The organism is Streptomyces javensis (assembly GCF_039525925.1).
In the GTDB taxonomy this organism is placed as follows: Bacteria; Actinomycetota; Actinomycetes; order Streptomycetales; family Streptomycetaceae; genus Streptomyces; species Streptomyces asiaticus.
The window spans coordinates 295,955-336,796 of sequence record NZ_BAAAIF010000002.1; the positions used below are offsets into that span (position 1 = coordinate 295,955).

8 protein-coding genes and 2 pseudogenes are annotated in these 40,842 nt (G+C 72.9%); all 10 read left to right on the plus strand.

What is annotated here, in order from left to right:
- Positions 1–913 precede the first annotated feature (913 nt).
- Positions 914–2,560 carry a GMC family oxidoreductase gene (locus ABD329_RS04020; RefSeq protein WP_198275271.1) on the plus strand — a complete coding sequence of 549 codons (1,647 nt, stop codon included), beginning with the start codon at positions 914–916 and terminating at the stop codon, positions 2,558–2,560.
- A gap of 29 nt (positions 2,561–2,589) precedes the next feature.
- Complete coding sequence (locus ABD329_RS04025) at positions 2,590–4,545, plus strand: oxidoreductase (RefSeq protein WP_344315951.1); 1,956 nt, start codon at positions 2,590–2,592, stop codon at positions 4,543–4,545.
- A gap of 107 nt (positions 4,546–4,652) precedes the next feature.
- Positions 4,653–5,681 (plus strand): NADP-dependent oxidoreductase, encoded by a 1,029-nt coding sequence (locus tag ABD329_RS04030; RefSeq protein ID WP_246618160.1) that lies wholly within the window; start codon positions 4,653–4,655, stop codon positions 5,679–5,681.
- A gap of 237 nt (positions 5,682–5,918) precedes the next feature.
- Positions 5,919–8,024, plus strand: a complete 2,106-nt coding sequence (locus ABD329_RS04035) for a LysR substrate-binding domain-containing protein (protein WP_198275270.1) — start codon at positions 5,919–5,921, stop codon at positions 8,022–8,024.
- Between the two features lie 303 nt (positions 8,025–8,327).
- Positions 8,328–16,517 carry a type I polyketide synthase gene (locus ABD329_RS04040; RefSeq protein ID WP_198275269.1) on the plus strand — a complete coding sequence of 2,730 codons (8,190 nt, stop codon included), beginning with the start codon at positions 8,328–8,330 and terminating at the stop codon, positions 16,515–16,517.
- A 113-nt stretch (positions 16,518–16,630) separates the two neighbouring features.
- Positions 16,631–24,637: pseudogene (locus ABD329_RS04045) on the plus strand (SDR family NAD(P)-dependent oxidoreductase); the annotation flags it as partial.
- Positions 24,638–25,037: 400 nt separating this feature from the next.
- Positions 25,038–31,310 carry a type I polyketide synthase gene (locus ABD329_RS04050; RefSeq protein WP_198275268.1) on the plus strand — a complete coding sequence of 2,091 codons (6,273 nt, stop codon included), beginning with the start codon at positions 25,038–25,040 and terminating at the stop codon, positions 31,308–31,310.
- An 86-nt stretch (positions 31,311–31,396) separates the two neighbouring features.
- Positions 31,397–38,392 (plus strand): annotated as a pseudogene (locus ABD329_RS04055) (type I polyketide synthase); the annotation flags it as partial.
- Between the two features lie 369 nt (positions 38,393–38,761).
- Positions 38,762–39,964 (plus strand): cytochrome P450, encoded by a 1,203-nt coding sequence (locus tag ABD329_RS04060; protein WP_198281419.1) that lies wholly within the window; start codon positions 38,762–38,764, stop codon positions 39,962–39,964.
- A gap of 52 nt (positions 39,965–40,016) precedes the next feature.
- Positions 40,017–40,842, plus strand: an 826-nt coding sequence (locus tag ABD329_RS04065) for a beta-ketoacyl synthase N-terminal-like domain-containing protein (protein WP_344315954.1), incomplete at its 3' end; no start/stop codon positions are given.

The following is a 40,842-nucleotide window of genomic DNA, read 5'->3' on the forward strand; positions in this document are numbered from 1 at the left end:
CGAGTAGGTGGGCTGCTCGGTTCGCAGGCGGTGCAGGCCGCGCTGTTGGGCACCCACCGGGCTTCGACGAATGGATCATACGCGCGCAGTCGTCGTGATCCGGATTGCCCATCTTGCCGAACATCATGGTGCCCAGGCAGTAGGCGCTGCCTTCGATGCCGGTCCGTCCCAGCTTTCGCATCCGCACGGTGCCCCGTACGGGGGGCGGGTCGGTGAGCCGGAGCGCGCTGCCGCGCCGTGAAGCCGCACAAGCCACCACTCTTGGCTGCGACAGGACCAATGCCACCGGCATGATCGACCGGCTGGAGAGGCGGGGCTGTTGGCGAGAGAGCGCGACAGCGAGGACCGCGGGGTGAATCGCGTAACGGCCACCCAGGAGGGCGAAGAGCTGATGGTGCGCCTACGGGAGCGCTTCGCCGAATCGGTCGCCGATCGGGCAGCCGCCTCACACCCGAGGAACATGACCGCCCGCCGCCCTGGCAACCGCACTCACCCCCGGAACAGCGCCGAACTCGAAACGCTGAGCTCCCTCAGCGTGGCCGCTGAGGGAGGGGATGCCGACGGCGAGGCCCACCGTGGTCACTGTCGGTGGTCAGTCGGCCTGCGCGGGCCGACACGATTTCCGCGCGGGGCGCGTGGTGGTCACACGCGTCATGTCAATGTCCGTCACGAGCCTTGCCGCTCTTCCGTTCGGGGCAGTACGCTCTCCGCAGAATTGAAGTTAGTTCAATCCTCGTCTCGGGTGCGCGATCCGGCGCCCGGGTCGCCGTGGGACGACGACCCTTACGGCTGTCCGACCCGACCGGCCACGCGCAGCGTCGCACCAAGGGGAGCCGCGCATGTCCACCCAGTTGACGGATCCTTCGCTCGACGAGGTGACGATGTCCAGCGTGTGGATGGAGGTGGGGGCACCATGACACCGACAGTGGAGGCCGACTGGGTGGTCGTCGGTGGTGGCAGCGCCGGGAGCGTGCTGGCGGCGCGTCTGAGCGAGGATCCGGCCAGCGAGGTCGTGCTGCTGGAGGCAGGGCGTGACTGGCGGTCCGCCGACGCTCCACCGCAGCTGCGCAGTATGAACGGCTGGCGGGCGTTGGACGAGACGGCCTGCGCGGAGTTCCAGTGGCCGGGTCTTACGTCACGGCGCAGCCGCGCCCAGGTGCCACGGCCGCATGTGCGCGGCCGGGGCCTCGGCGGGTCGTCGTCGGTCAACGGCATGATCGCCATTCGGGCCATGCCGGACGACTACGACCGGTGGGCGGCGTACGGCTGTCCCGGCTGGTCGTACGCGGACATGCTGCCGTACCTGCGACGCATGGAGAACGACGCCGACTTCGGCGACCGCCCTCACCACGGCGATCACGGACCCGTACCGGTGCAGCGGCTCGGCCGTGAGGACTGGGGCCCTGCCGACCACGCGCTCGCCGAGGCCGCGCTGGGACATGGCCATGCCTGGTGCGACGACCACAACGGGCCGACGGGGACCGGCGTCTCGCCGTACGCCATCAGCTCCCGCGGCGGTGCGCGGGTCACGACCAACGACGGTTACCTCGAGCCGGCCCGACAGCGCCCCAACCTGCGGGTGTTCGGCGGCGCGACGGTGGACACGGTGCTCGTCGAGGGCGGCAGGGCCGTTGGGGTGCGGCTGCGCCGGGCGAACGAATGGACGGAAGTCCGTGCCCAGCACGTTGTCCTCTGCGCCGGAGCGGTGCACTCTCCGGCGATCCTGCTGCGGTCCGGTATCGGGCCGGACGGCCCGGTGGCGGCGCTCCCGGTCGGCGAGGGGATGCAGGAACATCCTCTGGCGCTGTTCTGGCTGTACGCCCGGCCCGGGCAGCATCCCGATGTCGATGCCCGGCAGACCAACTGCTGTCTGCGCTACTCCTCCGGACTGGAGGGAGCGGGTGAGAATGACATGATGATCGCCTCGATCAACCAGACGCTCGCCCTCCCGGACCCCGGCGACTCGCATCTCGTCGCGGAAGGCACCGGCGGAACCTGGGGCGGCGCAGGCGGCGGCCACACCGCGGGCGGTCCCGGCCTGCTCTGTCTCTGGGCGAACCAGCAGTTCTCGCGCGGCGTGCTGCGCCTGGCCTCCGCGGACCCCGACGCGCATCCGGTGATGGACCAGGATCTGCTGAGCCACCCCGCGGACCTCGTCCGGATGCGTGACGGCGTCAAACACTGCGTGGAGTTGCTGCGCAGCGGACCGTTCGACACGGCCTTCGAACACATTGCCATCGACATCGCCGGCCGGGGCCTCGACGCGCTGTCCGACGATGCGGCGGTCGACCGCTGGCTGATGGAGACCATCGGCGACACCGGCCACATCTGCGGAACCTGCCGCATGGGCGCGCCCGACGACCCCCGTGCGGTGGTCGATCCGTCCGGCCGCGTCATCGGCGTCGACGGACTCTGGGTCGCCGACGCCTCCGTGTTCCCGGAAGTGCCGCGGGCCAACACGAACCTGCCGACCATCGCCGCCGCGGAACGGCTGTCGGACCTCATCCGCGGACGCCTCGCCGGTCCCGTCGCGGGCGAGAGCGCCGTCACCCCAGCGTAGTCACGATCATGACCGATGCCGGAGGGCCCATGGCCGCCTCACCTCTTCCCTTGGCCGCCGCGCCGCTGGTCATCGGTTCGTCGACGCTGCGGAACCGGCTGGTCGCCACGGCTCACGCCAGCGGTTTCATCCGGGACGGACTGCCGGTTGGCGGTGACGCCCAGTACTGGGGCCGTCTGGCGGCCGGTGGCGCGGCGCTGCTGGTCTGCGGCGGTACGACGGTCGCGCCGGAGTCCGCGCCGCGGCAGGGGAACATCCTCCAGCTCCACCGTCCGGAGGCGGTGGGTCCGCTGCGGGAGCGGGTGGAGGCCATGCACGCCGAGGGCGCTGTCGCCGTCTGCCAGCTTGTTCATCTCGGCCGGGAGACGCTCGGCGCGCAGTCGTACTACGCCCCGGTCGCTCCCTCGGCCGTGCGCTCTCCCCGTGAGCCGACGGCGCCGCGCGCTCTGCTGGGCAGCGAGATCGACGAGGTGGTGGAGGCGTTCCGGGTATCGTCCGCCCACGCGTTGGAGGCGGGGTTCGACGGCATCGAATTGCACGCCGCGCACGGCTATCTGCTGGAGCAGTTCCTCTCGCCGCGCACGAACCCGCGCGGTGACGGGCTCGAGGTACTGGAGCGGGTGATCGCCGCGATGCGCGGGCTGTCCGCGGACGCGTTGCTGGGCATCCGTTTCAGCGTCGACGCCTCGGAGGACGTGGCGCTGACGCCGGACGAGCTGGCTGCGCTTCTGCCGACCGTGGATCCGCTGGTCGACTACGTCAACGTCACCGTCGGGGTGCGGACCACGTACGTCCGTGACATGGCCACCGAACGCCCTCCCGTCCTGGACGATCTGGCGCGTCTGCGGCCACTTGTCAACCGGCCGCTCGTGGCGTCCCATGCCTTCCGCACCGCGGCCTCGATCGGCGACGCCCTGGCGGCCGGAGCCGACCTGGTGGGGATGGCGCGCGCACTGATCGCCGACCCGGACCTGCCGCACAAGGTGCTGAACGGACGTGCGACGGAGGTCCGGCCCTGCGTGGCCTGCAACGAGGACTGCCGGACGTTCGACCCGGTGCTGCTGTGCGTGGTCAACCCGGACCTCGCGCCGCCCGGCGAACCGCGTCGGCCCGCCGCCCCGCTGGTGGGCGCGTGGGATCCGGCACGCGCCGCCGGAGAGCGCGTCGCCGTCGTGGGGGCGGGACCCGCGGGCCTGGAGTGCGCGCTGAGTCTCGCCCACGCCGGGGTGGCGGACGTCGTCCTCTACGAGGCCGCCGACCGGCTGGGCGGGCAGCTCGCCACGGCGGCTCTGGCGCCCCACCGCGCCGGTTGGGCCGCGCTGCTCGGCTTCTACGAACGGGGGCTGTCCGCCGCGCGTGTCGACGTACGTCTGGGGCAGAGCGTGGAGCCGGGCGCCGAACTCGAAGGATTCGACGCCGTGGTGCTGGCCACGGGCGCGGTGGAGACATCGCCGCTGCTGGAAGCCGGTGCCATGGCCTCGTCGGTCGCGTTGGCGCGGGGAGTTCGGTCGCTGGCCGGTGCCGCGCATGTGGTCGTGGCCGACGACGGGTTCGGCTGGTGGCCGGGGTGCGATGTCGTCGAACTGGCCGTGGCCGCGGGAGTTCCCCGCATCACCTTCGTCACGCCGGGAACGGCCTTCGCCGGAGCGATCCCGCCCGAGAGCCGAGTCCAGTTGCTGGAACGGCTGTCGGGCACCTGCGAACTTGAGATCCTGCCGCTGTGCACGGCGACCGGCATCAGCACTGACGGCGTCACCGTCGCTCACCGCACCTCCGGAGGGACCACCACCGTGCCCGCGGACCGGGTCGTCGTGGTGGGGGAGCGCCGCCCGCGCGGCGCCCTGGACTGCGCCGTCCCCCTGGTGCTGACGGTTGGCGACGCCGTGGTTCCGCGACGTGTGGCGCACGCGATCGCCGAGGGGCGGGAGGCCGCCGTCAGGATCGCCACCGCTGTAGGACACCGTATGCCGCACAGCCGCGCTTAACCATTGCGCTCGATCCAACCAAACTGATATTGGTTCAATATGGCTCAACCTACGCGCATGAACGGAACTGGACTACGCCTCATGACGCCCGACGCGGTGGTACCGGCATGATGCGGACCGGACGGGAGATCCGGGTCAGGACATACCCGGCCGGCAGCGTCAGCCCGGACGACTTCGAGGTGGTCGAGGTCGCTGTGGACCGGCCCGGGCCGGGGCAGGTGCTCGTACGCAACACCTGGACATCGGTGGACCCCGGCCTTCGGCTGCGGCTACGCCCCGACGCGCCCTCCGGCTATTTCGCCGCCTTCGCTCTCGGCCGCGCCATGGACGGCATCATGACAGTGGGGGAGGTGGTGGAGTCGCGGGCCGAGGGCTTCGCCCCGGGTGACGCGGTGTGGCACGCCCAGGGCTGGCGCGACTACGCCGTCGTGGACGCGGGCGCCGAGCAGCTCGGCGGACTCGGCACCCTGACGCGCCTGGACGTCGATGAATGCGAGCCGCGGTGGTATCTCGGCCCGCTGGGCGGTATGGGTTTGACGGCCTACGCCGGTCTGTACGTCGTTGACGCGCTACGAGGTGGGGAAACCGTCTGGGTCTCGGCGGCCGCGGGGGCGGTGGGCAGCTTGGCCGTGCAGATCGCACGGCTCGTGGGCAACCGGGTGGTCGCCAGCGCGGGCACCGACGACAAGGTCGACTGGCTGCGCGACCGCTTGGGCGCCGACGCCTTCAACTACCGGGTGGGGAACATCGAGGCGAGGCTGGGCGATATCGCGCCCGATGGAATCGACGTCTATTTCGACTCCGTCGGGGGGACCCACCTCGAGGCCGCCCTGTCGCAGCTGAGGAGGGGTGGGCGCGTAGCGATGTGTGGCTCGATCTCGGAGTACGAGTCCGGCTCGGCCGGGCCGCGGAACCTGTTCCTCGCGGTGTCCAAGGACCTGACCCTTCGTGGGTTTCGCGGGAGCAGCAACCTGCATCTCATGGGGCAGATGCGGCGCCGGATGACCGAGTGGCTTCGCAGTGGCGAGCTGGATTATCGCGAGACGGTTTTCGCGGGTCTGGAGTCGGCTCCGCATGCGCTGACGGAAATGATCGCCGGCCGAACGGCTGGAAAGACACTCGTCAGCCTCGGCTGACTCGATGAATGAGTGTAGGCGGCCCGGCCACACGGACGGCATGCGGCAGATGTTCGAGGGCGGAGCGGTCGCGTGAGGCCGGCCGGAGCAGTGGACGGAGCTGGAACCGCTGGTGGTGGTTCCCGGCGCCGCTCCGGAAAGACTGTCCTTTTCACCAGCGCCAACGCCAGGTGATGCGGCGAGGCTTCCGCATATCCTGCCGCACACCCCCAGCTGTCTGAGAAGGACTCCTCGGTCATGAACTCCACCCCCCGTATCGCGATCGTCGGCGGTGGCCCGGGCGGCCTCACCCTCGCGCGCATTCTTCAGGTCAACGGCATCGACGCGGTCGTATACGAACGCGAGCCCGCCGACGCCGCCCACGGCCAGGGCGGCGCCCTGGACCTGCACCCCGAACTCGGCCTGCACGCGCTGCGCGAGGCGGGACTGGAGGACGACTTCTGGGCCCAGGCCCGCCCCAGGGGTCTGGACATGAAGATCCTCGGCAAGGACGCCACGGTCCATCCCCAGGACGTCACCCCCGAAGGGGACACGGGCCGGCCGGAGATCGACCGCCGCGCCCTGCGCGCGATGCTCCTCGACGGCCTGGCCCCCGGCAGCGTTCGCTGGGGCCACGGCCTCGGCGCCGTCACCGCCCTTGAGGGCGGCCGCCATGAACTCCACTTCGAGGGCGGTGCGGTGGAGAGCTGCGACCTGCTCGTCGGAGCGGACGGCATCTGGTCCCGTGTCCGTCCGACGCTCACCGAGGCCGAGCCCGTGTATGCCGGGATCAGCTGCATCGAGATCGGTGTCCCCGAGGCCCACCGCACCCAGCCGGCGCTGGCCGCGGTCGTGGGCAGCGGCAACATGTTCGCGCTCCAGGAGGACAAGGGCCTGATGGCGCAGCGTGCCGCCGATGGCCGCCTGCGCATCCACATCGCCTTCCGCGTTCCCGAGGACTGGCTGACCACGAACGGCATCCCCTACGACCGGCCCGAGCGGGCACGCGCCGCGATCCTGGAGCACTTCACCGACTGGGCCCCGCAACTGACGGACCTCGTACGCCACTGCGATGACACGATGGTGCCCCGCCGCCTCTACGGCCTTCCCACCGGCACCAGTTGGCCGACCACACCGGGCCGCACCCTGCTCGGTGACGCCGCCCACGGCATGGTGTCGTTCTGCTGGGGCGTCAACCTCGCCATGCGGGACGCCGCCGACCTGGCCCGAGCCGTCATCGGAGCCGGTGACGACCTTACGGCTGCGATCGCCGGGTACGAGAAGACGATGCGTGAGCGTGCGGCGGCCATGGCCAGGGAGCTGGAGGAAATCCCCGATGAGGGGGCCGACCCACACGGAGTGCGGAATCTCGGCGACTTCTTCCGGCGGATGGCCGCCCATGGGCGGCGGGGGAGCCGGCCGGCGTCCTCGGCCGATCGGAGCCTGCCGCCCGTCGTGGCGGATCGGCCCACCAAGATCGACCTGAACCTTCTGGTCCCGCTGGGCGCCCTCCTTTCGGAGCGGAGTGTCACCCGGGCCGCCGAGCGGGTCTCCGTCAGCCAGCCCGCGATGAGCACGGCCCTCGCGAAGCTGCGTCGGCACTTCAACGATCCGCTGCTGGTCAGGTCCGGGCGGGCGATGGTCCTCACGCCGCTCGCGGAGTCACTGGTCGACCCGGTCAAGGAGCTTCTGGGCGGAATGTACGGGGTGCTGGACCGCACGGAGGAGTTCGATCCGGCCACCAGCACCCGGACCTTCAACCTGGTCGCCGATGACTACGTGACCATAGTGATGCTGCGTCCACTGCTCAGCGAACTCAGCGAGGTGGCCCCGGATGTGCGGGTCAGCGTCACCGGGGTGCACACCGGCATGTTCGACCGGTTACGCCGCGGACAGTCCGACCTGCTGATCTGGCCGCCGAACGTGCTGGCCGACGAGCTGACGTCGTTCTCCCGCGGCGATCTGCCCCCTGACGAACTGGTCGCCGTCGTCGACGGTGACCACCCCGATGTGGGCCCGAGCCTGAGCCGGGAGGAACTGGCCGAGCTGCCCGGTATCGGCATCGGCTCGCAGGCCGCGCCGAGGTCGGACTTCACCTTCGGCGAAGGCGGCCTGTCCGGCCGGACAGTGGCGATGAGCGACACCTTCGTCGGCGCGGCCTGCCTTGTGTCCGGCACCCGGATGGTCGCGGTGATTCCCCGGCGGCTCTTCGAGCGGCTGGGGCCTGCGATGGGCCTGCGGGCGGTGCCCCTGGAGCCGGTGGGCGAGCTGACGGAAGCGATGTACTGGAATCCCAGGCACACCGCGGATCCGGCGCACCGCTGGCTGCGCGAGCGTATCCAGGAGATGGCGGCACGGTTGTGAGCCTTACGCGCCATGCACCCGGATGTGGGCTGTTTATGTGATAGGTCCGGTATCCCTGGGGCGGATGGCCTTGATCGATGCCAGTTGCCTTCCGGGCGATCAGTGAGCTGATTAGCGTCTCGGGTCAAGGCAGCGAAAGCCTGTCGCTGCCACTGACTCGGCGATGGATCTGGTTTCGCCCGGCGGCTTTCCGCTCGCATGGGACGTATTTCCCGGACGAAATCCTCTCGCCGCTTGTCCTGATCTCGCGGGGAGGAAAGGTTGGCCGGGTCCGTCGTGCCTTCCACGGGTGCTCATGCGTCGGTGCCGATCGCGATCACCGGTATCGCCTGCCGTCTCCCCGGTGGCCGGAACCCGGAGGAATTCTGGCGGCTGCTCAGTGCCGGGCAGGACGCGGTCGACGGGACCGCGCACGGGCGCTGGAGCGCCGAAGAGGCCGTCGAATCAGGCGGCTTCCTCTCCGATGTGGGCCATTTCGACGCCGCGTTCGCCGGGGTCAGCGCGGCCGAGGCGGCCGCGATGGATCCACAGCAGCGGCTCGCGCTCGAACTGGCCTGGGAGGCGATGGAGTCCGCGCGGTTCGTGGCGGACCCCGTTCGCGACAGTCGCTCGGGTGTGTACCTGGGGGTGTCGTCCGACGACTGGTCCGCCCTCACCCGCGCCCGCCGTGCGGCGGAGGACCGCTACACCCTGACCGGCACCCACCGCTCCATGATCGCCAACCGGGTGTCGCATCTGCTGCGGCTGGGCGGCCCGAGCATCACCGTCGACTCCGGGCAGTCCTCCTCCCTCGTGGCGGTGCACCTGGCCTGTGACAGCATCCGCCGCGGTGAGGTCGACCACGCCTTCGTCGGCGGGGTCAACCTCAACCTCGCCCCGGGCTCCGCGCGGGCGGTCGACGCGCTCGGCGTCCTCTCCCCGGACGGCCGCTGCCACACCTTCGACGAACGCGCCAACGGCTATGTGCGCGGCGAGGGCGGCGTCATGATCGTGCTCAGGCCGCTCGCCGACGCGCTGCTGGACGGGAACCGCGTGCACGGCGTGATCCTCGGCAGCGCCGTCAACAACGACGGCGCCGGTCAGGCGAATCTGACCACACCGGACCGCGCGATACAGAGCGATGTGCTGCGCGCCGCCTACCGGGCCGCGGGCGTCGAACCCGGTGCCGTGCAGTACGTCGAGCTGCACGGCACCGGGACCAGGGCCGGTGACCCGGTCGAGGCAGCCGCGCTGGGAGCGGCACTCGGCTCCGGACGGCCGGAGAGCACGCCCTTACGGGTCGGCTCGGTGAAGACCAACATCGGCCACCTCGAAGGCGCGGCCGGAATCGCCGGGCTGCTGAAGGTCGTACTGGCCCTCACCCACCGCCGGCTGCCCGCGAGCCTGAACTTCGCCCGGCCCAACCCGGCGATCCCGCTGGCCGAGCTGAACCTGCGGGTGCAGACCGAGACCACCGCATGGCCGGAGGAGGACCGGACGCTGGTGGCGGGGGTCAGCTCCTTCGGCATCGGGGGCACCAACTGCCACGTGGTGCTCGCCGAGCCGCCCCCCGCCGAACCGCCGCCGCCCGCTGAATCCCCGGTGGTGACGCCGTGGGTGCTGTCCGCCCACAGCCGACAGGCGCTGCGCGGCCAGGCGGACCGCCTCCTCGACCACCTGGACCGCCACCATCCGTCGCCCGCCGACGTCGGACACTCACTGGCCACCACGCGCACGCTCCTCGAACACCGCGCCGTGGTCTTCGACCGGGAGGAGCTGGTGGCACTCCGGGAGCAGCGGCCGGGCCCGGTGCTCGGAACGGCGCGGGAACCGGGGCGGACCGTCTTCGTGTTCCCCGGCCAGGGCTCCCAGTGGTCCGGTATGGGAGTGGCGCTGCTGGAGGAGTCGGCGGTGTTCGCCGCGCGGATGCGCGAGTGCGCACGGGCGCTGTCCCGGTTCGTCGACTGGGATCTGTTCGAGGTCCTGCGCGAACCGATGACCGGTGACGATGTCGTACAGCCGGCCACCTTCGCGGTCATGGTGTCGCTGGCCGAACTCTGGCGCTCCCACGGAGTGCGGCCGGACGCGGTGATCGGGCATTCGCAGGGCGAGATCGCCGCCGCCTGCGTCGCCGGAGCGCTCAGCCTGGAGGACGCCGTACGTGTCGTGGTGTCGCGCAGCAGGGTTGTCGAGGCGATCAAGGACCGGGGTCGTATGGGCCTGGTCGCCCTGCCCGCGGCCGAGGTCGAGCCGTTGCTGCCGCCGGGTGTCACGATCGGTGCGGTCAACGGCCCGCGTTCGGTCGTGGTGTCCGGCGACACCGAGCCGGTGCGGGAACTCCTGGAGTCCCTGACCGCCCGGGGGGTGTGGGTGCGCACGGTACCCATCGAGTACGCCTCGCACTCCCCGCATGTGGAGGACATCCGGCCGGCACTGCTCGATGAGCTGGCCGCCGTCCGCCCCACCCGCGCGGTGGTCCCGATGCTCTCCACCGTCACCGGGGACTGGGCCGACGGCACCGGACTCGACGCCGGCTACTGGTACCGCAACCTGCGGGAGACCGTGCGGTTCGAAGCCGGTGTGCGGGCGCTGGAAGCCGAGGGCTTCACCGGGTTCATCGAGTGCGGTCCGCATCCGGCCCTGGTCATGCCGGTCCAGGAGACCGCCGGGGCCGAGGCCGTCGTCGTGGGTTCGCTGCGCCGCGACGACGGCGGCATCGGGCGCTTCCTGCGGTCGGTCGCCGAGGCTCACGTGCAGGGGATGGAGGTGGACTGGCGGCCCGCCTTCCCGGACGGCCGTCCGGTGGACCTGCCCACCTACGCGTTCCAGCGCAGCAGGTACTGGCTCGGCGAGCCGACTGGCGGGCCGATCGATGAGCCAACTGACGAGTCGACCGATGAGCCGACCGGCGAGGCCGCTCACGAGGCCGCTCACGAGGCCGCTCACGAGGCCGCTCACGAGCCCGCCGCGGGCGCACCGCGGGCGTCGCGGCAGACCGCGGAGCAGCGACGTGACGCCGCGTTGCACCTGGTGCGCGAGCACGGCGCGGCTCTGCTCGACCGGGACGATCCGCGGTCGCTTGCCGTGACGGAGACATTCCGCGACCTGGGCTTCGACTCGCTGACCTCCGTCGAACTGCGCAACCGGCTCGTCGCGGCGACCGGCGTACCGCTCTCGTCCGCCGTGCTGTACGACCATCCGACCCCCGCGGCGCTGGCCGAACACCTCGCCGACCGGCTGGGCGGTGAGCGTCCCCGGGCCGCCCGGACGGCGGTCGCCGCCGCCCCGACGGCGACGGACGACCCCATCGCCGTCGTCGCCATGAGCTGCCGGCTGCCCGGCTCGGTGACCTCGCCCGAGGACCTGTGGGACCTGGTGGTGCGGGAACGCGACGCCATCAGCGGGTTCCCCGCCGACAGGGGCTGGGAGGTCGCCCCCGGCCACACCGCCACCCGGCAGGGCGGGTTCATCGACGGCATCGACCAGTTCGACGCGGCCTTCTTCGGCATCTCCCCGCGCGAGGCCACGGCGATGGACCCGCAGCAGCGCCTCCTGCTGGAGGGCACATGGGAGGCGCTGGAACGGGCCGGAATCGTTCCCGAGAGCCTGCGCGCCACCCCAACCGGGGTGTTCATCGGCGCGACGGCCCAGGACTACGGGCCGCGCCTGCACGAAACCGCGCACGGTGCCGAGGGGTTCCTGCTCACCGGCACCAGCCCGAGCGTGCTGTCCGGTCGGGTGGCCTACACACTCGGCCTGCGGGGGCCCGCCGTCACCGTGGACACCGCGTGCTCGTCCTCGCTGGTGGCCGTGCACCTCGCCGTACGGTCGCTGGAACAGGGGGAGTGCTCGCTCGCGCTGGCCGGCGGGGTCACCGTGATGTCGTCCCCGGGCATGTTCGTGGAGTTCAGCCGCCAGGGCGGTCTCTCACCGGACGGGCGCTGCAAGGCGTTCTCCGCCGGGGCCGACGGCACCGGCTGGGCCGAAGGGCTCGGTGTGCTCGTGCTGGAGCGCCTGTCCGACGCCCGGCGCAACGGACATGACGTGCTCGCGCTGATCCGCGGCACCGCCGTCAACCAGGACGGGGCCTCCAACGGGCTCACGGCGCCCAGCGGACCGGCGCAGGAGGAGGTCATCCGCCAGGCCATGGCCCGGGCCCGGCTGGCGCCGGACGATGTCGACGTGGTCGAGGCGCACGGCACGGGCACCGTACTGGGCGATCCGATCGAGGCGCACGCCATCCTCGCCACCTACGGCCAGGACCGGGAACACCCCCTGCTGCTCGGCTCGCTCAAGTCGAACATCGGCCATACGCAGGCCGCCGCCGGGATCGCCGGGGTCATCAAGATGGTGCAGGCCATGCGGCACGGCATCGCGCCGAAGACCCTGCACATCACCGACCCGACCACGCATGTGGACTGGTCGGCGGGGACGGTGCGCCCGCTGACGGAGGCCGCACCGTGGCCGTCGCGCGGCCGCCCGCGCCGCGCCGCCGTCTCCTCGTTCGGCATCTCCGGGACCAACGCCCACCTCGTCATCGAGGGCGTCCCCGCGCCCGATCCGGACCGGACGCCCGACAGCGGCAGCACCATGCCACTGCTGCTGTCCGGGGACACCGGGCAGGCGGTGGTGGACCAGGCACGGCGACTGGCCGTGGCGCTGACCGGGGCCGCCCCGGACGACGTCGCACTCTCGCTGGCCACCACCCGGCAGCACTGGCGGCACCGCGCGGTCGTCGTCGGCGGGGACCGCGACACGCTCCTCGCGGAGCTGGGCTCCCTCGAGGCCCACGACGTGGGCACGGCGTCGGCCGGTGCGCTCGCCTTCCTCTTCACCGGCCAGGGAAGCCAGCGCGGCCGGATGGCGGCCGAACTCCACGCGCGGTACCCGGTGTTCGCGGAGACGTTCGAGCGCGTGTGCGCCGGATTCGACGAGCACCTGGACGCCGGGCTGAAGTCCGTGGTGTTCGGCGGATCGGATCTGCTCGACCGGACCGATTACACCCAGGCGGCGCTGTTCGCCGTCGAGGTCTCGCTGTTCCGGCTGGTCGAGAGCTGGGGGCTGCGGCCCGACTACCTCGTGGGGCACTCCATTGGCGAGCTCGCCGCCGCGCATGTGGCCGGTGTGCTCGGCCTGGCCGACGCCGTGACGCTGGTGGCCGCGCGCGGCAGGCTGATGCACGCGCTTCCCGGCGGTGGCCGTATGGCCGCGATCGCGGCGACCGAGCAGGAGGTACTGGCCCAACTGCCGGGGGCGGAGGCAAACCCGGACGACGGGCACGTGGAGATCGCCGCCGTCAACGGTCCGCGGGCCGTGGTGATCGCCGGGGACGAGCGGGCCGTCGCCGGGCAGCTGCGCCACTGGGAGCAGCGCGGTCGCCGCACCCGCGGGCTGCGGGTCGGCCACGCCTTCCACTCCGCGCACATGGAGCCCATGCTCGCCGACTTCCGCGCGGTCGCGGAGAAGCTGACCTTCCACGCACCGGCGATCCCCATCGTGTCCAATGTGACCGGGCGGGTGGCCGACGACGGCGAGCTGTGCTCCCCCGAGTACTGGGTGCGGCATGTGCGCGCGGCCGTGCGGTTCGGCGACGGCGTGCGGTGGCTGTACGACCACGGCGTCACCGAATTCCTGGAGCTCGGGCCGGACGCCGTGCTGACGACGCTCGGGCCGGAGTGTGTCGACGGGGATGCGCGGTTCGTGCCCGCGCTGCGCCGCGACCGCCCGGAGGTGGCCACGCTCACCGAGGCGGTGGCGAGGCTGTACGCCCACGGTGTCGCCCTGGACTGGGCGGCCGTGTTCGACGGCACCCCGGCACGCCGTACGCGGTTGCCCACCTATCCGTTCCAGCGCAGGCGCTACTGGCTGGACCGGACTCCCGGCGCCGGTTCATCGCCGGGTGCGGTCGGGCTGCGCCCGGCCGGGCATCCCCTGCTCGGCGCGCGGATCGCGCAACCCGGCGGCGACGCCGTGGAGTTCACCGGTGTGCTGTCCACGCACACGCATCCATGGCTGGCCGACCACGTCGTGGGCGGCACCGTGCTCGTCCCGGCCACCGCCTTCCTCGAGCTGGCCGTGCACGCGGGTGGTGTGACGGGCTGTCGCACCGTCGAGGAGCTGCTGCTGACGGCGCCACTCGCCCTGCCGCCCCACGAGAGCGTCGAACTCCGGGTGGGCGTACGGGAGAAGGACGCCGACGGGCGCCGTGCGCTGAGCGTGCACTCCAGGCCGTCGGACGGCGATGCCGAGTGGACACTGCACGCGACCGCCACCCTCGTCCCCGCGTCGGCCGCCCCCCAGCCGGTCCCCGGCCCCTGGCCGCCGGTGTCCGCCGTCGAGTTGTCCACGCAGGACCTCTACAGCGGCCTGGCCCGGTGCGGGCTGGAGTACGGTCCGCGGTTCCGGCACGTGCGCCGGGTCTGGCGCGCCGACGACGAGGTGATCACCGAGGTCGAACTGGATGTGGCCCTCGCCGGGCGGGCGGGCGAGTTCGCACTGCATCCGGCGCTGTTCGACGCGTGTCTGCACGGTGCCGGTGCGCTCGGCCTCTTCGACGGCGGGAAGCTGCCGTTCTCCTGGCAGCGGACGGTCATCCACGCCACCGGCGCCGCCGCCGTCCGGGTCCACACCCGGCGTACCGGCGAGGACACGGTGTCGCTGAGGATCACCGACACCGCCGGGGGAGCGGTCGCCGACGTCGAGGCGCTGAGTGTCCGCACCGCCGCCCCCGTGGCGCACGGTGAGCCGTTCCTGACGGTTGACTGGGCGCCGGTCGCTCCGGCGTCCATGACGTACCGCGTCGCCGTGCCGGACCACGGCGATCCCTCCCGGTGCGCGGAGGAGCGTCCGGACCTCGTGGTGGTGCCGGTGGCCTCGGAGGCGGACCCGGCACTGCCCGGCGCCGCCCACGCGACGGCCGCCGGTGTGCTGGAGCTGGTGCGCTCGTGGATCACTGACGAGCGGTTCGCCTCGGCTCGGCTGGTGCTGGTGACGCGGTCGGCGGTGGCCACCCGGGACGGCGAGGAGGTTCCGGGCCTGGCGCAGTCCCCGGTGTGGGGTCTGGTGCGTACCGCCCAGCGGGAGCATCCCGGCCGGTTCGTCCTGCTGGACCTGGACGTGGACGTCGAAGCCGTACGGGCCGTTCTGGACGTGCTGCCGCCGGACGAGCCGCAGTTGGCGGTGCGCGCGGGAACGCTCCTCGCCCCTCGGCTGGTGCGCGGACCCGGGTCCGCCGCCTCCCGCGCATGGAACCCCGACGGCACCGTGCTGATCACCGGCGCGTCCGGAGGGCTCGGCCGGCTGATCGCCCAGCGGCTGCTCACCGAGCACGGCATGCGCCACCTGGTGCTGGCCGGCCGGCGGCCGGTGGACCTGGAGGGGTTCGGCCCCGGGGTCGGCTGGCGGTCCTGCGACGTCACCGACCGCGATGCGGTGGCCGGACTGCTGGCCTCGATCCCGGCCGAGCACCCGCTCACCGCGGTCGTACACGCGGCGGGCGTCCTGGACGACACCGTGCTCTCCGGGCTGACCACCGAGCGGCTGTCATCCGTGCTGCGGCCGAAGGTGGACGGGGCCTGGCACCTCCATGAGCTGACCCGCCACCTCGCCCTCGACGGGTTCGTGCTGTTCTCCTCGGCGTCCGGCGTCCTCGGTGCCGCCGGACAGGCGAACTACGCCGCCGGCAATACGTTCCTGGACGCCCTGGCCCAGCACCGCGCGGCCCACGGGCTGCCCGCCACCTCGCTCGCATGGGCCCCTTGGGAGCAGACGGGCATGGCCGCCGAGCTGTCCCCTGCCGACCTCGGCCGGCTGGCGGACATCGGCATGCCGACGCTGTCCACCGAGGAGGGCCTGGCGCTGTTCGACACCGCGCTGCACCGGGACACCCCGCTGCTGGTGGCGGTGGGCCGGAAGGCCGGACAGCCGCGGTCCGTGTCCGACGACCCGAGACCGCTGTCACATGCCCCGGTTGCGGTGGCGTCGAGGACACGGCCCGAGCCGGACACCTCACCGCTCGACCTGGTGCGGCGGGAACTGGCCGGCTGCCTCGGTCAGGACCCCGACGAGGCGATCGACCTCGACCGCGGCTTCCGGGAACTGGGCGTGGACTCACTGATCGCGGTCGACCTGCGCAACCGGCTCAACCGGGTCACCGGGCTCACCCTGGCCCCCACGGTCGTCTTCGACCACCCCACTCCGCAGCGGCTGGCCGCCCTGATCGCCCAGAAGCTGGCGCCCGCCGCACCGGAGCCGGTGGACGAGGAGGCGTTGCGCAGGGCCCTGGCCGCGCTGCCGGTGGCCCGTCTGCGCACCGCGGGACTGCTGGACCCCCTTCTCACGCTGGTGGCCGAGACGTCCGCCCAGGCCACGCCGACGGCCGACATCGACGCACCGGGCGGTCCCCACGGGCCGGACGCCGCCGACGAGTCGGGCGGCCTCGACGAACTGGACGGCCTCGACGAGCTGGACGCGGACGACCTGGTCAGGCTCGCCCGTCGCAGCCTGGAATCCTGAGCGAGCGGGAGACGACACCGATGAGCCAATCATCCGCCGCCGCGGTCACCGACGCGCTGCGCGACAGCCTCCGCGAGGTCCAGCGGTTGCGCAGGAAGAACCACGAACTCACCGCCGCCGCGAGCGAGCCCCTGGCGATCGTGGGAATGAGCTGCCGCTACCCCGGTGGCGTCCGCTCGCCGGAGGACCTGTGGGATCTGGTCGAGCGGGGCGGCGACGCCGTCACCGAGTTCCCGGTCGACCGGGGCTGGCGGCTGACCGAACTCTTCGACCCGGACCCGGCGCACCCCGGCACGTCCTACTGCGACCGGGGCGGGTTCCTGCACGACGCGGCCGGGTTCGACGCCGACTTCTTCGGCATCGGTCCGCGCGAGGCACTGGCCATGGACCCGCAGCAGCGGCTGCTGCTGGAGGCGTCCTGGGAGGCGCTGGAGCGCGCCGGACTCGTCCCGGGCACACTGCGCGGCAGCCGTACCGGAGTCTTCGCCGGAGTGATGTACCACGACTACGGGCCGCCGCTGGAACACACCGCGGGCGCGGTCGACGGCCACCGGCTGACCGGCACCACCGCCAGCGTGCTGTCCGGCCGCGTCGCCTACACCCTCGGGCTCGAGGGTCCGGCGGTCACCGTGGACACGGCATGTTCCTCGTCGATGGTGGCGATGCACCTGGCCGCGCAGTCACTGCGCGCCGGTGAGTGTTCGCTGGCGCTGGCCGCCGGTGTCACCGTCATGGCCACGCCCGGCACCTTCGTGGAGTTCTCCCGGCAGCGGGCGCTGTCCCCGGACGGCCGGTGCAAGTCCTTCGCCGAGGCGGCGGACGGCACGGGCTGGTCCGAGGGGGTCGGGGTGCTGGTGCTGGAGCGGCTGTCGGACGCGCGGCGCCACGGCCACCGGGTACTGGCCCTGATCCGGTCGACGGCGGTCAACCAGGACGGCGCGAGCAGCGGCCTCACCGCCCCCAACGGCCCGTCGCAGGAGCGGGTGATCCGCGCCGCGCTGGCGAGCGCCGGTCTGTCCCCGGCCGATGTGCACGCCCTCGAAGCACACGGCACCGGCACCAGGCTGGGCGACCCCATCGAGGCCCAGGCGGTGCTGGCCACCTACGGACAGCACCGTGAACACCCCCTGCTGCTCGGCTCGCTGAAGTCCAACATCGGCCACTCCCAGGCCGCGGCCGGGGTCGGCGGCGTCATCAAGATGGTGCTGGCCCTCCAGCACGACCAACTGCCGAGAACGCTGCACATCGACCGGCCCACACCGCTGGTGGACTGGGACAGCGGCGCGGTGCGGCTGCTCACCGAGCCCGCGCCCTGGCCGGACACCCAGGGCCCGCGGCGCGCGGCGGTGTCCTCGTTCGGCATCAGCGGCACCAACGCCCACGCCATCATCGAGCAGGCACCCGCGGCCGAACCGGCGGAGCCCGCGCCGGCCACGGCACCGCTGATCCTGACCAGCGTGCCGCTGGTGGTGTCCGGACGCACCCCGGAGGCGCTGAGGGCGCAGTCCGGCCGGCTGGCGACGGCGCTGACCGACGACGCGGACCTCACCGCGTACGGCGCCTCGCTCGCCCTCGCGAGGACCGCGTTCGAACACCGCGCCGTACTGCTCGGCCGGTCGGCGCCGGAGCTCCGCGCGGAGCTGACCGCACTGGCCCGCGACGAGCCCGGCGCCACCGCCACGCGCACCACGGCGGGCCCACGCAAGGTCGTGTTCGTCTTCCCGGGGCAGGGCCCGCAGTGGGCGGGGATGGCGGTGGACCTGCTGAGCACCTCGCCGGTCTTCGCCCGGGCGATGGCCGACTGCGAGCGCGCCCTGGCCCCCCACGTGGACTTCTCCCTCATCGACGTGGTGCGTTCCGGGGAGTTCGACCGCACGGAAGTCCTCCAGCCGGTCCTGTTCGCGGTGCTGGTCTCGCTGGCGGCGCTGTGGAAGTCCGTCGGAGTGGTGCCGGACGCGGTGATCGGCCACTCACAGGGCGAGATGGCCGCCGCGGTCGTCGCGGGCGCGCTGTCCCTCGAGGACGCCGCCCGCGCGGTCGCGCTGCGCAGCAAGGCCATCGCCGAGGGCCTGTCCGGCCGCGGCGGCATGCTCTCGGTCAACCTGCCCCTGGACGAGGTCCGGTCCCGTCTGGAGGGCTTGGAGGGGGTGACCGTGGCCGCGCTCAACGGCCCCACGTCCACCGTGGTCGCGGGCGATCTCCCCGCGCTCGCCCGGCTGGAGTCCGCCCTGTCGGAGGAGGGCGTCTGGTCGCGGCGGGTGCCCATCGACTACCCGTCACACTCCGCCCACGTCGAGACGATCCGGAAGCGGGTGGCGGAGCTGCTCGCCCCGGTCCGGCCCACCGCCACGTCCACCGCGTTCATGTCCACCGTGACCGGGGACTGGATCGACCCGGCCGAGCTGACCGGGGAGTACTGGTACCGCAACCTTCGCACCCCCATCCAGTTCGAGCCGGCCGTCCGGGCGCTGCTGGCCGCCGGTTTCGACACCTTCGTGGAGTGCAGCCCGCACCCGGTGCTGCTGGTCGGCATCCAGGAGACCGTGGACGACACCGGCGCCGGTGCGGCGGTCCAGGGCACCCTCCGGCGCGAGCGGAACGAGTCCGACTCCTTCCTCGGCTCGCTGTCCGCCCTGCACGCGCACGGCGTCTCGGTCGACTGGGCCACGGTGTTTGCCGGGGCCGGACACGGACCCGTCGAGCTGCCGACGTACGCCTTCCAGCACCGCCCCTACTGGCTGCCGAGCGGCGGCCCGGCGGATGTGCGGACCGCGGGCATGACGGCCGTGGAACACCCGCTGCTGGGCGCCGCGGTGCGCCTGGCGGACCAGGGCGACACCGTGTTCACCGGTGTGCTGTCCGCCGGTGCGCATCCATGGCTGGCCGATCCCGCCGGTGTGGACGCCGCACTGCTGGAACTGGTGGTGCACACCGCCGCCGAAGCCGGTTTCGACCGGGTCGACGTCCTGCGCCAGGTGTCCCCGCCACGGCTGCCCGACTCCGGAGTCCTCCGAGTACAGGTGCGCGTGGGCGCCGACGGCACCATCGACGTGTTCTCGCAGCCGGACGAGGAGACCCCGTGGACCCGCGACGCGACGGCGAGCGCCGTCGTCGCGCCCCCGGACACCGGGGCCGGTCCCACACCGTGGCCACCGGCCGACGCCGAGGCGGTGAGCCCGCCGGACGGCTCGTCCCCCCTGCTGGAGCGGGTCTGGCGGGCCGGTGGGGAGCTGTTCGCGGAGGCCGGTCTTGGGCAGGGGAGCGAGGCGGAACCGTACGGTCTGCACCCCGAGCTCGTCGGTGCGGCGCTGAGTCTGGTGACCGCCGAGGACGAGACCCCCGTCCAGTGGCACGGCGTACGTCTGCACGCCGCGGGGGCCGCATCGGTCCGCGTCCATCTGCTGCCGCTCGGCGAGCGCACCTACGCGCTGCGGATCACGGACGGTGCCGGTCAGCCCGTGTACACCGCCGAGTCCGTGACGCTCGGGGCGGTGGACACCGCGCGGACCCGGCACCACGCGCCGCTCCACCGACTGGAGTGGACGGCCATGCGGCTGCCGGACGGGGAAGTGGGCCGCTGGGCCCTGGACGGCGCGGATGAGCACGGGCTCCGCGCCGTCCACGCCGGAATCGGGCGACTGCCCACGGCGGGCGGGCAGCCGGACGTGGTGCTCGCCGCCTTCGGACCCGGCCACGGAGAGCCCGGCCACGCAGGTGAGGACATCGCCGCCCGGGCACAGGAGGCCACCTCACGGGCGCTGAACCTCCTCCGGTCGTGGCTCGCCGAGGAACACCCCGCCGGCGCGCGGCTGGTCTTCCTCACCCGCCGGGCCGTGTACGGCGGCACCGAGCTCCGGGACACCGCCGACGCCGTGGTGTGGGGGCTGGTACGCACCGCCCAGACCGAACACCCGGACCAGTTCGTCCTCGTCGACCTGGACGGGACCGAAGCGTCCCTGCGCGCACTGCCGGGCGCGCTCGCATCGGGCGAGCCGCAGATCGTCCTCACCGAGGGGAACGCCCGCGCACCACGGCTCGTCGCCACGCCCGCCGTGGACGGCACCCCGCCCGCCCTCACCGGCACCGCGCTGATCACGGGCGGAACCGGTGCGCTGGGATCACTCGTCGCCCGCCACCTCGTCGCCGAACACGGGGTACGCCACCTGCTGCTGACCGGCCGTCGTGGGGAGGCCGCCGAGGGCGCCGCCGGGCTGCGCGCCGAGCTGGAGTCCATGGGCGCCGAGGTCACCGTCGCGGCCTGCGACGCCGCCGACCGCGACGCACTCGCCGCACTGCTCGCCTCCCTGCCCGCCGACCGGCCGCTGACGGCCGTCGTGCACGCGGCCGGAATCGTCGACGACGCCGTCATCACCTCGATGACAGACGATCAGGTGGCACGGGTGTACCGCCCGAAGGTGCGGGCCGCGGTCAACCTCCACGAGCTCACCAGGGGCGCGGACCTGAAGGTCTTCGCGCTGTTCTCCTCGTACTCCGGCCTCGTGGGCAACGCCGGACAGGGCGCCTACGCGGCGGCCAACGCCTTCCTCGACGCACTCGCGCAGACCCGGCGCGCACAGGGCCTTCCGGCCGTGTCGATGGCGTGGGGCCTGTGGGCCGAGCGCGGCGGTGTGACCGCCCACCTCGCCGAGGGGGACCTCGCACGACTCGCCCGCGCGGGAATCGACCCGCTGACCGCGGACCACGGACTGGCCCTCTTCGACACCGCGCTCCGCGCCGGCCACCCGGTGACGGCTCCGGTACGCCTCAACCTCTCCGCACTGCGCGCACAGGCGGGCGCCGGCACGCTGCCCGCCCTGCTGCGCGGACTGGTCAGGACCCCGGCCCGGCGAGCCTCGGACACCTCGGCCCAGCGGCCCTCCGCGCTGGCCGAACGGCTGCGCGAACGTCCCCGGTCCGAGCGGCCGCGGCTGCTGCTCGACGTGGTCCGTGACGAGGTGCTCACCGTGCTCGGGCACACCGAGTCCGGCTCCCCGGACCTGACCCGCCCCTTCCGCGACCTGGGGTTCGACTCGCTGGGCGCCGTCGAGCTGCGCAATCGCCTCGGTGCGCGCACGGGGCTGCGGCTGCCCACCACCGTGGTCTTCGACCACCCCAGCCCGGCGGCGCTCGCCGACCATCTGCTGGCCGAACTGCTGGGCGTGGCGACCGGGTCGGAGGAGCGGCCGAGGGCCGTCGACACGACCGGCGACCCGATCGCGATCGTGTCGATGGCGTGCCGATTCCCCGGCGGCGTGTCCTCCCCCGAGGACCTGTGGCGGCTCCTCGACGAGGCCCGTGACGCGCTGTCGCCCTTCCCCGGGAACCGGGGCTGGGACCTGGACCGGCTGTACGACGACGACCCGGACCGGGCGGGCACCAGCTACGCCCGCACCGGCGGCTTCCTGCCCGACGCCGACCGCTTCGACGCGGCGTTCTTCGGCATCTCCCCGCGCGAGGCGCTGGGCATGGACCCGCAGCAGCGGCTCGTCCTGGAGTCCGCGTGGGAGCTGTTCGAACGGGCGGGCATCGACCCCGAGACCCAGCGCGGCAGCCGCTGCGGGGTGTTCATGGGCACCAACGGCCAGGACTACGGCGCGGGGATCGCCCCCGGGACCCTGGACGCCGAGGGCTATCTGCTCACCGGAACCGCGGCGAGCGTGCTGTCCGGGCGGCTGTCCTACACCCTGGGCCTCGAGGGACCCGCGGTCACCATGGACACGGCCTGCTCCTCAGCGCTGGTCGCCCTGGACGCCGCGGCCAAGGCGCTGCGCGCCCGGGAGTGCACGCTCGCGGTGGCGGGCGGCGTCACCGTGATGTCCACCCCGAACGCCTTTGTCGAGTTCTCCCGGCAGCGCGGACTGGCCCCCGACGGGCGCTGCAAGGCGTTCGCCGCGGCGGCGGACGGCACCGGCTGGTCCGAGGGGGTCGGCCTGCTGCTGCTGGAACGCCTCTCCGACGCCAGGAGGAACGGCCACCAGGTGCTGGCCGTGGTCCGGGGGACGGCCGTCAACCAGGACGGCGCCTCCAACGGGCTGACTGCGCCGAACGGCACCGCCCAGCAGCGCGTCATCCGGCAGGCACTCGCCGACGCCCGGCTGGCCCCCTCCGAGGTCGACATGGTCGAGGCGCACGGCACCGGTACGGCGCTCGGCGACCCGATCGAGGCCGGAGCGCTGCTGGCCACCTACGGCCAGGACCGGGAGAGCCCCCTGCTGCTGGGCTCGGTGAAGTCCAACCTGGGCCACACCCAGGCCGCCGCGGGCGCCGCCGGGGTGATCAAGGCGGTACTGGCGATGCGGCACGGTGTCGTCCCCAGCACGCTGCACATCGATGAACCCACTCCGCATGTGGACTGGTCGGCGGGCGCGGTGTCCTTGGTGACCGAGCCCACGCCATGGCCGTCGGCCGACCGGCCCCGCCGGGCCGGAGTCTCCTCGTTCGGGATCAGCGGCACCAACGCCCACGTCATCCTCGAACAGGCCCCGGCCGAGAGCGCGCCCCCGCCGACCACTCCGACGGTGTCCACCCCCGTGGTGCCGTGGGTGCTCTCCGCCCGTGGCGCGGCGTCCCTGCGGGCCCAGGCCGCCCGCCTGCGCTCCTGGCTGACGGACCGCCCGGACCACCACCCGGCCGATGTCGCCTGGTCACTGGCGACCGGCCGGTCGCTGATGGCACACCGCGCGGTGCTGATCGGCGACAGCCGCGAAGACCTGATGGCCGAACTGGCCCGTCTCGCCGACGGCGAGCCCACCGGCGGCGCCGGCCGGGCCCGGCCGCGGCGGCTCGCCATGGTGTTCTCCGGGCAGGGCAGCCAACGGCCCGGTATGGGACATGAGTTGTACCGTACGTTCCCGCGGTACGCGGCCGCGTTCGACGCGGTGTGTGCCGAGTTCGACCGCCACCTCGCACTGCCGCTGCGCGATGTGGTCCTCGACGCCGACGCCGAGGTCCTCGACCGCACCGAGTACACCCAACCGGCCCTGTTCGCGATGGAAACGGCCCTGTTCCGCCTCGTGGAGCACTGGGGAGTCACTCCCGATCTGCTCCTGGGGCATTCGATCGGCGAACTCACCGCGGCACACATCGCCGGAGTCCTGTCGCTGCCCGACGCCTGCGCGCTGGTCGCCGCGCGGGGGCGGCTCATCCAGGCCCGGCCCGCGGTCGGGGCGATGGCCGCGATCGAGGCATCCGAGGAGGAGATCGTGTCCGGTCTCGGCCCCGGCGTCGAGCTCGCCGCCGTCAACGGGCCGTCCGCCGTGGTGATCTCCGGGGACGCCGCCGAGGTCGACCGGGTCCGCGAGCACTGGCGCTCGGCCGGACGCAAAACGAGCCGGCTGCGGGTCAGCCACGCGTTCCACTCCGCTCATCTGGACGGCATGCTGGACGAGTTCCGCACCGTAGCCGAGCGCATGAGCTACCGGGCGCCGGCCATTCCCGTGGTGTCCAACCTGACCGGGAAGGTCGCGAGCGACGAGGAACTGTGCTCCCCGGAGTACTGGGTGCGGCATGTGCGCGGATGCGTCCGCTTCGCCGACGGGGTGCGCTCGGCCGAGGCCGAAGGCGTCACCGCGCTCCTGGAGCTCGGGCCCGACAGCACCGCCGCCGGAATGGCCGAGGACAGCGTGTCCGATCCGGGCTCGACGGTCGTCGTGTCCGCGCTGCGCCGTCACCGCGACGAGGTGTCCGCGCTCACCGGAGCGCTCGCCGAACTCTCCGTGCGGGGTGTCCCCGTCGCGTGGTCCTCGGTCCTGGCCGACCGCGGCGGCAAGCGCGTCGATCTGCCGACCTACGCCTTCCAGCGCGAGCGCTACTGGCCCGCGGGCGACGTGGCCGGGGGCCCTGTCGGCGGCATGGCGACGGAGTACGCCACGGACCTCCCGGAGCCACCCGACCCCGAGCCGTATGAGGTTCTGGAGCCCCCGCTCGCCGAACGGCTGGCCCCCCTGACCCGGGCCGAACGGGCCGGTCTGCTGCTGTCGGTCGTCCGCCAGGACGTCGCGGCGGTGCTGGGCCACCGCACGGTCGCCGAGGTGGAGCCGACCGTGTCGTTCGCCGAGCTGGGCATGGACTCCCTGGCCGCGGTCCGGCTGCGGAACGTACTGGCCAGGCGCGCCGGTACCGAACTGCCCACCGCCATCACCTTCGACCACCCCAGCGCGGCGGCGCTCGCGGAGTACCTGGACACCGTCGTCCTGCCCGACGACCGGCAGCGGATCGACGCCGTGTTCCACCGGCTCGACGACGTGGAGTCGGCGCTGCCCGCCGTACGTGCCGACCGTGCGGCGCGCTCCCGGCTGGCCGCCCGGCTGCGGAGCCTCAGCAGCCGGCTCGACGAGGACCCCGGCGAACTGGACGAGGTGGACGGCGTCCCCGACGAGGAGCTGTTCCGGCTGATCGACGAGGAATTCGAGCTGTGAACGTGTCCCTGTGCCACGGGCCGGGTGCCCGCGGCCGCGCTACCCGGGCGCCCGCCTTCGACGCCGCGCCATTCGATGTGACTGACGAGGAGTTGGGTGTCCGATGAGTGAGCAGAAGCTCCGTGACTACTTGAACCGGGTCACCGCCGACCTCAAGCGCACCCGTCGGTCACTGCGCCGCTACGAGGCCATGGCCACCGAGCCGATCGCCATCGTCGGCATGGCCTGCCGCTACCCGGGCGGTGTGCGCACCCCCGAGCAGCTGTGGGAGCTCGCCGTGTCCGGAGTGGACGCGATCACCGAGTTCCCCACCGACCGCGGCTGGGACCTGGCCGCGCTCCGGGACCGCGTGGCCACCGAGGCCAGCGGGTTCCTGCGGGACATCGACCGGTTCGACGCCGAGTTCTTCGGGATCAGCCCCCGGGAGGCGGTCGCCATGGACCCCCAGCAGCGGCTGCTGCTGGAGACGTCATGGGAGGCGGTCGAGCGCGCGGGCATCGCCCCGGACTCTTTGCGGGGCAGTGACACCGGCGTGTTCGTGGGCACCTGCGCCCAGGACTACCCGGAGCTGCTGCGGGACACCGCCGACCAGGTCGAGGGCTATGTCGGCACCGGCAGCGCCGCCAGCGTCATGTCGGGCCGGATCTCCTACACGCTCGGGCTGGAAGGCCCCTCCCTGACGGTGGACACGGCATGCTCGGCATCCCTTGTCGCGCTCCACTCGGCGGTGCGCGCGCTCCGCGCCCGGGAGTGCTCGCTGGCGCTGGCCGGGGGCGTGGTGGTGATGACCACGCTCTCGCCCTTCCTGGAGTTCACCAAACAGGGCGGCCTCGCACCGGACGGCCGGTGCAAGTCGTTCTCCGACGACGCGGACGGCACGGCATGGTCGGAGGGGGCGGGCATGCTCGCCCTGCGACGGCTGTCCGACGCCCGGCGCGACGGCGACGAGGTGCTGGCCGTGATCCGCGGCTCCGCCATGAACTCCGACGGCGCCTCCAACGGTCTGAGCGCGCCGAACGGCACCGCACAGCAGCAGGTCATCTGGAGCGCGCTGGAGAACGCCGGGCTCGCGCCCGCCGACGTGGACGCCGTGGAGGCGCACGGCACCGGCACCCGGCTGGGCGATCCGATCGAGGCCGGGGCGCTGCTGGCCACCTACGGTCAGGACCGCGAACGCCCCCTGCTGCTGGGCTCGTTGAAGTCGAACATCGGCCACTCCCAGGCGGCGGCCGGGGTCGGCGGCGTGATCAAGATGGTGGCGGCGCTGCGCGCGGGAGTGCTGCCCGGTCTGCTCCACTTCTCGGCGCCGTCCTCGCGTATCGACTGGGCCTCGGGCGCGGTCTCCCCGCTGGCGCGGACGACCGAGTGGCCGGCGACCGGCAGGCCGCGACGTGCCGGAGTGTCGTCGTTCGGGGTGTCCGGCACCAACGCGCACATCATCCTCGAGCAGGCACCGGAGCCCGAGACGCCCGAGCGTCGACCGCTCGTAGCGGACGAGCGGGTGGTGTGGCAGCTGTCCGGCAGAAGCCTGCCCGCGCTGCGCGCCCAGGCGCGAGCGCTGGTGGACCACCTGGAGGCCCGGCCGGACCTCGCCCCGGCCGACCTGGCCTACTCCCTGGCCACCACCCGCACCCGGTTCGAGCACGGCGCGACCGTGGTCGGGGACCGGAAGGCCGCGTGCACCGCCTTCGAAGCCCTGGCCCGTGGTGAGGAACCGGGTTCCCTCACGCTGTCCGCCGCCCGGGTCACCGACTCCCGTCCGGTGCTGGTGTTTCCGGGGCAGGGGTCGCAGTGGGTGGGCATGGCGGTGGAGCTGTGGGAGTCCTCGCCGGTGTTCGCCGAGGCGATGAGTCGGTGTGCGGTGGCGTTGGCGCCGTTCGTGGACTGGTCGTTGCTGGATGTGCTGGGGGACGAGGCGGCGCTGGGGCGGGTCGATGTGGTGCAGCCGGTGTTGTGGGCGGTGATGGTGTCGTTGGCGGAGGTGTGGCGGTCGTTCGGCGTGGTGCCCGCCGCGGTGGTGGGGCATTCGCAGGGGGAGATCGCCGCGGCGGTGGTGGCGGGGGTGTTGTCGCTGGAGGACGCGGCGCGGGTGGTGTGTGTGCGGTCGAGGCTGATCGCGCGGGAGCTGGCCGGAGGTGGGGGCATGGTGTCGCTGCCGTTGCCTCTGGCCGAGGTGGAGGGCCTGATCGCGCCGTATGGCGATGGGCTGGTGGTGGCGGCGGTGAACGGTCCGGAGTCGCTGGTGGTGTCGGGGACGCCCGAGGCGGTGGCGGCCCTGGTGGAGGACGAGCCACGAGCCCGGCGGATCGCGGTGGACTACGCTTCCCACTCCCCGATGGTGGCGGGGATCCGGGACGCGGTCCTGGCAGGGCTGTCATCGGTGCGGCCGGTCGCCGCCGAGGTGCCGTTCTATTCGTCGGTGACGGGTGGCCGGGTGGACGGTGCCGAGCTGGGCGCGGAGTACTGGTACACCAACCTGCGGGAGCGGGTGGACTTCCAGGGCGCGGTGTCGAGGCTGGTGGCGGGCGGGTTCCGGGTCTTCCTGGAGATGAGTCCGCACCCGGTGCTGACCACGTCGATCGAGGAGAGCGCGGAGACCGTCGCGCTCGGCACCCTGCGACGCGGCGAGGGAACCCTCGACCGGATCCGCCTCTCGCTCGCCCTGGCGCACCAGCACGGGATCCCCGTGGACTGGAACGCCGTCTTCCCCGGCGCCACGCGCGTGGAACTGCCCACGTACGCCTTCCAGTACCAGCGGTACTGGCCTCGCGCCGGTACGGCCGGGGTGGACGTCACCGCGGCGGGCCTGAGCGTCCCGGAGCATCCGCTGCTCGGGGCGGGGATCGAGCTGCCCGGTGACGACGGCCACCTGTTCACCGCCCGCCTGTCGCTCGCGACCCACCCCTGGCTGGCCGACCACGCCGTGGCCGGGACGGTGCTGCTGCCCGGGACCGCCCTGCTGGAGATGGTCATTCACGCGGGCGACGAGGTCGGTTGCCACCGGGTCGACGAACTCGTCCTGGAGAAGCCGCTCGTCCTGCCGGAACAGGGGGGTGTCCAGATACAGATACGCGTGGACCGGCCCGCCGCCGACCACCGCAGGACCGTGCGGCTCTTCGCCCGCGGTGGCGGCAGCTGGGCGCAACATGCCTCCGGCACCCTGTCCACCGGTGAGCACGAGGGCCGCGACTCCGCGTCCGCGATCACGTCCTGGCCGCCCCCGGGCGCGGACGAGATCGAGCCGGCGGGGGTGTACGACGCCCTCGCCGAGGAGGGATACGGCTACGGCCCGGCGTTCCGGGGCCTGAGCACCGCATGGCAGACCGAGGACGGCGTCTGCGCCGAGGTGGCGCTTCCCGAGCACGTGCGGGCCGAGGCGGGCGCCTTCGGTCTGCACCCCGCGCTGCTGGACGCCGTTCTGCACGCCACCAGCCTGCTGGGCAGCACCGGTGTGCTTCCGTTCGCCTGGAGCGGGGTGCGCCTCCACGCGAGCGGGGCCACGTCCCTGCGGGCCCGGCTGCGCGGCATCGGCCCGGACACCGTGGAGCTGACCGTCGTCGACCCCGCGGGCGCACCGGTGCTGACCGCGGAGTCCCTGGTGCTGCGCCGATACACCGCCGTGGACTCCGCCGTCGACGCCCCGCTGTACCGGCTCGCCTGGCGGCCCGTGACCGCCGAACCGGACCGCGCCCGTACCGTCGTCGAGCTCGACCCGCGGACCTGGGCACTGCCCGATACGAGCGCGGGCGTCGACGCGGCCGTGGTCCGCCTCGGCCCGGTGGGCGAGGACATGGTGCCCGCCACCTACGAGCTCACGGCACGGGTGCTCGACCTGGTGCGGGCGTGGCTGGCCGAGCCACGGCTGGAGGAGGTCTCGCTGGTCTTCGTGACCGAGGGCGGCGTGGCCGTCGGCGACGAGGACGTCGTGCCCGCGGTGGCGGCCGCCCGCGGCCTGATCCGGTCCGCGCAGACCGAGAACACGGGCCGGTTCGTCCTGGTGGACACGGACGGGCCGGGCGTGCCGGACGAGTTGGTCCCGCGCGCGCTGGCGAGCGGAGAACCCCAGCTCGCGGTGCGCGACGGCGCCCTGCTCGCGGCCCGGCTGGCCGAGCCCGGCACACTGCCGCCACCGGCCGGCCCGGCATGGCGCCTGGAGACCACCCGGAAGGGCAGCCTCGACGACCTCGCCCTGATCCCGTGGCCCCGCGCCGAGGAACCACTCGGACCCCTGGAGGTCCGGGTCGACGTACGGGCTGCCGGGGTGAACTTCCGCGATGTCTTCGACGCGCTGGGCATGAACCGGCGTGCGGCGACCCCGCTGGGCGCCGAGGTGTCCGGTGTCGTGCTGGAGACCGGCCCGGACGTGACCGGTCTGCTCCCCGGCGACCGCGTGTTCGGCCTGACCGTCGGCGCCTTCGGGCCGCTGACCGTCACCGATCACCGACTGCTCGCGCCGATGCCCGACGACTGGACCTTCGCGCAGGCGGCGTCGGTGCCCGTCGTGTTCCTCACCGCCTACTACGGTCTGCTCGACCTCTCCGAGGTGCGCGCGGGACAGTCCCTGCTGGTGCACGCGGGCGCAGGCGGCGTCGGCATGGCGGCCATCCAACTCGCCCGGCACTGGGGTCTCGAGGTCTTCGCCACCGCCAGTGAACCCAAGCAGCACATGCTGCGCCGGCTGGGCGTTCCCGATGACCACATCGCCTCCTCGCGCACCCTCGACTTCGAGCGGCGCTTCCTGGAGGTCACCGGTGGCCGGGGCGTCGATGTCGTACTGAACTCGCTGGCCGGCGAGTTCGTGGACGCCTCGCTGCGGCTGCTGCCGAGGGGCGGGCGGTTCGCCGAGATGGGCAAGACCGACATCCGTACCCAGGTGCCGGACGGGATCGGCTACCGCGCCTTCGACCTGGCGGAGCTGGAGCCCGACGCCGTACAGGAGCGGCTCACGGCCCTGCTCGAACTGTTCCGTGACGGTGTGCTGAAGCCACTCCCGGTGTCCACGTGGGACGTCCGGCGCGGACGCGAGGCGTTCCGGCACATCAGCCGTGCCCAGCACATCGGCAAGGTCGTGCTGACCATGCCGCGGCGCTGGAACCCGCGGGGCACCGTCCTGATCACCGGCGGCACCGGCGGGCTGGGCGTGTCACTGGCCCGCCACCTGGTGACCACGCGGGGCGTACGGCATCTGCTCCTCGTCAGCCGGAGCGGACCGGACTCGCCCGGCGCGGCCCGGCTGGTCGAGGAGCTGGCCGAGCACGGGGCCCAGGTCCTGGTGCGCGCCTGCGACGTCGGCGACCGCACGGCGCTGGCGGACCTGCTCGCCACCATTCCCGACCAGCACCCGCTGACGTCCGTGGTGCACGCGGCCGGGGTGCTCGACGACGGCGTGATCCAGTCGATGACCCCCGAACGGCTGGCCACCAGCCTGCGCTCCAAGGCCGACGGCGCCTGGCACCTGCACGAGCTGACCCGGGACCTCGATCTCGCCGCGTTCGTGCTCTACTCCTCGGCCGCCGCAGTGATGGGCAGCGCGGGCCAGGCCAACTACGCCGCCGCCAACGCCTTCCTCGACGCACTCGCCGCCCATCGCAGGGCCGCGGGCCTGCCCGCCACGTCGATCGCGTGGAGCCTGTGGGCCGAGGCGAGCGGCATGACCGGCGCGCTGACCGCACGGGACATCGACCGGATCGCCCGTTCCGGGCTGCCCGCGCTGTCCACCGCCGAGGCGCTGGCCATGTTCGACGCGGCGGTGGCGCGGGACGAGCCCGCGGTCGCCGGAATGCGCCTGGACCTGCCGGCCCTGCGGGCCGCCGCGTCCGCACCGCACATCCTGTGGGCACTGACCGGCACCACCGGCCGCAGGCACGCCGACACCGGAGAAGGCGCCCTCGGCGACCGCCTCGCCCGGATGAGTCCGGGAGACCGTTCCGCCGAGCTGACCAGGCTGGTGCGGACACAGGCCGCCGCGGTGCTCGGCCACCCCGACGACGGGTCACTGGAGGCCGACCGCCCGTTCAAGTCGCTCGGCTTCGACTCGCTGACCGCGGTGGAACTGCGCAACCGGATCGGTACCCAACTCGGCCTGCGGCTGGCCGCCACCATCGTCTTCGAGCACTCCTCGCCCACCGCACTGGCCGAACACCTGTCCTCCCGCATCGGCGGCGACCGGCCCCAGGAGGTTCCGGTGCTCGCCGAACTGGCCCGGCTGGAGGACGCCTTCGCCCGGTTCGACGGCGACCCGGGGGTCCGGGAGCAGGTGATGCGCCGACTGTCCGCACTGCTCGTGACCGACACCGAGACCCAGGACACCGATCTCGGCGAGGCCACCGACGAGGAAATGTTCGAGCTGCTCGGTAAGGAGTTCGGTATCTCATGACCAGCACAGAGGCCAAGCTGCGGCACTTCCTCAAGGAGACCACCGAGGACCTCCGGCGCACTCGCCGCCAACTGGACAAGCTCCTGGCCACGCGCAGCGAACCGATCGCGATCGTCGGCATGGCCTGCCGGTACCCCGGCGGTGTGCGCAGCCCCGAGCAGCTGTGGGAACTCGTCGAGTCAGGCGGTGACGCGATCACCGACTTCCCCGCCGACCGGGACTGGGGCGAGGTGCCGTCGAGCACCCGCTCCGGCGGATTCCTGCCCGACGCGGCCGAGTTCGACCCGGCGTTCTTCGGAATGTCCCCGAGGGAGGCGCTGGCCACCGATCCGCAGCAGCGGGTGCTGCTCGAGCTGGCCTGGGAGGCGCTGGAACGCGCCGGGATCGTGCCCGGCACCCTGCACCGGAGCCGGACGGGGGTGTTCGTCGGCGCGCTGCACCAGGACTACCAGTCGGTACTCGACCAGGTGCCCGATCTGCCTCCCGGATTCTCCGCGACGGGCAACGCGTGCAGTGTGATGTCCGGCCGCATCGCCTACACCCTGGGCCTGGAAGGCCCGGCGGTCACCATCGACACGGCGTGCTCCTCGTCGCTGGTCGCCCTGCACCAGGCCACGCTGGCGCTGCGGTCGGGGGACTGCTCCCTGGCCCTGGCGGGCGGGGTGACCGTGATGTCCACGCCGTCGGCCTTCATCGACTTCACCCAGCAGGAAGGTCTGGCCCCCGACGGCCGGTGCAAGTCGTTCTCCGACGACGCCGATGGCACCAGCTTCTCCGAGGGCGCGGGGCTGCTCGTCCTGGAGCGGCTGTCGGACGCCGAACGCGAGGGACACCAGGTGCTGGCGCTGCTGCGGGGCTCGGCGGTCAACTCCGACGGCGCGTCCAACGGCCTCACCGCGCCCAATGGCTCCGCTCAGCGCCGCGTGCTCAGCAGCGCACTGGACAACGCCGGTCTGCGTCCGTCCGACGTGGATGTGGTCGAGGCGCACGGCACCGGGACCAGGCTGGGCGATCCGATCGAGGCCGGGGCGCTGCTGGCCACCTACGGCCAGGACCGGGAACGCCCCCTGCTGCTGGGGTCGTTGAAGTCGAACATCGGCCACACCCAGGCCGCGGCCGGGGTCGGCGGCGTGATCAAGATGGTGGGCGCGCTGCGGCACGGGATCGTCCCGGCGACGCTGCATGTGAGCCGGGCGAGCTCCCGCGTGGACTGGGCGGACGGCGCCGTCGAACTGGTCACGACCGCGCGGCCGTGGCCGGGGACCGATCGGCCACGGCGCGCCGGAGTCTCGTCGTTCGGCATCTCCGGCACCAACGCGCACGTGATCGTCGAGCAGGCCGCGCCACAGCCGCAGACCGAGTCCTCGGATGAGGGGCCGAGCCCGTGGGTGCTGTCCGGCCAGGACACGTCAGCGCTGCGTGAGCAGGCGAGGCTGCTCGACGCGTATGTGAGCGGCCGCACGCTGTCCGCCCGGGACATCGGCTCCGCGCTGGCCCTCTCGCGCACCCACTTCGCACGACGGGCCCTGGTCACCAGCCGCGAGGGCCTGCGTGCCCTGGCCGAGGGCGAACCGTCGGCGGACGTCGTACGGGGAACGGCACTGTCGGCAACCGGTCCGGTGTTGGTGTTTCCGGGGCAGGGGGCGCAGTGGGTGGGCATGGCGGTGGAGCTGTTGGGGTCGTCGCCGGTGTTCGCGGAGGCGATGGAGGAGTGTGCGGCGGCGTTGGCGCCGTTCGTGGACTGGTCGTTGGCGGATGTGCTGGGTGATGAGGTGGCGTTGGGGCGGGTGGATGTGGTGCAGCCTGCTCTGTTCGCGGTGATGGTGTCGCTGGCGCGGTTGTGGCGTTCGTTCGGGGTGGAGCCCGCGGCGGTGGTGGGGCATTCGCAGGGGGAGATCGCGGCGGCGTGTGTGGCGGGGGTGTTGTCGCTGGAGGATGCGGCGCGGGTGGTGTGTGTGCGGTCGAGGCTGATCGCGCGGAGGCTTGCGGGGCGCGGCGGGATGGTGTCGCTGCCACTGCCGTTGGCCGAGGTGGAGGGCCTGATCGCGCCGTTTGGCGATGGGCTTGTGGTGGCGGCGGTGAATGGTCCGGAGTCGGTGGTGGTCTCGGGGACGTCCGAGGCGGTGGCGGCCCTGGTGGAGCGGGAGCCGCGGGCCCGTCGGATCGCGGTGGACTACGCCTCGCACTCCCCTGCGGTCCAGGACCTTCGCGAGGAGTTGCTGGCGGCCCTGGGGCCGATCACCCCCGCCGTGGGTACGGTCCCGGTCCACAGCTCGGTGACGGGTGGCCCGATCGACGGGTCGACCATGGACGCGGAGTACTGGTACACCAACCTGCGGCAGCCGGTCGACTTCACCGGCGCCGTCTCGGCCCTACTGGCAGCGGGCCGCCAGGTGTTCCTGGAGATGAGCCCGCACCCCGTACTCACCATGAGCGTCGAGCGGACCGCGGAGGCCGCCGGAGCGACGATCGCTGTCCTGGGCACCCTGAGGCGTGGCGAAGGTGGCCTCGGCCAGTTCGTCCGTGCCCTGGGCACCGCCCATGTGCATGGAGTACCGGTCGACTGGAGTGCCGTCTTCCCCCATGCCACTCGTGTGGATCTGCCCACGTACGCCTTCCAGCGCAGTCGCTTCTGGCCCACGGATCCTGTCGGCACCGTCGATGACACCCCGCAGTCCGAAGGCCCCCACGACATGCTGGACCTGGTCCGCGGGCATGTCGCGGCCGTGCTCGGCCATCGACGGGCCGCCGATGTCCCGGCCGACCGGGCCTTCTCCGACCTCGGGCTCGACTCGCTGACCGCGACCCAGCTGCGCACGGCCCTCAGCGACGCCACCGGCCTCGACCTGCCGATCAGCCTCGCCTTCGACCACCCCACACCGGCCGCGGTCGCCGCGTTCCTGGCCGGGGTCACCGACGCCCCGGTCCGGCGTACGGTCGCCGCGGACGACGGCGACCCGGTGGTCATCGTCGGCATGGCGTGCCGGTACCCCGGTGGCGTCGCGGACCCCGAAGGGCTGTGGCGTCTCGTCGTCGACGAGCGGGACGTCGTGTCCGCGTTCCCGACCGACCGCGGCTGGGATCTCGACCGGCTGATGCTGGACAGTGCGACCACGCAGGGTGGGTTCCTGCATGACGCGGCCGGGTTCGACGCCGAGTTCTTCGGCATCAGCCCGCGTGAGGCGCTTGCCATGGACCCCCAGCAGCGCGTGCTGCTGGAGACGGCGTGGGAGGCGGTGGAGCGGACCGGGATCGACCCGAGCACCTTGCGTTCCAGCGCGACGGGCGTGTTCGTGGGCGCTTCCCAGCAGGAGTACCTGGGGGCGGCCGACGGGGAGAACGCGGAACTCGGCGGCCTGGTCCTCACCGGCAAGATGTCCGCCGTGCTGTCCGGCCGCATCGCGTACACGCTGGACCTGAAGGGGCCCGCGGTCACGGTGGACACCGCGTGCTCGTCCTCGCTGGTGGCGCTGCACATGGCCGCCCAATCCGTACGCAGCGGGGAGAGCACCCTCGCCCTGGCGGGCGGTGTCGCCGTGATGGCGACGCCGTTCGCCTACGAGGAGTTCACCCATCAGGGCGGCCTGGCCGCGGACGGCCGGTGCAAGGCGTTCTCGGCGGAGGCGGACGGGACCGGCTGGGCCGAGGGCGCCGGGCTCGTGGTGCTGGAACGGCTGTCCGCGGCCACCCGCAATGGCCACCGGGTGCTCGCCGTGCTGCGTGGTTCGGCGGTCAACCAGGACGGCGCGTCCAACGGGCTGTCCGCCCCCAACGGAGTGGCACAGCAGCGGGTGATCCGGCAGGCGCTGGCGAACGCGCGCCTGCGCCCGCGGGACGTCGACATGGTCGAGGCACACGGCACCGGCACGGTGCTCGGCGACCCCATCGAGGCCAACGCCCTGATCGCCGCGTACGGCCAGGACCGTGAACAGCCGCTGTGGCTGGGCTCGATGAAGTCGAACATCGGCCATGCCGCCGCGGCGGCCGGCATCGGCGGCGTGATCAAGACGGTGTCCGCCCTGGCGCACCGGCTCATGCCCCGCACCCTGCACGTGACCGAACCGGCGCCCACCGTGGACTGGCCCGCCGGGGTCCGGGTGCTGACCGAGACGCTGGCGTGGCCGGAGAACGACAGGCCACGGCGTGCCGGGGTGTCCTCGTTCGGCGTGTCCGGCACCAACGTGCACCTCATCCTGGAACAGGGGCCCGACCGCCCTGACGAGGCGTCTGCCCTCGACACCGGGCCGACCGGGGTGCCCTGGCCGCTCTCCGGCCGTACCCCTGAGGCCCTGCGGGCGCAGGCGGCCCGGCTGGCCGCGCACCTACGTGACCGTCCCGGTCTGCGTCCGGTCGATGTGGGGCTGTCGCTCACGACCTCGCGCACCGCTCTCGCCTGCCGCGCCGTGGCCTTCGGCCCGGACGACCTCGACCGGATCGCCACCCAGGACCAGGCCATGCGCATCCCCGGCCCCCGTCCGGTGTTGGTGTTCCCGGGGCAGGGGGCGCAGTGGGTGGGCATGGCGGTGGAGCTGTTGGCGTCGTCGCCGGTGTTCGCGGAGCGGATGGAGGAGTGTGCGGCGGCGTTGGCGCCGTTCGTGGACTGGTCGTTGCTGGATGTGCTGGGTGATGAGGTGGCGTTGGGGCGGGTGGATGTGGTGCAGCCGGTGTTGTGGGCGGTGATGGTGTCGCTGGCGGAGGTGTGGCGTTCGTTCGGGGTGGAGCCCGCGGCGGTGGTGGGGCATTCGCAGGGGGAGATCGCGGCGGCGTGTGTGGCGGGGGTGTTGTCGCTGGAGGATGCGGCGCGGGTGGTGTGTGTGCGGTCGAGGCTGATCGCGCGGAGGCTTGCGGGGCGCGGCGGGATGGTGTCGCTGCCACTGCCGTTGGCCGAGGTGGAGGGCCTGATCGCGCCGTTTGGCGATGGGCTTGTGGTGGCGGCGGTGAACGGTCCGGAGTCGGTGGTGGTCTCGGGGACGTCCGAGGCGGTGGCGGCCCTGGTGGAGCGGGAGCCGCGAGCGCGTCGGATCGCGGTGGACTACGCCTCGCACTCCCCGGCGGTCCAGGACCTTCGCGAGGAGCTGCTGGCGGCCCTGGGGCCGATCACCCCCGCCGTGGGTACGGTCCCGGTCCACAGCTCGGTGGCGGGTGGCCCGATCGACGGGTCGATCATGGACGCGGAGTACTGGTACACCAACCTGCGCGAGCCGGTGGACTTCCATGGTGCGGTGTCGGGGCTGGTGGCGGGCGGGTTCCGGCTCTTCCTGGAGATGAGCCCGCACCCGGTGCTGACCACGTCGATCGAGGAGACGGCGGACACTGTGGCGCTGGGTACCCTGCGACGCGGCGAGGGAACACTCGACCGCGTGTACCGGGCGCTGGGGGAGGCGTTCGCACACGGTGTGTCCGTGGACTGGCGGCCCGCCTACCCCGGCGCCCGCGTGGTGGACCTGCCCACGTACGCCTTCCAGCACCAGCACTTCTGGGTCACCTCACCCCGTGACCGGGTCTCCGCCACGGACCGCTGGCGCCACCGGATCGACTGGTCCCCGCTGCCCGAGCCTCCGGCCGCAGCCGAACCGGGACGCTGGCTCGTGCTCGGCGCCACCGGGGCCACCGGCGCCCCCGGCACCGCATGGACCGAGTCGATCGTGCGGGCGCTCGGCGAACAGGCCGTCCAGGTGTCGGCGGAGGCACCGCGCGCGGAGCTCGCCGGGCGGCTGCGCGCTCAGCCGCCCGCCGACGGAGCCCTCCTCACGCCCGGGACTCCCGTGGAGGCCGCGGCCATGCTTCAGGCCCTCGACGACGCCGGACTGGCCATGCCGACCTGGATCGCCACCCGCGCCGCGGTGGCCGTCGGCTCCGCCGACCCCCGGCCGTGGGCCGACCAGGCGGGAGTGTGGGGGCTGGGCCGGGTCGCCGCCTGGGAGTACCCCACGCACTGGGGCGGCCTGGTCGACCTCCCCGCGGAGCTGGACGAGGCGGCGGCCGCCCGGCTGCGGTCCCTGCTCACCGAGGAGAAGGCCGAGAACCAGGTGGCGATCCGGTCCACCGGGCTGTACGGGCGCAGGCTCGTCCGGGCGGCCCCCGACGCGCCCGCCCGAGCCTGGACACCTGAGGGAACGGTCCTGATCACCGGTGGCACCGGCGGGCTCGGAGCGGAAGTCGCCCGCTGGGCGGCGGGCCGTGGCGCGGACCACCTCATCCTGCTCAGCCGTCGCGGGCCCGACGCGCCCGGTGCCGAGACACTGCGCGAGGCGTGCGAACAGGCCGGTGCCCGCGTCACGTTCGTCGCGGCGGACGTCGCCGACCGGGAGCGGATGGCCGCCGTGTTCGACGAGCACCCGGTCACCAGCGTCTTCCACCTGGCCGCAAGCCTCGACGACGGTGTGCTGGACACGCTCACCCCGGACGGTTTCGCCACGGTCGCCAGGGCCAAGGTGCGCGGGGCCCAGGTGCTGGACGAGCTGACGCGCGGTCGCGGCCTGTCCGCCTTCGTGCTGTTCTCCTCGATATCCGGGGTGTTCGGAGTGCCCGGTCTCGGTGCGTACGCGGCGGCGAACGCCATGCTCGACGCCCTCGCCGTCGCCCGCCGGGCGGCCGGTGAACAGGCCCTGGCCGTGGCCTGGGGCGCATGGGCGGGCGAGGGCCTGGCCACACATGTGGTGGGCGACGAACGGCTGCGGCGCATGGGCCTGACCGCCATGCCCGCCAAGGCCGCGCTGGTCGCGCTGGAGCACGCGCTCAACCGCGAGGACACCACCGTCGCCGTGTTCGACGCCGACTGGAACCGCGTGCCCGCCCACACCCGCGACGGCCTCGGCACCCTGCTGCACGAGCTGCCCGAGGCCCGCGGCCCGGCGGCCGTGTCCCGGCCCGACGCGGCCGATCTGCGCACCCTGCTCGCCGGGCTCGACGCGGTGCGGCGCACCGCGAAGCTGCGGGACCTCGTCCATGCCGAGGTCGCGGACGCGCTCGGGCACGACGACACGGTGGCCGTCGACCCGCGCCGTGCCTTCAGCGAACTCGGCTTCGACTCGCTCACCTCGGTACGGCTGCGCAACCGGCTCACCGAACTCACTGGCCTGAGCATGCCCGTGACCGTGGTGTTCGACTTCCCCACCGTGACCGAACTGGGCGAGCACCTCGCCGGACGGCTCGGCGGTGACGGCCCCGACGCCGCGGAGCTGCTGGCCCGCCTGGAAACCCTGCTCGACGAGGCGGGGCCCGACGAGCAGGGCACACTGCTGAGCGGTATGGAGGCACTGCTCAGCCGCCGACGCCCGCCGGCACTCGCCACGGACCACTTCGCCTCGGCGAGCGACGAGGAGATGTTCAGCTTCATCGACCGGGACCAGGCCCAGGACCCGGCCTAGGACCACGCCCAGCGCCACGCCCCAGCACCACGCCCGGACCCGCGTCGCCCGCCCATGCCCCATCCCGAGGAGACCCCCGCGATGACCGCTGTCGACAACCAGATCCACACCTACCCGTTCGGCCCGCAGCTCGGACTCGACGAGGACCCCGCCTATGAACGGGCCCGCCGGGCCGGGACGCTGACCCGGGTGCAGATGCCCTACGGCAGCCCGGGCTGGCTGGTCACCCGCTACGACGACATCAAGGTCGTGCTCTCCGACCCCCGGTTCAGCCGCACGGCCACCCTGGGGAAGGACGTCGCGCGCAGTACGCCCGCGATCGAGACCGACATGTCCATCCTCTCCATGGACCCTCCCGACCACACGAGGCTGCGCAGGCTGGTGGCGCAGGCGTTCACCATGCGCCAGGTCGAGCAGCTGCGCCCGGCGATCGACGAGATCATTGACGACCTGCTCGACCGGATCGAGGCGGGCGGCACCACGGCGGACCTCGCCCAGGCACTGACCTGGCCCCTGCCGGTGCGGGTGATCTGCCGACTGCTCGGTGTGCCGATCGGCGACCACGCGAGGTTCGCCCAGTGGACCGACGACATCATGTCCGTGGTCTCCACCGACCTCGAACTGATCGTCAAGGCCAGGGACGGCCTCATCGCCTACCTCGCCGAGCTCATCGCCGAGCGCCGCGCCGCCCCCGCCGACGACCTGCTGAGCAGGCTGATCCAGGCCAGGGACCAGGACCAGCGGCTCAGCGAGCAAGAACTCGTCGTCTTCGGCATGACCCTGCTGCTGGCCGGACACGAGACCACGGCCAACCAGATCGGCAACTTCCTCTTCCTGCTGCTGAGCCGCCCCGAGCTGTGGCAGCGGCTGGTCGACGACCCGAAGCTGGTGCCCCAGGCGGTCGAGGAGCTCCTGCGGTACACCCCGCTCGCCACGGCGGGCAACTTCCCCCGGATGGCCACCGAGGACGTCGAGCTGGGCGGCACCCTCGTCCGGGCGGGAGACGTGGTGATCGTGCACGTGGCCGCGGGCAACCGGGACGAGACGGTCTTCGAGAACGCCGACCGCATCGACTTCGACCGCGACGCACGGGCCCACATCGCCTTCGGCCACGGCGCCCACCACTGCCTGGGCCACCAACTGGCCAGGGCGGAACTCCAGATGGTGCTCACCACGCTGGTGCGCCGCTTCCCCCGACTTCGCCTGGCCGTCCCCGCCGACCAGGTGCCGTGGCGCATCGAACGACTGGTGAACGGCGTCAGCGCGCTGCCGGTCACCTGGTGACCCCGCGACCACGGCAACCCCACACGGCACACGCGACCAAGGACTCGGGCGGATGGCTGACCACGACAAGCTTCGCGACTACCTGCGGCTGGCGACCTCGGAACTGCACACCCTGCGCACCCGGGTGCGCGAGCTGGAGTCCGCGACCCCCGAACCGCTCGCCATCGTGGGCATGGCCTGCCGGTATCCCGGCGGGGTCCGGACCCCCGAGGACCTGTGGGAGCTGGTGGCGGGCGAGGTGGACGCCACCTCGGACTTCCCCAGGGACCGCGGCTGGCGGCTCGAGCCGGGGGACAGCCTGACCGAGCGCGGGGCGTTCCTCGACGGGGCGGGTGATTTCGACCCGGCGTTCTTCGGCGTCTCACCGCGCGAGGCACGGGGAATGGACCCGCAGCAGCGACTCGCGCTGGAGGTCGCCTGGGAGGCGCTCGAAGACGCCCGCATCGTCCCGGAAACGCTGCACGGCGGGCCGACCGGGGTGTTCGTGGGCGCCTCCTACCAGGGCTACGACACGCTCGCCGACGATGCGTCGGAGGTCATGATCGGCAATGTGTCCAGTGTGATATCCGGGCGCGTCGCCTACACGTTCGGCCTGACCGGTCCCGCGCTCACCGTCGACACGGCCTGCTCGTCCTCGCTGGTGGCGTTGCATCTGGCGGGTGAGTCGCTGCGCCGCGGGGAGTGTGACCTGGCACTGGCCGGCGGTGTCGCGGTCCAGGCGGTCCCCGCGCTGTTCGTGGAGTTTTCGCGGCAGCGGGGGTTGGCGGTGGATGGTCGGTGTAAGTCGTTTGGTGAGGGTGCGGATGGGACGGGGTTTTCTGAGGGTGCGGGGTTGGTGGTGTTGGAGCGGTTGTCGGATGCGGTGGCGTCCGGGCGTC

Excerpts from the sequence above, each read along its gene's own strand:
- ABD329_RS04020 (WP_198275271.1), top strand. The coding sequence starts at position 914 with ATGACACCGACAGTGGAGGCCGACTGGGTGGTCGTCGGTGGTGGCAGC.
- ABD329_RS04025 (WP_344315951.1), top strand. The coding sequence starts at position 2,590 with ATGGCCGCCTCACCTCTTCCCTTGGCCGCCGCGCCGCTGGTCATCGGT.
- ABD329_RS04030 (WP_246618160.1), top strand. The coding sequence starts at position 4,653 with ATGATGCGGACCGGACGGGAGATCCGGGTCAGGACATACCCGGCCGGC.
- ABD329_RS04035 (WP_198275270.1), top strand. The coding sequence starts at position 5,919 with ATGAACTCCACCCCCCGTATCGCGATCGTCGGCGGTGGCCCGGGCGGC.
- ABD329_RS04050 (WP_198275268.1), top strand. The coding sequence starts at position 25,038 with ATGAGTGAGCAGAAGCTCCGTGACTACTTGAACCGGGTCACCGCCGAC.
- ABD329_RS04060 (WP_198281419.1), top strand. The coding sequence starts at position 38,762 with ATGACCGCTGTCGACAACCAGATCCACACCTACCCGTTCGGCCCGCAG.